This is a genomic window from Deinococcus marmoris (assembly GCF_001949125.1).
In the GTDB taxonomy this organism is placed as follows: domain Bacteria; phylum Deinococcota; class Deinococci; order Deinococcales; family Deinococcaceae; genus Deinococcus; species Deinococcus marmoris_A.
The window spans coordinates 55821-111753 of the sequence record NZ_MSTI01000020.1; the positions used below are offsets into that span (position 1 = coordinate 55821).

The window sequence follows — 55933 nt, forward strand, 5'->3', positions numbered from 1 at the left end:
GCAGGCGGTGGAGGCGAGCGGGGAGGCGCAGGCCGTGATCGCCCAGCGTGCCGGCATGCGTCAGCAGGCGCTGAGCCGCCTAATTGACCCCTATTACGAGGGTCATTCACTGGCAACGCTGACGCGCTTGGCCGACGCATTGGGAATGGAATTGCGGGTGGAACTGGTGCCTAAAGAGAAGCGGGCGTCATAAGACGTTACTCCAGCACATATCGCACCGCTTCCTCAAACCCAACCTTTCCAGCCTCGGCACGCTTCAACACCTTGTTCAGCTTCCACGGCATCCAGTCGGTCTGGCCTGTCGTACTCCGCAAAAAGCCGCGCACGCCGACTTCCACGTAGCGGGCGTCCTTGCCCAGCAGGGCGCTGAGGCCCGCGCGCACCGCCTCCGGGTCATGCAGCGGCCCGGTCAGGCGGGCGGAGGGAATATCGGGCGTGACTTCCGGCTCCGGCACGGGTTCATGGGCGGGCCGGGTGGGCGCGGGGTGCGGGCGGTACAGCTCCACGCGGAAGCCGTCCAGCACCAGCAGCGCGGCCAACGCCTGCGCTTCGGGCAGCGGGTGGGCAAAGGTGACGTGAATATCCAGCTCGTGCCCGCGCTTGCCCTTGTCGGTCTTGACGGGTGCAGTCTCCATCGGGCCTCCGGTCATGCCGCCGCGCTCTCCTCAAGCAGCTTGCGGTGGTTGCGCAGGTGCATGGCGATCATCCGCAGCCAGTCCAGCGCGTCGATCTCGCCAAAAAACTGGTGCCAGAAGGTGCGCCCCGGCGTCGCCGTGACATGAGCGGCCATTTCTTCTAATTTCTGGCGGTGTTCGGCCCAGGTGGTGTCCAGCGCTTCAAACGGCATGCCTTCCGCGCTGGGCAGCAGCGCTTCGGGAGACTGCCGCTTGCCGTCGATGATCTCGCCCGGCACCTGCGGCATGGGGCGCAGTTCCTTGTCCGACATCAGCAGGCGCATCATCGGGACGATGCTGTTGTCGATCTTCATGATGTGTTCGGCGTCCTGGGCCGGAGACCAGTCGCGGCCCGTCTGGGTGGTGGTCCAGTCGGCCTCGCGGCCCCGCAGGTGGGCTTCCATACGGTCCAGTTCCACGCTCAGGCGGGTGCGGACTTCCTCGGGGGTGTGGCCCACGAACAGCAGCACGGAGGGATCGAACATAGGTTGTGTCATGGAGGCAGTTTAGCGGTTGGACAGAGGGGCGGGGTGCAGATTGCGTTTACGTTTACGGTCCCTTCGCTGGCCGTCTGCCCCGCCAGGAGAGCGGCTTACCGCCCCAGCCCCTCGCCAAAGTCCACTTCTGCCGCCCACTCCGGGTGATCGATCAGCGGGTTGCGGTTGCCCTGGCGGGCGAAGATCAGGGCGTTGCGGTGCTTTTCCCAGTCGCCGGGGGGCTGTGCCGCGTGCCACGCCAGCAGCGTTTCCAGGTGCCGGGCGCTGTACTGGCGCACCACGCCGGGGTAGCGCAGCAGAAAGTAGAGGGTGGCCCGCGCCGCCGCGCCCTTGCCGTGGGCAGGTTCAAATTCGCCGGGATCGCGGCGGCCACAGTCGCTCCGCAATGCCTCGCCGTAATCGGGGAAATCGTAATACGGCGTGTTGCCCCGAAAGGAATTGCAATCGGGTTCGCAGGCAAACAGGTGATGCAGGTCCCCACGCATCGGCTCGCGCTTGGCAAACCAGCTCTGCGGCACCACATGTTCGCAGTTGTACGGGAAGGCGTCTTCCAGCGTGTCCAGCGAGATTCCCTCGCGGGCGGCCAGTTCGGTGCGGCGGCCCTGCGCGGCCAGATCGGCGGCGATGAAGTCTTCCGGCGCGTGTTCGCGGGCGCTGTACAGGCTGCGGAGTTTGCCGTCCGGCCACAGGTCTACCGCCGGATACAGCTCGGCAGATGGGGCGTAGCGCGGCGTCTGCGCGTGCGTGCGCGTGACCAGTTGCGACAGCGCCAGAAAGCGGTCCTGGGGCGCGGCATCGGTGGACAGGCCCGCGTAATACGCCGCCGCATCCGCCCCGTCCTGCGGGTTGAGGTAAGCGCCCGGCTGGGGGTCAGGTTGCGGTCTGGGCACGGGTTGGGCTGGCCCGGCCTCTCCCCCCTTCACCCGCACCTTCAGCGTGACGGGCCAGCTTGCCACGCCGTCCGGTCCCGCCGTGACCACGCCCAGATCGAGGGTGCTGACCGCTTCCAGCACGCCCTCGCCGGGCACCAGAGGTGCAGAAACGATGGTGGGCGGGCGGTTGGCGCTCAGTACCTCGGCCACCAACGCATTGCCCGCCGCGTCGGCACGGGTCCGCAAGTCGTTCAGAATCCGGCTGACGCGCACGCCCTCGTTGGCGATCCAGTCGATGGCGCTGTCGGGATCGCCGGGTTGCAGCGGCTGGCCGTCGCGGCGCAGGGTGCGGCCCTGGGCGTCGGTGCGCGGCACACCGCTGTGGTGCAGGGCCACCACCTCCCAGGCGTCGTTGAAGACCGGGCTGCCGCTGCTGCCGGGGGCAGTGTCGGTCTCGTAATGCAGGTAGTCGGGCAACAGGTCGATCAGGCGGTTCTCGCGCAGGGCGATCTGCTTGGTCTCGCCGCCGGGGTGCTGCACGATGCTCAGGGCCTCGCCCAGCACGGTCTTGTCGGCGCTGGCGATCAGCGGCAGCCAGCCGTAGGCAGAGGTCTCGCCGCGCACCGCCACCAGCGAGTAATCCAGCCCCTCGGAGGTCACGAAGAGCGTGTCCGGGTCCAGGGGAAGCGTGACAGGCGTGGCGAGTGCGCCGTCCGGCAGCAGCTCGTAATTGAACTCGATCACGGCCAGATTCGCGATGGCAGCGTCCTCCAGCACATGGTGGTTGGTCAGGATGGCGCGCGGGCTGCACAGCCAGCCGGTGCCAAAGCCCACCGTGCGGCCCCGCGCGTCCTTGAGGACCACGCGCCCCACCGCCCGCGACGCGCTGCGGGCCAGATCCAGATACGCCACGCCCACCAGATCGTTCGCGCCCAGCACCCGCTCGGCCTGAATGCGGGTCTTGCCGGGCCAGCGTTCGGCCACCACCGCCATCTTCTCGCGGCCCTCAGAAATAGCGCAGGCGTCGGCATACGGCACGCCCAGGCGGGTCAGCCGGGCTTCCATCCTTTCATCGGAATTGGCCGCCAGCGGGCCGCCCACGATCAGGCGTTCGTGCGTCCTTGCCCTGTCGGCGTCGCGGCTGATATAGCGGGCGTGCGTTTCCTCCAGCACCTGCGGCGGAATGTCCATAGCCACAGCGTACCGGACAGGGGTGAGGCGGGGGCGCGGCCTTTAGCTCACCTTGACCGACAGCCGACATTGAACCCTCGCCTGCCGCCCCGCGTATTCCCATTGAGAGCTGCGACACAGACCGTGCCGTCCCCACCTCAAGGAGACCACCATGAACATCAAAAATGTGCTGACCCTGACCCTGCTGACCACCCTGACCCTGGCCTCTGCCCAGACGATGGACAACATGAATAAAGACAGCATGTCCAAGGATTCGATGTCGAAAGGCAGCATGTCGATGTCCATGACCGGTGCGCCGATGCTGCGCTTTACCGAGGAAAAGGGCATGAACATGATGATGGGCCACAGCAATGACCTGATGATCATGGCCGCCCCCGGCATGGGCAAGTACACCTACAACATGATGAAGGGCAACAGCGCCACCCTGACCTTTGCCAGCAAGAATGCCAAAGCGCTGTTCAACTACTATTCCAAGGCCATCAAGTCCGAGGGCTGGAAGGAAGATATGAACATGGCGATGGGCATGATGAAGGACGGCACGTACAGCGAGGCTTACGTGATGGGCAAGTACAAACTGGACCTGATGACCATGACGAAGGGCAACATGACCGTGGTGACCTTCAAGACCCACTAGCTTCGAATTTCTGAGCTGAAGCCGGAAGCTGCGTGGTCAGTTTCCGGCTTTTTCAGCCCAGTGCGGCCTCAGCGAACGGGCTTGCCGAGGCTGACCTTCCCGCCCAGGTAAGGTCTCAGCGCCTCCGGCACGCGAATTGTCCCGTCGGCCTGCTGGTGGTTTTCCAGGAACGGCACCAGGATGCGTGGCGTGGCAATTCCGGTGTTGTTCAGCGTGTAGGCGAAGGTCAGCTTGCCGTCCTCGTCGCGGTAACGCAGATTCGTGCGCCGCGCCTGCCAGTCGCCCAGATAGCTGCAACTGTGCGTCTCGCGGTACAGGTTCTCGCTGGGCACCCAGCTTTCCAGGTCATACATCAGCACCTTGCCCGCGCCCATGTCGCCGGTGCAGTTCTGGACGACGCGGTAGGGCAGTTCAAGGGCGGTCAGCAGGTCTTCAGCGTTTTTCAGAATCTTGCCAAACCACTCCAGCGCCTCGGTCTCGTCGGCGCGGCACAGGACGTATTGCTCGACTTTGCGGAACTCGTGGACGCGAATCAGGCCGCGCACGTCACGGCCCGCGCTGCCCGCCTCGCGCCGGAACGCGCCGCTGATGGCCGCAAATGTCAGCGGCAACATCTCCAGGCTGAGCTGTTCGCCAGCGTACAGGCTGTTTACGGGCACCTCGGCGGTGCCAGCCAGCATCAGCTCGTCGCCCTCCAGCTTGTACACGCTTTCCTCATCGCCCGGAAAGTGCCCGGAGGCCATCAGGGTCTCGGGCCGGATCAGGGCGCTGGTACTCAGGGGCGTGAAACCGCGCGCGGACAGAAAATCCAGCGCGAACATCTGCACCGCCATTTCCAGCAGCACCGCCTCGCCCTTGAGCAGATAGCTGCGGCTACCCGACACCTGCGCCACACGCTCGGGATCGCTCCAGCCCTGGAGTTCCAGCAGTTCGACGTGATCCAGCGGCTTGAAGGCAAACTCCGGCAGTACGCCCTCGCGGCGCAGTTCCACGTTCTCGGAGTCGTCCTTACCCACTGGCACGCTGTCCAGGGGAATATTCGGCACGCGCAGCAGCAATTGCCTGAGCTGTTCCTCGTGGGCACGCAGAGCGGGTTCCAGCGCCTTGATCTCCTCGCCCAGCTCCTTGCCCTTGACGATCAGGGCAGGGCGCTCGTCGGGGCCAGCCTTCGGCACCAGCTTGGCATTGGCGTTGCGCTCGGCCTGCATGGCCTCCACACGCTGCTTGACGCCCAGCAGCTCATGGTCCAGCGCCAGCAGCTCGTCCAGATCAAGGTTGATCGCCTTGACCTGAATGGCGTGCTTGACGGCCCCGGCGTTCTCGCGGATAAATTTGAGGTCCAGCATTCAGTCGGCCTCGACGGTGCGGGGAACGCGGATAAAGCCGTCCTGCATTTCAGGGGCCAGCGCCTCGATCACGGACGCGGGGAACGCCTGGCCGGGCACGTCGTCTCGCAGCACGTTGACCAGATTCACGGGGCGCTGCATTTCCTCCACGCCATCGGTGTTGACCTCGCGCAGTTGCTCGAAGTAGCCCAGCACGCGCACGAGGTCCTGAGTCATGGCTTCCCGTTCATCGGGGGTCAGTTCCAGCCGCGCGAGGCTGGCGAGGTGGTCCATCTGGGCGGCGTCAATCATGGGGCGCAGTATAGATTCTGGGCACGGCCTGTGGCTGCCGCATTCTGGCGGCATGGTCTGTATGCCAACTGGCCTACCGTTTTCCGAACAGCCAGCGCCGCGCCGCCCAATCCCCAGACGGCTGTGGAAATGTCAGGGAACAACCTGAGTCCGTGAGAGCCACCATTGGCCACGAGACCTTTTCGGGCGGGGCGGGACTATTCCCCGTACCACACGCGCCGACGGGCACAGGAACGGCTCGCAGTCGGCATTCATCCGTTCTGTAAGATTTTCGGGGAATTGAGAAAACTCACATTGACACTCCAGGGCAGGCGGTGTAGCCTGCCGGAATCACAACTACGCAACCGTGGAACCGCTTCCGAAATGAAGAGGCGCAGTCGGGGTCCGCCCGGTCTATCCACACAAGGAGAACAAATGAAGAAAGCTATTGCACTTGTCAGCCTGACCGCCGCCATCGCCGCCTCCAGCCAGGCTGGGGCCGTTCAGATCACCCTGGCCTGCGGAACCGTGGGGCAGGAACTCCAGCTCTGCAAGGACGGCGCGGCGCGCTGGGCCAAGAAGACCGGCAACACCGTCAAGGTCTTTGAAAGCCCCAACCTGACCAACGACCGTCTGGGCCTGTACCAGCAGCAACTGGCCGCCAAGAGCGACGCCATCGACGTGTATCAGCTCGACATCATCTGGCCCGGCCTGCTGTCCCAGCACTTCGTGGACCTGAAGGGCAAGATCCCAGCCGCCGAGGTCAACGAACACTTCAAGGGCATCATCGCCGCCGACACCGTGGACGGCAAGCTGGTCGCCATGCCGTGGTTCACCGACGCGGGCCTGCTGTACTACCGCACGGACCTGATGAAGAAGTACGGCTACAACGCCGCGCCCAAGACCTGGGCCGAGCTGGCCACCATGGCCAAGAAGATCCAGGACGGCGAGAAGAAGACCAGCAGCACCTTTACCGGCTTCGTCTTCCAGGGCAAGAACTACGAGGGCCTGACCTGCGACGCGCTGGAATGGCTGGTGTCCTTCGGCGGCGGCACCATCGTGGACGACAGCGGCAAGATCACGGTCAACAACGCCAACGCCGCCAAGGCGATGGACACCGCCGCGAGTTGGGTCAAGACCATCAGCCCCGCCGGCGTGACCACCTACGGTGAAGAGGAAGCGCGCGGCATCTTCCAGTCGGGCAACGCGGCCTTCATGCGCAACTGGCCCTACGCCTGGGCACTGGGCCAGAGCGCCGACAGCAAGGTCAAGGGCAAGATCGGCGTGGCCCCGCTGCCCAGCGGCGGCAACGGCGCAGCGGCGACGCTGGGCGGCTGGAACCTGGGCGTCAGCATGTACTCCAAGAACCAGGCCGCCGCCATCGATCTGGTGCGCTACCTGACCGGCGCGGACGAGCAGAAGCTCCGCGCCATCGAGGGAGCCTACAACCCCACCCGTCCCGCGCTGTACAAGGACCAGGCCATCCTGAAGGCCAACCCCTTCTTCGGCAGCCTGCTGGATGTGTTCACCAGCGCCGTGGCCCGGCCTTCCGGCCCCACCAAGCTGAAGTACAACCAGGTTTCGCAGGCCTTCGCGGGCGCAGTCAGCGACGTGATGGCGGGCAAGACCAAGGGCGCAGCCGCCGTCAAGAAGCTGGAAACAGATCTGGCACGCATCAAGGGACGCGGCTGGTAAGCGCGGCCACTCCACCCCTCACCATTCGGTGAATTGGGGGGACGCCTGCACGATGGGGCGTCCCCCTCCTCGTTTCGGAAAATCAGAGTTTTAAAAAAATCAGACCAGACCTACCCCCAAACAGAGACCAGAGTTGGCCTTTAGACTGAAGGCTCCAAGACAGAGCAGGCCAGATGTCATCCGCCGAAAATTTTTCAAGCTTTGCCGGGATTCCTATCCCTTTTCGGGAACCCACTTTTCAGGGACCAGGAGGCCGTAAACCATGACCACAAACGCCCCAACCCAACCTCCAACTGCTCCACCGATGGGCCGCAAGAAGAAGGTGCGCGGCATCGAGGGTGCGCGCGCCTGGCAGGCGTTCTGGCTGCTGCTGCCCACATTGATCGCCATCGCGCTGGTGGCCGGATTCCCGCTGTACCGCACGATCTTTTTCTCGGCGCAGGAAGCCAATCTGACCACGCCGGATCAGGCCACCTTCATCGGCTTCCAGAACTTCTGGTTTACCACCGCCGAGGGCATCGGCCTGGGCTTCATGCAGGACCCGCAGTGGTGGACCGCCGTCCGCAACACGCTGATCTTTACCGTGTTCTCGGTGGCCCTGGAAACGGTGTTCGGCATGATCATCGCGCTGGTGGTCAACAGCGCCTTCGCGGGGCGTTCGTTCCTGCGCACCGCCATGCTGGTGCCCTGGGCGATTCCCACGGTGGTCTCGGCGCAGATGTGGGCCTACATGTACAACGATTCCTTTGGCCTGATCGGACAGGGGCTGCTGGGCGGACAGGCGCTGCTGGCCGATTCGGGCACGGCCATCTGGGCGATGATCGCGGTGGACGTGTGGAAGACCACCTCGTTCATGGCGCTGCTGATCCTGGCCGGACTGCAAAGCCTGCCCGGCGACATGTACGAGGCCGCCGACATGGACGGCGCGAGCAAGTGGACCCAGTTCTGGCGCATGACCCTGCCTCTGCTGCGGCCCGCGCTGCTGGTGGCCCTGGTCTTCCGCAGCCTGGACGCCCTGCGCGTGTTCGACATCATGTACGTGATGCTGGGCGCAAACGTGGCCGCCAGCACCAGCATGACCGGCTACGCCCGCCAGCAACTGATCGACAACCAGTTGCTAGGCACCGGCAGCGCCGTCTCGGTGGCAATTTTTATCATCATCATGGCGATTGTGGTCATTTACGTGACCGCCTTCCGCGTGAAGTTCGACTAAAGGAGGGCTGTCCATGTACCTGAAACGCACCAATCCCGGTATGTACTACCTTCAGCGGACGCTGTTCTACCTGCTGGTCATCGTGATCACCCTGTACCTGCTGCTGCCCTTCGGCTGGGCCGTGCTGACCAGTTTCCGGCGGGCCACCGATCTGTTCCTGCCGCCCCTGCAATTCGCCTTCGCGCCCACCACCCTGGACAATTACACCCAGGTGTTCGCCAACGCCAGCTTCCGGCGTGGACTATTTTTCAGCACCATCGTCGCGGTGGGCGCCGTGGCCGTCAGTCTGCTGTTCGGCAGTTTCGCCGCCTACGCGCTGGGGCGTTTCCGCTTCCGGGGCAAGCAGTTCATCATGTACATCATCCTGGCGGTCAGCGTGTTTCCGCAGATCGCCGTGCTGGGCGGCCTGTTCACACTGATCACGCGCTTCAACCTGTTCGACAACCCGATTGGCCTGATGGTCTCGTACCTGATCTTCACCATTCCGTTCACCGTCTGGGTGCTGACCTCGTTTGTGCGCGACATTCCCGGCGAGCTGGAAGAAGCCGCGCTGGTGGACGGCGCAAGCCCGCTGCAAACGCTGTTCAAGGTGCTGTTTCCAGTGATGATGCCCGCGCTGGTGACCACCGGTCTGCTGGCCTTCATCAACGCCTGGAACGAGTACCTGTTCGCGCTGACCTTCATGAGTACCAACCGCACCGTGCCCGTAGTGATCGCCAACTACTCCGGCGCGTCGCAGTTTGACCAGCCGTGGGGGCCGATCATGGCCGCCAGCATCGTGGTCACGATTCCGCTGATCACGCTGGTGCTGATCTTCCAGCGCAACATCGTGTCCGGCCTGACGGCAGGGGCGGTCAAGGGCTAGCCTCTCTCCTGACAAAATCGCCTCTCCGAATTCTGGAGGGGCGATTTTCTTTGCTCATCCTCAATTCAGCCGCCTGACACGCTCCTGCCCTGAACCCGCGTACGTATCCGCCACGCCACGCAGCATCTGCCGGGCCAGGGTGATCAGCTCATCCTCGCCCGCACCCTCCAGGCGGAAGCTGCCGCCGTCGCCGTACTCGCCCTGAAAGGCCCCGCCCACCCGGCGCACGCGCACCAGTACCTCGCACAGGCCCAGGCGCAGCCAGGCGGCATGAAAACCCCCAGTGGGCACGGGACGCAGGCGGTTGGCGGGGTCCACGGTGAAGTCCAGCGTCACGTTGTTCAGTGGCAACCCCGGCCCGCTGGCGGCGCGCAGGGCGTGGTACAGCGCATTCAGGAACGCCTCGCAGGCGCGCTCCTCGGCCTGCCGCTCGTGGGCGTGGCGGCGAATGGCGGCCTGAAGCTCGTCGAACTCGCTCATTGAAGGTCACTGGCGGGGGGCATCTCAGCCGTATTCCTATCACGCCAGCGCGGACGGGCGATATTAGGATTTGATCATCGGCGGTATGCTGCGACGCGTGACTGCCGCCCCCCACCCCGCGCCCACCCTGTTCATCTCCAACGGCACGGCGGAAGACCTGATCGGGGCGCGGCTGGCCGGACTGCTGCCGGGCAAAATTCGTTACTCCCCACTGGTGGGTGAGGGCCGGGCTTATGCCGCCGCCGAGGCCAACCGGGTGGGCCGGGTCCTGCATCTGCCCAGCGGCGGCTTTCCCTTCGGCAGCCTGAATAATCTGAAGGCAGATTTGAGGGCCGGACTGATCGGTGACTCGCTGGGGCAGTGGAGCGACGCCGTGCGCGGGGCCAGAGGCACGGGCGCAGTCGTCGTGGTGGGCGACGCCTACGCGCTGATGGTGGGCAGTGTGGCGGCGAGGCTGAATCACCTTCCCCTGATTCACGTTCAGCCGCTGCTGAGCGCACAGTATCTGGATGGTCTGAATCTGCGCGGGGCTTTGCAGGAACTGAACGCGCTGGGGGCCAACCTGCCGATGCCCTACGAACTGCGGCTGGCACGTGGGGCAGACGCCGTATTCGTGCGCGACGCCGCCACCCAGCGCTACTACCAGCGGCGCGGCGTCCCGGCCCGCTTTGCCGGAAGTTTTGCGATGGACGTGCTGGACAGGCCAGAGCGTGAACTGAATCTGCCACCGGGCCGTCCAGTGCTGGCGCTGCTGCCCGGTTCGCGCGAGGACCACCGTGAGAGTCTGCCCGTGATGCTGCGCGCCGCCGCGTTATTGCCCGGAGTCACAGCGCTGGTGGCCTGGCCGCACGACTGGGAAGCGGTCAGGTTGCCGGACGGCTGGACGCTGGAGATTCGCAGTGACGCGGAGGCACTGGCCACGGGCGAGGGTGCGAGCATCCACCTGCTTCGCGGTGCTTTCGGCGCGGTGGCGCGGGCGGCGGACATCGCCATCGGCACGTCGGGCACAGCGAACGAGCAACTGGCCGGGCTGGGCATTCCCGTGGTCGCCTTTGCCACGAGCGGCCCACAGTACACCGAGGGCTTTGCGAGGCGGCAGGGGCGTCTGCTGGGCGCGGCGCTCCGGGTGGTGGGGGCGGACCCGGTGGTTCTGGCGGCAGAGGTCAGGTCAACACTTGGCAACGGCTCAAAACGGGCGTGGGCGGCGCTGGACGGATTGACCCGCATCGGCCCGGCGGGAGCCTTGCCGGTTATTGCAGCAGAGATCGAGCGGCTGGCACGGGATAAAAAAGACGCCCGGCGCTAAGGCCAGACGTCCGGTTAAAAAAGCTCAGCTCGTGATGTCCTCGTCGGCGTCGCCCATGTTGGTGCTGGGCGGATCGCTGCCGTCCATGGTCTGTGCCACGGCCACGTCCTGCTTGTCCATGCCGCGTTCCTTGTAGTCCCCGGCCTCGTGGCTCTCGGCCTTGACCTCGGCGTCCAGTTCCTCGCGCACGTCGGTTTTGCCCATGAACTGCAACTCCACGTTGGTGGGTTCAGGCTTGCCGTCCGTATCGGTGTTGCCGGGCAGCTTCCCGCCTGGGCGATCATCATTCTGGGTCATGCCCCCACGCTACCAAGCCGGGCTGAGAACGCACCTGAGACATTCCTTTATATAGGCGAAAGGTGGAGAGTGGCGACCACTCAACCGCCCAGCCGCAACACGCTCTGGTTGCCGCGCAGCACGAAGACCAGGATGCCTGCCCCGGCCAGCACCCCGGCCTGCCGCTCCAGATTCTTCACCGAGTCGGGGGCCGCCACCCACTGACGGCGCGGCTTCTCGCCGGGTTCCAGGTAAAAGCCCTCGGGCATGGCGACAATAGCCACCCGGCTGGCGGTGGCCCGCGCCCGCATGGCCCCGGCGATCAGCGCGGGCGCGGGGCTGGCGCTCAGGATGATCAGGTTGCCGCCGGAACGCGTGGGCGGAATCACGGGCGGGGCCGGGTCCGGCTGAAGCTGCGCCAGCCGCAGCAGGGCAGAATGCAGCGCCTCGGCGTGGCGGCCTGTGGGGGTCACGCCCGCGTTGGTGGCGACAGAGACGGGCAATTCCAGGGCCAGCGCCTCCTGCACCAGACTGGCGGCCAGACGCACGGCACTTTCGGTAAACACCTCTCCCCCGCTGCTCACGTCCAGATAGACGGTCACGCTGCTGGCCGCCGTGCGCTCCGGCTCACGCACACTCAGGGTGCCCGTGCGGGCGCTGGAACGCCAGTGGATGCGGCCCGGCGGATCGCCCGGCACATACTCGCGCACGCTCCGCAGGCTGATGGGATCGTCCAGACCCAGGCGGCGGCTCAGGCCACCCTCGGAAAGCAGGGGGCGCAGCAGGTCCGGCAGGCGCAGGCCGTGGGGACTGGGAAAAACATCCAGACGCTGGGAGGCCGGGACGGACACGCTGCGCCAGAACAGCCCCAGCGGATCGGCCCAGTGCAGCGTGGCACCCGGCCATTCGTACACGCCCCGGCTGTTGAGGGTCAGGTGGGTACGGACCTCCTGCTCGGATTGGCCCAGCAGTTCGCCGGACAGCCGCACGGGTGCGTCCACCACCACAGCGCGCGGCGTGGGGTCTTCCAGCAGATACCGGATAGGGAGGCGGCTGTGCAGATCGAGCCGGACCATCAGCGGCAGGCGGGTGTCCTGAAAGCCGTTTGGCGGCACCTCACGGGTCAGGGAGACGTGGGGCGGCTTGCGGTAGAGCCACCACAGCAGCGCGCCCAGCACGCCGAGAACCGCCAGCCACACCAGGGCCGAGATCAGCAGGTTCACTGCGCGGCGACAGGCTCAGGCTGCACGGATTCCACTGGAACTGGCTCAGAGCGCAGCACCTCGCGCACCACTTCCTCAGCGGGCAATCCCTGGAGCCGCGCCTCGATCCTTAGGCTCAGGCGGTGGGCCAGCACCCCAGGAGCCGCGCGCTGCACGTCGTCGGGCGTGACGTAACCACGCTGCTCCATCCACGCCAGCGCCTGCGCCACCCCTTGCAGGGCCAGACTGGCACGCGGGCCGCCGCCCAGCGCCACAGCGGAATGCGTGCGCGTGCCGGCCGCCAGCGAGGCCATATAACGCCGCAGATCCTCTGAAACGTGGATGGCCTGAACCTCGCGGCGGGCCGTCAGCAGATCGGCAGGGGCGGCCACCGATTCCAGCGCGTAGATCGGGTGCTGCCCCTGAAGGCGCGAGAGCATCCGCACCTCTTCTTCCAGCGTGGGATAGCCCACCGACAGGCGCAGCAGAAAGCGGTCCAGTTGCGCCTCGGGCAGGCGGTAGGTGCCCTCGTTCTCAATCGGGTTCTGGGTGGCGATCACCACGAACGGCTGCTCTAGCATGTGCGTCACGCCGGATTCGGTGACCTGCCCCTCGCCCATCGCCTCCAGCAGCGCGGACTGGGTCTTGGGAGTAGCGCGGTTGATCTCGTCGGCCAGCAACACGCCCGTGAAGATCGGCCCCGGCACAAACTCGAAGGTGCCGCTGGCGGGGCGGTACACGCTGACGCCGGTCACGTCGCCGGGCAGCAGATCGGGGGTGAACTGCACGCGGGTGAAGGTCAGGCCCAGGCTGATCGCCAGCGCGCGGGCCAGCATGGTCTTGCCGGTGCCGGGAGCGTCTTCCAGCAGCACATGGCCCCCGGCCAGCACCCCGGCCAGAGCCAACCCGGACACGCCCTCCTTGCCCACCAGCACGCGGGCGATGTTGTCCAGAATGCTGCGGGCAAAGGGCTGCGTGGTGGGTGAAGGGGACAGGGCTGAATCGGTCATGGATTTTCCTTTTTTGAAAGGGAGTCGGGAGCGTCTTCGGATGGATCATGGGGGGGCGGCAGATCGGGCAGCATCCCGGCCAGCTCATGCGCTGCCGCCTCGGCCTGCGCGGCGTCCTCGTCGGTCACGCGCCCGCCGTAGCGCACCGGGCCATACGCGCGGGTCAGGGTATCCAGCGGCCCGGCCAGCACGGCGTCCAGGGCAGACAGGCGCGCCGCGTAGCCTGCCGGGGTTTCGGCGGCCAGCCTACCGCGCCCGTGCTGCCGCAGCAGTTCCTCGGCCTGTCTGTAGGCGAGGCGGACACGGTGCAGGGCGGGCTGGGCGGGGGCGGGGGCCTCAGCCTTCAGCCCTGGCGAGACCTTCCCGTCCCCCTCTTTCTCCCTGGCCTGCGTGAAGTTCAGCCAGAGCAGGGCTGCGGCCAGCGCAAACAGCATCACCAGACTGAGCCACAGCAGCGCCCGCATAAAGCCGCTGATGTCGATCTGCCGCCGCCCGATGATGTTGCTGAGCAGTTGCCCCAGTGCGTTGCCCGCGCCAGGACCCACGGTCTGCGCTGCCCCTGCCGCCCCGCCCCCACCGCCGCCGGACAGCAACACGCCTGCCGCCAGCCACAGCGCCCCGGTCAGCAGCAAGCCCGCCACCATCAGCATCTCGATCAGGCGGGGTTTACGGCCATCCTGCGGGCGAAACCTGAATAGCAGGCCGCCGCCCGCCACCAGCAACAGCAGCCCGCCCAGCAGGATGGCATCAACGGGCAGAAAGACATTTTCGATGGTGAATTGAAACGGCAGTTCCAGGCCGGGCGAGGTGGGGGCGGACGGCGTCTGGCCCAGGTCCGGGGGGGGCAGTTGGTTGGGGGGCGGCGCAGTCTGCACGTTAGACGCAGGAGGCGACGGCTCTCCCAGCGCCGCCCAATTCACGGCCTGACGCGGCAGCAATACGCTGAAGACCAGCAGGGCCGCCAGCGCCGCGCCCACCACCCACCACACGCGGGGTGTCGGTTGCTCGGGACGCCGTCCCATCCGTTCGTCACGGCCCGGAATCGCCAGCAGTCCCCCGACCAGCGCCAGCAGCAGCCCCGGCTGCGGGGCCAGCAGCCCGATGAGCAGCGGCACAAACAGCGCCCCACGACTGCGCCGCAAACCGTCGGTGATGCGGTTGGCGGACCAGTTCAGGGCAATCACCACAAAAAACAGGGCCAGATAATGCAGGGCCAGACCCACCAGCGCCGTCCGGCCCTGCGCCAGCGCCGCCGGGGCCAGGGCCACCGCCGCGCCGCCCACGATCAGCAGACTCAGCAGCAGGCGGCCTTCCTCCCAGCGGGGCCAGCGCACGGCCAGGCCGAACAGCACGCACAGCAGCGCGGTGGCCCACCACGGCAGCCAGCCCGCCGCCGCCAGCGGAAGCAGCGCCAGCCCGTAGGCCCGCCATGACACCCGCGCCGGGGCGTCCAGCCAGGGTTCCTCACGCGGCGCGGCGGTCAGGAGAATTCCTCAAACGTCATCTCGACTGGAGAATACGCGCTCGGGTGGGGGAAAGTTGCCGTTTTTAGCTCTTTTCGGGTGGAGGCTTGTCAGTGGATCGGCTTCGCGGCGGACAGGGGGGATGCCACGGTTGAACCCCTCTGCTTCGCAGCTCTGCGAGTCCGCCCCTACGGGGCACCTCCCCTTAGAAGGGAGGCAAGGAGATTGCTTGTGGCACAGGACTTTTGCGCTTCTTGGCTCCCTTTAAGGGGAGCTGGCTGCGTGAGGGGTTAAACCGTGGCGGCAACCCTACGAGATCGCCGTCTAAAGCCACAAAAAACCGCCCCAAACTTTCGTCCGGGGCGGCGCAGAACAGGAATCTGGTCAGTCCAGAAAGTCGCGCAGTTTGCGGGTGCGGCTCTCATGGTACTTGAGCTTGCGCAGCGCCTTGTTCTCGATCTGGCGGATGCGTTCGCGGGTGACGCTGAAGCGCTGGCCGACTTCCTCCAGCGTGTGTTCGCGGCCATCGACGAGGCCCTTGCGGAACTTCAACACCATCGCCTCGCGCTCGGTCAGCTTGGACAGCGCCTTTTCCAGTTCCTCGGAGAGCAGGGTCTTGGCGGCGTTATCCACCGGAGAATCCAGATTGTCATCGGGAATGAAGTCGCCGTAGAAGCTGTCCTTCTCGTCGCCGATGGGCGTTTCCAGCGACACCGGCTCCTGGCTGACCTTCTGAACTTCCTCCACCTTGTTGGCGTCCCAGCCCGGCCCCATCGCCTCGGCGATTTCCTCGTGCGTCGCCTCGCGCGAGAGTTCCTGCTGCAATTGCCGCGCCGTGCGGGTCAGCTTGTTGATGGTTTCCACCATATGCACCGGGATGCGGATGGTGCGCGCCTGATCGGCAATGGCGCGGTTGATCGCCTGACGAATCCACCACGTCGCGTAGGTGGAGAACTTGTAGCGGCGGCGGTACTCGAATTTCTCCACCGCGCGGATCAGGCCCTGGTTGCCTTCCTGGATCAGATCGAGGAAGCCCAGGCCACGCCCGGTGTACTTCTTGGCGATACTGACCACCAGACGCAGGTTGGCCTCGATCAGGCCCTGGCGTGCTGCCGCGCCGTCTTCCACCTGACGCATCTGGCGGCGGCGGGCGCGGTCTTCCATCTCCAGCTCTTCTTCCAGAATCTTGCGGGCTTCCTCGCCTTCCTCGATGCGGCGGGCCAGCGCGATTTCTTCCTCCAGCGTCAGCAGCGGCACCCGCCCGATCTCGTGCAGGTACTGGCGCACCGGGTCATTGCTGACCGCGCGCGGCATGTCGTCGAAGTACTTTTCCTCGTCGTCAGGCTGGTTGGTGGCGCGGGCAGCGGCGGGGCCGTCCTCGGTTTCCTCGTCCTCGGACTCTTCCTCGTCGTCCTCATCGGCGTCCTGAACCTCAATGTTCTGGGCGGCGATGTAGAGCTGCAAATCCTCGAAGGCGTCGGCGTTCTCCGGGTTCTCCGGGTCCAGACCATTGGCTTCCAGCGCCGTGGCCAGCGCCGTGGCAATGTCCTCGGAGGCCAGCACGCCCGCCACCTTGCCGTTCTTGAGCAGTTCCTGAATGCCGGGATGCGCGTAGTAGGGCTTGTCGGCCACGGCGGCTTTGGGCGCGGCAGGTGCCTTGCCTGCGGCCTTGCCGGAGGGGGCCTTGGCCGCAGCCGTCTTCTTGTCGGCCTTGACGGGCGTGTCAGAATTCGCGCCGGCAGCCGTGGCCGCCTTCTTGGGAGCGGCTTTTTTGGCCGGGGCCTTGGCTTGCGGCTCAGCCGCGTCTGTTTCAGCAACGGCTTTCTTCGCGGCTGGCTTTTTGGCAGCGGCCTTCACGGGCGCGTCACCATCGGCCTTGGCGGCTGCTTTCTTGGCCGCAGGCTTCTTCGCTGGGGCGGCCTTGGCCGTTGCTTCCTCGGCGGGAGCAGCTTTGGCGGCGGCTGGTTTGGCCCCACCCACACGGGTACGCGGCTTTTTCTCGGCGGCCTGGGGAACCGTCTCGGGGATGTCAGTTGCTTGTTCGGGTGATGCTTTGGTGGACTCTGCCATGCGGCCTCCTGCGGCAAAAAATGGATCAATCGGGGGAAGGCGGAACTCAGGTCTCAAACCCGGAGACTGGATGCCGAAACGCGCCAGTCTAGCAAACGCATTCGCGGGCCAACGCCCACCTGAAGGCAGTCGTAGATTTTACCACGCCTCTGGTGAATCTGCCAACACTTCTACTACGTGTCAAACAGGGAAAAGGTTCCCGCTCAGGTCAGCCGCGCGTGGCCGCCAGCACCTTGAATCCGCCCGCCCGCGCCAGTTCCCGCGCCGGGCCGATTTCACGCAGCGGCGTTTCGTAGGGCAGAGGTTCGTTCGCCACCAGATACAGCGTGCCGCCCGGCTTCAGGCGGCGTGAGGCAGCAGCCAGAAATTCCAGCGCCACATCCAGCACCACGCCGCGCCCCACATGAAAGGGCGGATTGGTCAGGATGACGTCGAAGGTCCGCCCGCCCAGAGCCGCGTCCACGTCCGAGTGGATCACCTCGCCCGCCAATCCGTTCGCTTCCAGCGTCATCCGCGAACTGCGGACGCTCTGCAAATCGCCGTCCACCAGGGTCACCGCCCCGCCGCGCTGGGCCGCCCACGCGCCGATCAGGCCCGCACCGCAGCCCAGATCGAGAACGTGCTGGCCGGACAGGTCCAGTTCTCCCAGCGTCTCCAGCAGCAAAGAGGTCGCCTTATCCGCCTTGCCCGCGCTGAAGACTCCGGGCAGACCGACGATCTGAACGCCAAACGCCTCGTAGTTCTCGGCTTCTGGAAGGGGCGGCGTGGGGCCGGGGCGGCGTACCAGCCGGGCCACGCGCATCCCGCCGTCACGGGCCACCGTCTCCCCTGTCCCGAAGGCTGCGCCCGCCGCACGCACGTAGCGGTCAAAACCCTTGTCGCGGTCCCCTGCCAGATACAGCGTGCCGCCCGGCGGCGTCTGCGCGTGCGCCCAGGCGATCTGCGCCGAGATATAGGCATTGCCCCGGTCCCCGGCCAGCGTCAGCGCGACGGTGCGCGCCCGCACAGGCCAGCGCTCCTCCAGCGCATCACCGGGAGCAGCGGCCAGGGGTTCGTAACCAGCGGATTCCAGCACAGCCAACGCCGCCGCCGAACCCTCCACGGCGCGCAATTCCACGCCCGGCAGACTTCCCAGCAATCCGCCTGCCGCCGACAGGTCCAGCACCTCGCCCGACACCCGGTCCTTTCGCATGGTCTGCGCCAGCAACTCCTGCGCCGCGTCCACACCGGGAAAGCCACGCACGCCGGGTTTGGTGAAGGCGCTGACCCCTTCCAGCCGCTGACCGAGTCTGGCGGGGCGGACCCCGAAATAATCCCCGCCGCCACCGGTTTCTTCACGCGCAGGCGGGCGAACGATTCTGATTTTCTGCTTCTTGCGGCCAGTCACACCCCTCCATGTATCACATGACGGTCCAGTCGGCGGTCACCCAAGGCCAGCTCAATCTCCCTCACACGCGCTGCACAGATGCAGGCCCCATGCTGAAGGGGCCAAACAATTTAACCTGGCCGGGTGAAGTCAGGAAGGCTGCCCCACAGTCGATGGGGCTTTTTTCTGCCGCCATGCCCCTATTCATATTCCCGGCATATTCGCGGGGGCAATCTTGCGCCGGGTGCCGCATATTCGGCCTCTGGCCGTTGGTGTTTTCTGGGAGGGGTTGCACAGGACCAGACCGCCCCCAGCCAGCAACCCAGGTGGTGTCACGCCGACGACGTTCCGCAGATGCTGTCCGCCGCCGCGTCTTCTTTCAAACCCCCTGTGCCTTCAAATCTGCTCTCCCACCGGCTGCGCCAGTTCTCGCAACCGCTCGCCCAGCTCCGCCGTCACGCCCTTGATCCCGCCCTGCGCCTCGATAGGCGGCCCGAAACGCACGATCCAGCGTTTGCCTTCGCGGCAGATTCCGGCGGGCAGGATTGGGGCGCGGGCCTTGGCCGCAATCAGGGCCACGCCGCCCTGGAGGGCCGGGCCGCCGCGCGTTCCCTGCGGGAAGATACCCACCGTGCCATTGTTCTTGAGAATCCGCACCGCCATCCGCACCGCCCCCAGATCGTTGCCCGAGCGGTCAATGGGAAAGCTTCCGCCCGTGCTGATGATCCAGCCGATGACCGGAACGAACAGCTCCTTTTTTGCCATGAACTGCACGAGTCGGCCCGGCGGCAGGGAGCGGGCCACCATGAACGGATCGAGGTTGGAACGGTGGTTGGCCGCGATCACCAGGGGTGTGCCGGGCGGCGGCACATGCTCGCGCCCGTGAACTTCCAGGTGTGCGCCGCTGAGAACGACAGGCAGGTAGGTCACGGCCAGCACGGCGCGGTAGACCCGTGGATCGGCGGCAGGCGGCGCGGGTTCGGGGGCAGCGGCTCTCGGCCCGCCGCCACGTCTGGAACTGGAACCGGAAAGATCGGGACGGGCGGCGTCGCTCATGAGGGCAGGATACGCCCAGACTAAGGGGGCTGGCCCTTTACTTTTGCCGTCCTGGCTTTAGCCTTGGGCCATGAAGATCGCAGTGATCGGTGCGGCGGGTGGCGTGGGCCGCCGGGTGGTGGCGCAGGCCGCCAAAGCAGGACATGACGTGGCAGCACTGGTGCGCCGCGAGGAACAGGCCGACATGATGTCCCTTTACGGCGCAAAACCCGTGATGGGCGATCTGGAGGGCGACTGGCAGGCGGTGCTGGACGGGGCAGACGCGGTGGTCTGGGCAGCGGGCGGCGGCGCGGGCGGCAATTATCAGGCCATCGACGGCGAGGCCCTGGGGCGCGTGGCCGACACCCTGACGGAGCGCGGCCCCAAACGGCTGATCGTGGTCAGTAGCATGGGCGTGGACCGCCCCGAGCAGATGCCGCCCTTTTTGCAACAGGTGCTGAAGGTCAAAGCACAGTCGGACGGCCATGTGCAGCAAAGCGGTCTGGACTTCACCATCGTGCGCCCCGGCGGCCTGAACGACGAACCCGGCGGCGGCAAGATCACGGTGGGCACCCACGCTCCCAGGGGCAGCATCTCGCGCGATGACGTGGCGAGCGTGGTCCTGGCCTGTCTGGGCGACCCGTCCACAGCGGGCAAGACCTTCGAGATGGTGGCAGGAGAGCAGGGTATTTCGGACGCCATCAGCAGTCTGTAAATCCTGCTAGTGGGAGGCAGACAGATCGGTCAACCACCAGCGAAGGAAAGCGGGAAACCGTGCGGCCCACGCCGCTTCATCGTGCCAGTGGTCCGCGCCGATGGTGACGTGGACTTCACTCACTTTCGGGCGGAGTTGTCCCGCCAGAGCGTGGGTCAGCGACACCATCTCTGCCGCACCATCCAGAGAAGCGGCCTCGTGGTCCCCCATATCCAGCCAGATGCGGGCTTGCGGGGCCGTTCGAGGTTCCATCCAGCGCAGCAGCTCGAAATCGGCGGGAAAGATGGCCGGGCTGAAGACGCCCAGCGTGGCGAACTCGGTGGGAGCGCGCAAGCCGCCATAAAGCGTGACGAGTCCGCCAAATGATGATCCGGCCAAGGCTGTCTGCGCAGCCGTGCCGAAACGCTCGGCCAGCGCAGGCTTGAGCGTGGCTGCAATCCAGTCCAGATACTCGTCTGCGCCAGGGTTGAAGGCGTTCATTTCGAAGGGGAACGGCACATAACGGCGGCTGCGCTCGTCGTTCACGCTCAGGGCGGCGATCAGGCAGGGATGGCCCTCATCGGCCAGGGTCTGGGCAGCTTCGGCCACGCTCCAACTCTGCCCGGCAAAAGTGGCAGCCTCGTCATACACGTTCTGGCCGTCATGCATGATCAGCAGCGGTAAGGGCAACGTGGACGATTCGGGCCACCAAAGCCGCACAATCTGCTCGCCCCAGGGTGCTGCCAGCGTCAATTCCTCGCGCGGCGGGGCCGAGGCGGAGGGCCGTCCTCTGCCCTTGCGGTTGTCCTGCCAGCCCTCCAGTTGGAGCTGAATTTCCATGTCGCCGTGAACGACTGCTTGATGGGCGGGGGTGCGGCCTCCCCAGGCGTCGCCTTCTTCGATTGGCTTTCCGTCATGCAGCATGCGGACCTTGACACCCAGCAATGCACCTGCGGGCAGATCGGCTTCAAGTACGGCTCCAGGGCCTGAACGCTTGAAGGTCCAACCTTCCGGGTCATTGCCCCACTTCCGGTGATCGCCTGTCAAGAACAGGACGCCATCTGGCGTGTTCGGCGGCAGATTGGGAATGATGAAACGGACGTGGACCATGCCCCAGCTTACGTGCGAGACGGCGGGGGATGCGACTGATACGCTTCCGGCGCATCAGGTAAAATACGCAGTATCCCTGGCCTCCCCCCGAGAAGCAGACCCCCGCCCGTGTTAAGCCGCCGTCAGCTTGCGTGAGATTGGTGTCAGCGCACCGGGAGTACGCTCTGGGAGTGACATAGACACGGTAGGCCGCTGGCCCGGACCACCCGGTACAGGTTCGGAAAGCACTTGCCTTGACTTCTTAAACTTGATATACTTGCACTCAAGTTTCCTGGCAGCGCCATCAGTACATGCCACCGGAGACCTCCTCTTTCCACTGACCTGCAAGGGCCAAAGGAGTTCCGCATGCCCACCGACAAGACCCCCAGCACCAATGCAGCACTGAATCTCCCCAAAATTGTCCCCGTCTGCCCCGTGCGCGGCAGCGTGATCTACCCGACGATGGTGCAGCATATCGACGCCAGCCGCTCCATTTCCATCAATGCCATCGAGGCCGCCATGAACGCCGAGAAGGTCATCCTGATCGTGTCCCAGAAGGACAAGGACGTGGATGATCCCAAGGGCGCGGACCTGTACGACACCGGCACCGCCTGCAATGTGCTGCGCGTCCGCAAGAACCCCGACGGCACCGTGCAGATGCTGGTCAGCGCCGTGGCGCGCGTCAAGGTGGGCAAGTACACCGAGGGCGATTACCTGCGCGCCAGCATCACCGAACTGCCCATTCCTGCCGACGATCCAGTGCAGTTGCAGGCGCTGAGCCGCGAACTGCGCGAGCGCTTCGAGGTCATCGCCAACAACGGCAAGATCAGCAGCGAGAGCGTGCAGACCATCAACGGCAAGGACGACGTGGGCGAGATGGCCGACCACATCGCCTTCAACCTGGATTTCAAGCTGGAAGACAAGCAGGCGCTGCTGGAAGCCGTGCGCCTCACGGACCGCATCCGCATGCTGCTGACGCTGCTGGACACCGAGCAGGAAGTGCAGGCGGTGCAGGCCAAGATCCGCGCGCAGGTCAAGGACGAGATCGACAAGAATCAGCGCGAGTACTACCTGCGCGAGCAGATGAAGGTCATTCAGAAGGAGTTGCAGGGCGGTGAAGACGGTGAGGAAGGCGACGAGGCCGAGCAGTTCCGCACCAAGATCGACGCGCTGGAGCTGAAGCCCGACGTCAAGAAGGAAATCGACCGCGAGGTCAACCGTCTGGCCCGCATGCACCCCGACGCCGCCGAAGCTTCCGTGATCCGCACCTACCTGACCTGGGTGACCGAACTGCCGTGGAACACCCGCAGCGAGGACCGTCTGGACGTGGAGGAAGCCTCGCAGGTGCTGGACGAGGACCACTACGGTCTGGAAAAGGTCAAGGACCGCGTGCTGGAATTCCTGGCCGTGCGCCGTCTGCGCAAAGAGCGTGCCGAACGCGGCGAGCTGAGCGCCGAGGACGTCAATAAGGGGCCGATCCTGGTCTTCACTGGCCCTCCCGGTGTCGGGAAAACCAGCATCGCGCAGAGCATCGCCAAGGCGCTGGGTCGCCAGTACGTGCGCATTGCGCTGGGCGGCGCACGCGACGAGTCTGATATTCGCGGCCACCGCCGCACCTACATCGGCGCGATGCCGGGCCGCCTGATCCAGGGCCTGCGCACCGCCGGAACCAAGAACCCGGTCATCCTGCTGGACGAGGTGGACAAGCTGGGCAGCTCCTATCAGGGCGATCCGAGTGCGGCGCTGCTGGAAGTGCTGGACCCCGCGCAGAACCAGAACTTCACCGATCACTATCTGGGCGTGGCCTTCGACCTGTCTGAGGTCATGTTCATCGCCACTGCCAACTACCCCGAGCAGATTCCCGCCGCGCTGATGGACCGCATGGAAGTGATCGACTTCTCCAGCTACATCGAGCAGGAGAAGCTGGAAATCGCCAAGCGCTACCTGATGCCCCGCCAACTGACGCAGAACGGCCTGAAGCCCAACCAGATCAGCTTCACCGACGCGGCGCTGGAACGGCTGATCAGCCACTACACCCGCGAGGCCGGGGTCCGCAATCTGGAACGCGAGATCGGCACGGTGGCCCGCAAGGTGGCCCGCCGGATTGCCACCGGGGACGTCAAGCGCGTCAAGGTGACCGACAAGGAGCTGGAGCGCTACCTGGGTCAGGCCCGCCATACCCCCGAAACCGAGAACCGCGAGGACATGGTGGGCGTGTCCACCGGGATGTTCTACACCCCCGTCGGCGGCGACATCCTGTTCGTGGAAACCTCGATCATGCCCGGCAAGGGACTGGTCCTGACCGGACAGCTCGGAGACGTGATGAAGGAGTCGGCCCGCGCCGCCCTGACCTACATCAAGAGCAACGCCGAACGCTTCCACATCGACCGCGCCCGGATCGAGGACTCCGAGATTCACGTTCACGTTCCAGCCGGGGCGATTCCCAAGGAAGGCCCCAGCGCAGGCGGCGCGATGGTCACCAGCCTGATCAGCGCCCTGACCGGCATTCCCGCCCGCCACGACGTCGCCATGACCGGCGAGATGACCCTAACCGGACGCTACCTGCCCATCGGTGGCCTGAAGGAAAAGGTGCTGGGCGCGCGGCGTGCAGGCATCAAGCACATCATCATGCCCAAGGCCAACGAGCCGGACCTGCGCGACATTCCCACCCACCTGCGCTCCTCGGTGCGCTTCCACCCCGCCGAAACCGTGGATCAGGTGCTGGACGTGGCCCTGGTGGGCGGCCTGAAGGCGCTGGAAACCCCGCGTGGGAACGAGGCGGCCACCCCGCCAGCCAAACGCCGCGCGGCGCGGCGTGGGCCGGGAGCCAGCGCTTAACCCACAGACAACTTTGGGAGTCTCAGGCCCCTGCTTCGGCGGGGGTTTTTTTGTGCAGTCCCTTCGGCGGTCACACCCTTCCACAGCGTCGCGCCGCGTGCAACAGCCGCCTGCCCGCTATCCTGTACGGCAATGAGCGGCCCACTGACATTTCTGGTCGCCAGTCCTCACCTGCACGGCGAGGTCTTTGGCGGCACCGTCATCCTGTTGCTGGAACACGACGAGAAAGGCGCGATGGGATTGATCGTCAATGCACCCACGCCCCAGCCCGTCTCCGAGCTGATGGCCGGGGCCGAGGGACAGGACACGCCTGCGTGGCTGGGTGGCCCGGTCGATCCCACGCTGGGCTGGTGCCTGTATCCAGACGCGCTGGAGCTGGACGGCGAAATCAGCCTCGTGCCCGGCCTCAACGTGTCCAGCAGCCTGGACGTGCTGCGGGCCGTGATGGAAAGCGGGCAAACATACATGCTGGTGCTGGGCTATGCGGGTTGGAACGCCGGGCAACTCGCGGGGGAAGCGCGGGCCGGGGCCTGGGTCTGGGTGGAGCAGGACACCCCGGAATTGCTGTGGGACATTCCAGCAGCAGGCCGCTGGAGCGAGGCGCTGCGGCGGCTGGGCGTGATCCCCAGCACCATCATGCCGGGCGGGGCGCAGGCGTGAAGCTGGATTGGAGTCGATCTCTGCTGTGTCGATAGATGCCACGGCCATCATGCATCAATTCAAAACGCGCCCGCCTCCGATTGAGAGACGGGCGCGTTGCTGGTTGGAATCCTCAGTCCATCGCTAAAGCCATGTCGTGCTGCTGCACGTTGGCCCCGATGCCGCGCAGGCGTTCGGCCAGACGCTCGTAACCCCGGTTCAGGTACTGCACGCCGTCGATGACGGTTTCGCCCTCGGTGGTGAGGGCGGCGATGAACAGGGCGGCTCCGGCGCGCAAGTCGGCGGCCTTGACTGGAGCGGCGTGCAATTTTGCGCCCTGGATGACCTGTGTGTAGCCGCTGACGGTGATGTTCGCACCCATGCGGTGCAGTTCAGCGACGTGGGTCAGGCGGTCCGGGTACACCGGGTCCTGAACGACGCTGGTGCCGGGAACAGTGGCGAGCAGGGCACTCATCTGCGGTTGCAGATCGGTGGGGAAACCGGGGAAGCTCTGGGTGGTCACATTCACCGGCTTCAGCTCCGTTCCGGTGGCGTCCACGATCAGGGTGTTGCCGTCCTCGGTGATCTGCACGCCCATTTCCTGCAACTTGGCGGTCACGGCGCGCAGATGATCGGGGCGCACGTTCCTGACCCGCAGCTTGCAGCGGTTGGCGGCGGCCAGCATCATGAATGTTCCGGCCTCGATGCGGTCCGGGATCACCGTGTACGAGCCGCCGCGCAGGGCAGCGACGCCGCGCACCGTGATGGTGTTGCTCCCCGCCCCCGTGATATCCGCGCCCAGCGAGTTCAGAAATTCCACCATGTCCACCACATCGGTGTCGATGCTGGCGTTGTCCAGCACCACCACGCCGTCACCCAGCACGGCGGCCAGAATGGCGTTGTGGGTGCCGCCCACGGTCAGCAGTTCAAAGACAAAGTGCCCGTTCAGGCTGGCCTCGCGCCGCGCGTCGAAATTGCCGCCGTCCTCGGTCATGGTCACGCCCAGCGCGCGGAACGCCTTGACGTGCTGGTCCACCGGGCGCGGTCCCCAGGCGCAGCCGCCCGGCATGCTGACGGTGGCCTGCCCGGCGCGGGCCAGGATCGCGCCCATCACGATAAAGCTGGCGCGCATCTTGCTGACCAGCGCGTAGGGCGCGTCGGTGTTGATGATCTCGGGCGTGTACAGTTCTAGACTGTTGTCGCCCACCCACTTGTGTTGCGTCCCCAGGTGCGCCATCAGGTCTAGGATGGTGTACACGTCGCTGAGACGTGGGATACCGTGCAGGGTCACCGGCTCGCAGCTCAGCAGGGTGGCGACGATCACCGGCAGGGCAGCGTTCTTGCTGTGTTGGACGGTAATTTCGCCGCTGAGCGCGCGGCCACCCTTGATGTGCAGTGGGGTTAATTGCATGGGATTTAATCCTCTTGGAAGCGGTTGGGGAAGGTCAGATGAAAACAAACCTGGACAGTCTAATGGGTTGACGGAAAGTTCACCAAATAGGCGTCCACAGGTGTATCTTACACATCTTACTCACTGTACGTCTACTCTCTGCCTGCTTCCACCCTCAGAACCCACGGATCACCCCATACACAGACCTCTTGACACACAGGACTCCTTTCGTCCCATGAGCATGATGTTGAGGTGAGTGTGCCTCCATGCTACGCTCGGCCCACGGTCCGCCGCATTCCCACCTGACCCGTATTCATGGTCAGCCCCGCGCGGCCCACACCAGGAGAGGCATGCCCAAAAAGGAACGCAAACGCTTGCAGGTGGTCATCAGCGACGAGCAGGACGCGCTGCTGACGCGCACCGCCTACGAGCTGTCTAGTCCCGAACGCCTGATCAGCAAGAGCGAGGTCGTGCGGCTGGCCATCGAGAAGATTGCCCGCGAACTCGGCGAGGGACCGCAGGCCGGACAGATCGACGAGTACCGCGCCATTCTGGGCAGCGCGGGGGCTGAGGACGAGGGCTGAGCCATCCGGGCAGGGCAGGCAAGGCGTGGAGGAAACCGCTCCCCACGCCTTTTTTGATGCCGTCATATTCGACAGGGGGAATCCATGACTGACCCGCCCCATTCCCGCGCGTGGTACGCCCGTCTGGCCCGTGAGCTGGGCGGCTACCGCCATCCGTGGACCCGCGTGCTGGACGGCCCGGACCCGGAATTGACCTTTGACGCCCTGCTCACGGAACACCTGCGCCCGGACACCCGTGTGCTGGAGGCAGGCTCCGGCCACGGCCCCGATGCGGCGCGTTTCGGCAGTGAATGTGCGCGCTGGGTGGGGTATGACCGCCAGCCAGAATTGCTGGAACTGGCCCGCGCCAATGCGCCAGCAGCCGAATTCCACCTGTGGGACGGAAAGGGCGAGATGCCCACGGATTTGCGCGGCCCCTTCGATCTGATCGTATCGCGCCGGGGACCGACTTCGGTGATTGATCATCTGAACGCCGTGGCCGCGCCAGATGCCCGGTTTCTGTACGTCGGACCACGGCTGGATGTCCCGCGTGTGCCGCAGCGGCTGAGGTCGGTGGGCTGGGCCAGCCTGGGCGAGTGGCGCGTGTCCGTGCGGGCGTGGGCACCGACATGGGCCGACTGGCAGACCCGCTGCGAGTTCATGGACGAGGCCACCAGCCGCGAGGACTGGGACGCACACGCTGGCGCACGCGGCAGGTGCTATCAGGAAGAACGCTACGTGCTGCTGGCGGGGCGGGATTGAGCGTGGAGGGGGTCAGTCTCTCCCCTGTTCCCCAAAGTCCCGCCTGCCATAGCTCGCGCCGCTGAAATACAGACCGTGGGCAGGGACATTCGCGCCCGCCTGCGCCCGCTGACGGGAGGCCAGGATTCCAGTCACCGCACTCGCCTCCAGTTTGCCCGCGCCGACGAGCAGCAGCGTGCCGACCAGCCCGCGCACCATATGGCGCAGAAAGCTCTGGCCCGCGACGTGGATTTCCCAGATGGGCTGGCCGGACACGATGCTCAGGCCACGCAATTCCCGCACCGTCTGGCGGTCCTCCTGGGTGGCAAAGGCGGCGAAGTCGTGGGTGCCGGTCAGGCTGGCGGCGGCGGCGTTCATGGCCTCCGCGTCCAGTTCGCCTCGCACATGCAGGGCGCGGCCCTCCCACAGGGGGTGTCGGTGCGGTGTTCGCAGCACCCGGTACACATAGCGCCGCTCGGCACAGGAAAAGCGGGCGTGGAAGCCGGACGGGGCCTGTGCGGCTTCCAGCACGGCCAGCGTCGGCGGCAGATGGGCGTTCAGCGCCCGCGCCAGCCGGGGCAGCGGCACCCCAAAGCCCTCGGGCACGTCCATATGCACCGGCATGGCCTCGGCGTGGACTCCGGCGTCGGTGCGTCCGGCGGCGACGGGACGAAACACGGCTGGGGTCAGGTGCTGGAATGCCCCCTGCAAAGTGTCCTGCACGCTGGGAGCGCTGGCCTGGGATTGCCATCCGGCGTAGGCCGCGCCGTCCCAGCCCACGGTCAGCCGGAGCCGGACGTGGCCCGCTGGCGGAATATAGCGGCGGCGGGTGTCGGTCATGCCGCACAGGGTAGCGTCAGCACGTCTCACGGAAACTGAATCCCAGCAGGTATGATTTCTGGCGTGAAGAACGTCCTGTGCGCCGCGCTGGGAAGATCGATACTGTGTAGCCTGATCCTGAGCGGCCTGCTGCTGCTGACCGGCTGGGCGGGAGCGGCCACCTCGTACCGGGTCAGATCCGGCGACACCCTGGGCCAGATCGCGGCCCGCGCGGGCCTGAGCGTGAAACAGGTGCAGGCGGCCAATCCAAAATTGCGCGGGAAAACTGTCGTGCAGGCGGGCTGGGGGCTGACCCTCCCGGCCCGGCCCGGCGCGGCCACCCAGTACCGCGTGCGTTCTGGCGACAGCCTGAGCGTGATCGCCAAGCGGTACGACATCTCGCTGTCGCAGTTGCTGCGGGCCAATCCAAAGTATGCGGGCGGCAAACCGGTCCAGGTGGGCGTGCTGGTCAAGATTCCGGCGCGCACGGTGACGGCCAGTTCCACACGGACCCCCGCCGCCACCGTCCGCACCGCCAGCACGTCCAGCCGTGGGGATGGGTGGCTGTGGCCGCTGAGCAGGTATCACACCATCAGCAGCGGCTACGGGGAGCGAACGCTGGAAGGCGACTCCGAGATGCATTACGGCGTGGACATCGTGGCCCCGCTGGGCACCCCCGTCCGGGCGGCCCGCAGCGGACGGGTGCTGGAATCACGGCCCGACTTCGAGCGCGGCTGGGGCTGGACCGTGGTGATCGAACACCCGGACGGCTGGATCACCCGGTATGCCCACCTGAGCGTCAACCTGATCAGGAAGGGCGAACTGGTCAGCCAGGGACAGACGATAGGCCGGGTGGGCAACACGGGCCGCAGCACCGGGCCGCATCTGCATTTCGGCACCTATCTGCGCTGGAATCCGCGCGATCCGCTGGGGCTGTACTGAGGACTGGAATGATAAAAAGAGTGCATTACGCCGAGGCGCGCGGGGACAACGCCGAGACCCTACTGCGTGAGTTTTTAGGAAGTCTGCCTGCCCGCTCCGGTTTCCTGGGCGCGGAATTGCTGGGCAGCCCTGAGCAGCCGGGCCTGTATCTGGTGGCGAGTCGCTGGGCCGCAGAGGTGCCGGAACTGAGCGTGCCAGACGGCGTGAAAGCATGGAGCTTCGAGGTTCTGGCCGAAGCCTAAGCCTTTCGGGCGCCCGCGTGCCAGTGCGCCGCCGATAGGCGCGAGGGCCACTACAGCCGCCTGAGCGTCCGCGCCGTGCAGGGCGGTCTGCTGGCCGCGCCGCTGACCTACGGACAGGATGAAACGCCTGCTGAACTGGTCAGCTCCCTGTCCCAACTGCTTCGGCCCGACTGCTCCAGGCGACAGCAAAAGGGCAGCGCGCCCTGCTGGTTTACCGGCTGCAAGCGGCAGATTTGCATAACCTGAGCTACACCCCGGTTCCCGCCTCCCAGATCAAAGTCCAGTCTCCTTATACGGATTCCGTTTGTTTCGTGTAGAAATCGGGACAGCGCCGATTCCTACACTCCACGTCCGGCATCCGTTTTTCTCCTTCTCGCTCCGCTCGGATTACGGGTGTTTTCAACACCCTCTAATCGGAGTCCGTATTAAACCTCGGGCAGGTAGCCCCCCACCTGCTCCAGCAGGTCGCGCGCCGTCAGATCGAGGCGCACCGGGGTCACGCTGATCATGCCACTTTGCACCGCGCCGTAATCGGTGGTTTCGTCTTGGGCGTCCTCGGCGCGGCTGACCCCGGCGACCCAGTGGTAATCACGGCCCTCGGGGTCCTGGCGGGTGACCACGCTGTCCTCCCAGCGGTGGTGGCCCACGGCAGTCACGCGCACGCCCGAAGCTGGGCGGCTGGGAAAATTGACGTTCAGCAGCGTGCGCGGCGGCAGGCCGTGGGCCAGCACCTGCCGGGCCAGTTTCGCGGCGTAGGCGGCTCCGGCGGCAAAGTCGTATTCGCCGTCCGGCCCGCTCTGCTGACTGAAGGCAATGCTCGGCAGCCCCAGCGACAGCCCCTCGATGGCCGCCGCCACCGTGCCCGAATGCGTCAGGTCATCGCCCAGATTGGGGCCGAGGTTAATCCCACTGACCACCAGATCGGGGCGGCCCAGCAACTGCACGCCCAGCACCACGCAGTCGGCGGGCGTGCCGTCTACCCGGTAGGCGGGAATGTCACCGAAGCCCGCCGCCGCCGTGTGCTTGAACCGCAGCGGGCGGCGGATGGTGATGCCGTGGCCCACGGCAGACTGCTCGACATCCGGCGCAACCACCGTCACGTCGGCAAATTCGCTCATGGCGAGACCCAGCGCCTTGATGCCCGGCGAGAAGATGCCGTCGTCGTTGGATACCAGAATGCGTGGGCGGGCCGTTGTTGCTGTTGAAGTTTGGCTCATCCCCCGAAGGCTAGCGCGGGGGCAGCGGTGTGAAGTTCGAGGGATGACACGAAAACGCCCTGCCCCACGGTCAACGGACGCGGTTCAGTTATTGTTCCTCGAATCCCTCCCAAACCAAAGGAATCCAAAAAGCCCCCGTCAACCCTACCGAAAGAGCAACCGAAGGCCGTCGGGCGCACAGCGCACGGGCCGCATTGGGCGTGACGGAGCCGGGCATCAGACCCGGACGCCGCCGCCCTCTCCCGCCGCCGACATTCATAAACTCGTGCCTAGCGCAGCGCTGCTCCCCCTGCCCCTCTGGGGAAGGGGGCTGGGGGGTGGGGCTGCCCGAGTGACACCTCAACTCCGGGTCACCTCACGCAGCACCCAGCCGGAAGCGCGAACTACTTCCCCTGCTGCGCCAGTTTCAGGTAATACGCGCTGGACTTGTCGTTCGGGTTCAGGGCCACAGCGCGGCCATAGGCTTCGGCAGCCCCGGCATAGTTCTTCGCCTCGTAGCGGGTACGACCCAGCCACGCCCAGGCTTTGGCGTAGTCGGGATTCTGGGTGGTGGCCTGCTGAAAACCACTTTCCGCCGCCCCCTTATCGCCGCCCGAATATTTGCTGTAGGCGGCGCGGAAGGTCCGCACGGCGTCCAGGCCGAACTGACTGCCCTCCTGCGCCAGCGCGAGGTTGAATTTGTCGGTGGCGTCGGCTCCGGGCAGGGCCACTGCGCCCTGGTAGGCAGCCAGCGCGGCCTGGGCATTGCCCATAGCAAGCGCCAGCTTGCCCGCCTGCCGCCACGCCTCGGCAAAGTTGGGGGCGCTCTGGGCGGCGGCCTGGAAGCCTTCCAGCGCCTTGTCCTTGCGCCCAGCGTCCAGATCAGCGTAAGCGCGGCTGAACGCCCCGGTGGCGGCGGGGCCGTAATCGGCAGCCTTCTGGGCCAGACCCTGGAAATACTTCAGGGACTTGTCGGCTGGCGTCAGAGCCACGGCCTGGGCGTACAGCGTCTGGGCGCGGGCGTAATCGCCGCCTTCCAGCGCGGTGCGGGCGGCCCAGCCCGCGCACTGGGCACTTTGAGGATCGAGGTTCAGGCACTCCGCGAAGTAGCGGGCGGCAAGATCCGGCTGGCTGCGGACATAGGCCGAGTACCCCAGGTTATACTGCGCCGCGCCCGCCTGCTGGGCCTCCGGGCTGCCGGGGACGGCAGGAACGATCTTGAAATACGCCGCCCAGGTCACTTCCGCCTGACGCCAGAAGCCCACCTCGGTGTAGATCTGGGCGCGCAGTTTCAGGTAGTCGGCATTGCCAGATTCGGCCAGCACGGCGGCCTCAGCGGCGGCGGCAGCCTGGGTCCACAGCGCCTGATCGATATTGGCGCTGCCCTTCGGGTACGCCGCTCGGGCCTCGTCGGCAAATTTCTGCGCGGCGGCAGCGGCGTCGGCGGCGCTGGCATAGGTCACGGGCTGTGGGGCGAAGGCGGACTGTCCAGCGGGTGTAGGAGCAGGCTGGGCAGTGTCCTGGGCCAGAGCGGGAGCGGCGCTCAGTCCCAGCACCAGCAGGACACGAACGGCCAGAGCGGCGGGCATACGTTTGGGGTTAGACATCTGGGAACCTCCGGGAATTGAGGGCTGGCTGAAATCGAGAGCTAGGCTGGGGGCGACGGATACTCCTTCTGACCCTAGACGTGGGCCGTGGGCAGTTCGTGAGAACGGCTTGCACCCGGCCAATCTCCAGTTGAGGCTCCGGGGGGGGGCTTTCAAGAACCGCCCGAAAACCGCCTACAACCAGCCGCGTTCCCGCGCCGTCCGGGCCGCCTCGGTGCGGTTCTCCGCGCCCAGCTTGCCAATCGCCTCGGACAGGTAGTTGCGGACGGTGCCCTCGGACAGGTGAAGGCGGGCGGCGATGGCGGCGGTACTCGCCCCGGCCTCGGCCTCGGCCAGGACCTGACGCTCGCGCTCGGTCAGTGGGGAGGCGTCGGCCCAGGCTTCTCCAGCCAGTTCGGGGTCAATCGCCCGGCCCCCAGCGTGAACGCGGCGGATGGCGTCGGCCAGCTCGGAAGCGGGAGCGTCTTTAAGGAGATAGCCGCGCGCCCCGACTTCCAGCGCCCGCCGCAGATAGCCGCCCCGCGCGAAGGTGGTCACGATGATCACGCGCACCCCCGGCAGCTCGGCCCGCACGCGTTCGGCCAGATTGAGGCCGCTCAGGCGGGGCATCTCGATATCGGTGACCAGCACATCCGGTTTCAGCTCGCGCACGGCGTCTAACGCCGCCTCGCCGTCTGCCGCCTGCCCCACCACCTCCAGATCGTCCTCCAGCGACAGCAGCGCAGAAAGTGCGCCCCGCACCAGCGCCTGATCTTCAGCGAGAAGGACGCGGATCATGGTTGCCTCTGGCAACGTGGAGGGTGGATAGTTGACGGTTGATGGAAATACTGACCATCAACCGTCAACCATTGACCATCAACCTCCCTCACGCCCGCACCATCCCGCCTACCGCCGCTGTCGCTTCTGCCGCTGGAATCTGCGCCGTCAGGGTCGTGCCGCCCTCGCCCCCGCGTTCCAGCGTGCCGCCAATCGCCCGCAGGCGTTCGCGCATCCCGGTCAGGCCGCTGCCCTCGGCACTCAATCCACCCACGCCGTCGTCGCGCACCGTCAAGCGGTGGCCGCCCGCGCTGGGAACCAGAGAAATCCAGACTTCCTTTGCACGGGCGTGGCGCACGATGTTGGTCACGGCCTCACGCAGCAGCATGGCGGCGCTGGCCTCGGTCTGGGGGGTCAGGCCGGGCAGTGCGGCGCTGACATTCATTTTCACGCCCGCCGCGTCCAGTGCCACCTTCGCACGGGCCAGTTCCGCATTCAGGCCGCTGCCCTGATAGCCGCGCACCGCCGAACGCACTTCCTGAAGCGCCTCGCGGGAAATCCGCTCCACCTCGCGGATTTCTGCGGCGGCGCGGGCCGGATCACGTTCGGCCAGCCGGCTGGCCAGTTCGCTTTTCAGCACGATCACACTCAGGGTGTGCCCCAGGATGTCGTGCAGGTCGCGTGCAATGCGTTCGCGCTCAGCGTCGGCGGCCAGCTTTTCCTTCTCGGCCTGCACCTGCACCAGTTGCACATCGGCCACCGTGCGGCGGTATGAGGCATGGTTGGCATAGGCGGCCACCAGGCTAAAGACCATGTTCGGCCCCAGCCACGCCAGATCTTCAAGGGTGTACTGCCCGTTGTAGAACGGCGCGGCCATGACCATCACATTGAACACCGCCAGCCACAGCGCCAGCGACACGCGCCCCTGAAAGCCGATGATGCTCGCGCCGTAGATCAGGAAGGCCGTGGCACCGCCGCCCGTCACTGGAAACAGCACAAAGTAGGCCACCAGCGAATAGGCCCAGCCTGCCAGCGCCCAGCCGGGGCCATCCCTGCGGTAGAAAAAGACCTGTATATACACAGCCAGAAAGCCTGCGGTCATCCCCCAGAACAGCAACCACTGGGCAGGTGGGCGTGGATGATCGAAGAATCCAATGATCGGGTAGGCCAGAAAGACCAACCAGAACATGGGAAACAGGTTCCAGAAGTTGATTTTCTTGCGGCTGGGCGGGCAAGCGGTCATGGCGCGCTCAGTGCGTGCAGGGGGCGGCGGTCCACGCCGGCCAATTGAAACTCTTCAAACATGACCCGGAAGCCTTCCCGCTGAGGACTACAGGCCACCACGCCCACGCGGGCGCGCAGGCCAGGAGGGAAGGGAGCGACGCGGAGGAGTGTCCACGGTGCATTCACATCGGCGCGGGCGTGCAGGATCAGGGCGTCATCGCGGCGAATCATGCGGAAAATCACCTCTGAATGCTCGTCGGCGGGCTGCACGCTCCAGTCCGACTTCTCGTGCGTGACCACGGCGCTCCACTGCTGCCTGCCCACGTATTCCACCCCCACCTTGCACCAGTGCTGGGCGTCTGCCCGCAGCATCAACCCGGCCTGATCGTAGAGTTCGGCGTACTCGCCGCGCACCCGCACGGTGGCCGTGAACTCGTCCGGGGCGTCCCGCAGGAAGGCGTGTCCATCGTCGCGGACAAAACCGTACTGCGTTTCGCGCCAGAAATCGCCCCCTTTCGCGGTGACGACTTCCAGCGTTCCGTCCTCGTGTGCGGCCCAGCTTTGCGGTTCGGCGTGCCACCCGAAGGCTGACCAGGACTGGGACATACCTTTATTCTCCCCCAAAATCACAGGCCGCGCGCTTCGTCCCTCTTCAGGCCCCACAGGGCCAGCCCGCCGAAGACCACCGCGTAACCGGCCAGATACAGCCAGTGGGTCAGCTCGCCGGAGGTGTTGCCGGTCACGCTTCCCCAGCCGATCTGCGCCAGGTGGTAGGTGGGCAGGTAAGGGGCCAGTTTCTGCATGACATCGGGGAGCTGACTGAGCGGTACGAACAGCCCGCTGGCAAAGGACATCAGCACGCTGACCACGTTGGCGATCACGTTGGCGGCGGTGGGGTTGATCAGAAAGCCGATCATGAAGCCCAGCGCGATCAGCGGCACGCTGCCCAGCAGCAGTTTGCCCAGGATGCTCAGCGCCAGCCCCAGCGGTAAGGTCACGCCACCCGCGAAGTGCGCGAAAGTGTACAGCAGGCTCAGGCTCAGGGCGCTGAAGCAGAGCGCGGCCACCACCTTGCCCAGAAAGTACAGCGGCGCAGGCATGGGCGAGGCCCGCAGCAGCCGCAGCCAGCCCCCGGTGCGCTCGGCGGCCACCGCCAGCCCGAAGGAGTACATGGCGAGCGTGAGCAGCGAGTACGTCCCAAAGCTGACCAGGATGTAACGCCCCACATTGGTGCCGTCCGGCATCTGCTCATGCACATTGGGCAGCCCGAACAGCGCGAACCACAGGATCGGAAAGCCTACCGTGCCCACAAAGAACATCGGATTGCGAACCATCTTGCGCAACTCTGAAAGAACCAGTTGCCCCAATGCGGGGAGGGGTGCAGCCTGGCGGGTGGCGGCGATGGGGGCGGGCAGGGTGAGGGTGGTGGTCTGGGTCATGGGGTGGCTCCTTTTGGGGGTGAGAGGGTGAAATTGAGGTGGAGTTCCTGGGGTGGCTGTTTGCGGTTTAACCCCTCAGTCAGCTTCGCTGCCAGCTCCCCTCAAAAGGGGGCCAGGAAGGGCAGAAGACCGTGCAGCACGCAAATCTCCTTGCCTCCCTTCTAAGGGGAGGTGGCGCGTGGCGCCGGAGGGGTCAAACCGTGGCGGCAACCCCACAACCCCCACCGTCAACCCGCCTTCCTCGGCTCAGCCGTCAGCGTCAGGAAGGCGTCTTCCAGGCTGGCGCGGCTGACCTCCAGCTCATTGAAGGGAATGTTCCGGGCGTACAGGGCGCGCAACACTTCTTCCGGCTGGCGTGTCCGCAGATCGGCGTGGCCGCGTGAATCCACCGTGGCCCCCTCCACCCCTGGCAACGCCTCCAACTCGGCCAGCACCAGATCGGAGGTGAAGCGTACCCGGCTGGTCAGCACGCTGCCGCGCAGGCTTTCGGGGGTGCCGTCGGCCAGAACGCTCCCGGCGTTCATGACCACAACACGGTCTGCGGTGCGCTCGGCTTCCTCCAGGTAATGGGTGGTGAGGAGGATGGTACGCCCGGCAGCCTTCAGGCCGTCCACAGCAGCCCAGAACGCCTGACGCGAACTGGCATCCATGCCCGTCGTCGGCTCGTCCAGAAACAGCACCTGCGGGTTGCCCACCACGGCCAGCGCGAAGGCCAGCCGCCGCGCCTGCCCGCCGGAGAGTGCGCCCGCACGGCGTCCGGCCACGTCAGCAAGTTGGGCCAGTTCCAGCGCCTTGTTCACTTCCAGCGGCGCGGGGTACAGGCGCGAAAATAGGGTGACCGCCTCACGCACGGTCAGCGCCTGCGGAATCGCACTTTCCTGCGGCATGGAGCCGATGCCCGCGCGCACGGTGTCGTGTTTGGGGTCCTCCCCCAGCACGCGCACCGTGCCGCGCGTGGGCTTCGCCAGCCCCAGCATCAGCGAGATGGCGGTGGTCTTGCCCGCCCCGTTCGGCCCCAGCAGCGCCGTCAATTCCCCGGCCCGCACGTCCAGCGTCAGTCCCCTGAGCGCCTCTACTTTTCCGAAGGTCTTGTCCACGCCGCTCAGCTCGATTGCGTTCATAAGCTCAGCTTTGGCTTTTCGGGGGCTGGGGCGTAGTGCCGGGTGTCAGGCGGTGGGGGTGACACTTGTCACCTCTGGGGGGCAAGCGAACGCCCGGGCTTAGCCGCCGCCGCTTCCTCTGCTACCCTGAATCCCACATGACTTCACAAGAATCCGTGCGCTACAGCGCCGTGGTGCTGGGCGGCGGCGATCCGGGCGACGAGTTCGCGGCGGCGCATGGCGTGCCGGTCAAGCCGCTGATCCCGGTGAACGGCGAGCCGATGGCGCTGTACGTGCTGCGCGCCCTGCACGGCAGCGGGCGGGTGGCACGCATCGCCTATGTCGGCCCCACCACGCCCGAGATTGAGGCGCTGATCGACCTGCGCGTGACCGACAACGGCTCCTTGCTGGGCAATCTGGAGGCCGGGGTAGAAGCGCTGGAGGCAGGCGGCGTCCGCAAGGGCGAGCGCGTGCTGGTGGTCACGGCAGACATTCCCATGCTGACCGCCGGAGAGGTTCAGGATGTGCTGGACAGCGCCTCCACCGACGCTGCGCTGGTCTACCCGGTGGTCCGGCGCGAGGTCTGCGAGGCGGCCTATCCCGGCGTGCGGCGCACCTACGCCCGGCTGCGCGGCGGCTCGTTTACCGGGGGCAACCTGTTTATCCTCGATCCGGCGCTGATCAGCCAGTTCCTGCCCCGGCTGCGCGAGGTGCTGGCGGCGCGCAAGGCCCCGCTGAAGCTGGCGGGCCTGATCGGGCCGGGCATCTTCATCAAGCTGCTGACGGGTCGCCTGACGGTAGAAGCTCTGGAGGCCAAAGTGTCGAGCCTGCTGGGCGTGCAGGCCCGCGCGCTGATCACCCCCCACGCGGCGGTGGGCACGGACGTGGACCAGGACGAGGATCTGGCACTGGCCGAGGCGTATCTGAGAGGCAAAAAAAACCCGCTCTGAAGGCTGAACGGGTCAGGCTGCCGGGGACGGGACTTCCCGATCTTCAACCCCCATCACCCCCCGAAAAGCTGTGCCCGTTCACCCTTGCGTCGCCCTTCCCGGCTGTGCATACTGTCCTTCATGACCCATATCATCACCAGTCCCTGCATTGGCACCAAGGATCAGGCTTGCACCGAGGTCTGCCCGGTGGAGTGCATCTACGACGCCGGAGAGATGTACCTGATCCATCCCGACGAGTGCATCGACTGCGGCGCATGCGTCCCCGCCTGCCCGGTCAGCGCCATCTTCCCCGAGGAAGACGTGCCCGCCGGAGAGGAGAGCTTCATCGCCCGCAACCACGAGTTTTTCGGGGCCTGATTTTCGCCCGATAGTTCCAACCGATTCTGATAGCTCCCGGTCACCCGCCGGGAGTTTTACTTTGCCGTCTGCCCGAGAGGTTCCAGAATTGCCCCTGTCGCCCCCTTGCACTCTATCCAGACTTCCTGTATTCTCTTTCTTCGTGCGCTGACCAGGAAGGGCCTGGCAGCCGGAGAGTACCCCCATTTTCAATATCCACGGACATGCTGCTCGTGACGCGCTGATTAGAAGACACGCGCTCGTTGGGACAAAGGCATTTGGTGGTCACTGGGGCAGTTGTGCTTTCCCGAAAGGACTACAAATGAACTTTGACCAACTGATTGCGCCCGAACTTGCGGCGCGTCTCGCTGAGCGCGGTATTATCGAAGCCACTCCTATCCAGGAAGACAGCCTGCCCCAGACTCTGGAAGGCCGTGACCTGATTGGCCGCGCCCGCACCGGCACCGGCAAGACCCTGGCCTTTGCCCTGCCGATCATCAGCAAGCTGGAGGGCAGCCGTGAACGTGGCCGCCTGCCGCGCGCCATCGTGATCACCCCCACCCGCGAGCTGGCCAAGCAGGTGGCGGAAGAATTCAGCAAGACCGGCGTGGATCTGGTGACGGTCACCGTCTACGGCGGCGCGGCCTACGCCCCCCAGGAAAACGCCCTGCGCCGTGGCGTGGACGTGATCGTCGGCACCCCCGGACGCCTGATCGATCACCTGGAACGCGGCAACATCGACCTGAGCGGCGTGCAGTTTGCCGTGCTGGACGAGGCCGACGAGATGCTGAGCGTGGGCTTTGCGGAAGCGATTGAAACCATCCTCCAGAACGCGCCCGCAGACCGCCAGACCATGCTGTTCAGCGCGACCATCAGCCAGGAAGTCAAGCGCCTGAGCCAGAAGTACATGCAGAATCCCATCATCGTGGACACTGTGGGTTCCGGCAAGAACCAGACCGCGCAGACCGTGGAACACCTCAAGGTGCGCGTGGGCCGCAGCCGCACCCGTGTGCTGGCCGATCTGCTGACCGTCTACAACCCCGAAAAGGCGATTGTCTTCACCCGTACCAAGCGCGAGGCCGACGAACTGGCCAACGAGCTGATCCACCGGGGTCTGGAAGCCGAGGCGCTGCACGGCGATCTGGCCCAGAGCCAGCGTGAGCGTGCGCTGGGAGCCTTCCGCAGCGGGCGTGCAGGCGTGCTGGTGGCCACCGACGTGGCGGCCCGTGGCCTGGACATCCCCGAAGTCGATCTGGTGGTTCAGTTCCACCTGCCCCAGGACCCCGACAGCTACATCCACCGTTCGGGCCGCACCGGACGCGCGGGCCGCACCGGCACCGCCATCATCATGTACGGCGACCGCGAGAACCGCGAGATGTCCGGCCTGGAGCGCGTGACTGGCGTACGTTTTATCGAGCGCCAGATTCCCACCCCTGCCGAAGTGGCCGCTGCCAGCGCCCGCGCCGGAGCCGACATGATCCGCAAGGTGGACCCCAGTGTCGCCGCCAACTTCCAGGAGCAGGCCGAGATGCTGTTCAGCGAACTGGGTCTGGACGCCCTGGCCCGCGCGCTGGCCAAGATCAGCGGCGTGACCGAGCCTGCCAAGGCCGCCAGCCTGCTGAGCGGTGAGGAAGGGCTGACCACCATCATCCTGCACGGCGAGCGCCTGAGCGTGGCCCGTAGCGTGGCCCTGCTGGCCCGAGTCGGCGATGTGGACACCCGTCGCCTGGGTAAACTGCGCCAGTGGCGCGGCGGCACCGTGGCCGACATCCCCAGCGAATTTATCGCCAAGCTGATGGCCGCCAACCCACTGGAAGGCGAAATTCAGATCGAAATCGCCAAGGAACTGCCCGAACTGTTCGAGGCCCCCACCCGTGAGCGCCGTGATGGCGGTTACCAAGGCGGAGGCCGTGGGCGCGGCAGCCGCGACGAGGGTGGCTACCGTGGACAGGGCGGCGGCTACCAGGGCGGACGCAGCAACCAGGGTCAGGGTGGCGGAGGCTACCAGGGCCAGGGCGGCGGCAACCGTGGCGGCCAGAGCAACAGTGGCCAGGGCGGAGGTCAGGGCCGCTGGAGCCGTGACCGCAATGAGGGTGGCAACAGCCAGCCCCGCCGCGAGGAATTCGCTGACCGCGAGTTCGTGAACAACCGCTGATAGAAGTGGATTGAGAAGCGCCCCTGCCTGATGGTGGGGGCGCTTCTTGTTGTTTCTAGGGAAATAGATTACTTATCTACATTTAACAGATTCATCGTCCAGCGTTGGCCGGATTGTCGCAACTTAATCTTATCCCCAGTCGTTGCCCCCAGAGCAGTCAAGACTTCAACTGGCAAGCGTATCCAACCGTCATCACCAATCTCAACCTCAACAGGCTTACGCCACCGATTTCCAATTGACCGCACAGTGTTTTCTTGCACAGTCGTTACATTCAGATTTTCCAATCTATTGTCATTCCGTTTTTCATTCACATGATCGACCCAGTATCCTGGTGGAATCGGACCCTTCAGTGCTATGTAAACGAAGCGATGAATATAAATGTTTTTCTTAGCCCGTTCACCCTCCTGAAGATTCAGCCCCTTAATTTCCTGACTTACAAGCCCGAAAAGATGTTTGGGAATGCGAAGCGTCACCCGTGCATACCCATTATCTTGCTCACTTCCGATGTAACTCTGCGTCGTGTGATTGTAAACACGTCCATCCGGCAAGGCAGAGTAAAGGCCGTGCCTCACGACAAATTCCACAAGATCATTCTCAAATTCACTGCCCATGTGATTATCTTTTTTTGCCATACCAAAATAGTAGGGCACTAGGGCACACTTGTCAAGCGGTGGTGTTTCTCCCACCTCCAGGCCATCTTGTCTGCCCCAGTAGAGGTACGAAATTCTTCTTGAGGCAAAGTTCTGCTGCTCAATCACGAGACAGCAACTCCTAATTTCCCATCGGGTCAACCAACTTCAAACCTGTAAACACGCTGTCATACACGGTGCGGTCAAACCCCATCACATCCAGACCATGATGCTCGGCGTGGGCGGCGATCAGGAAATCAGGGAGAATCCGGCGGGGCAGGTTCCCTGAGCGGCGCAGTTGGGCGTACTCGCCCTGCCGGACTCCAGCCAGTTCCCAGACTGCCTGGGGCATACTCCACATCACCGAAATTCGAGTCAGATTCAGCCAGTTCTGGTATCGGCTCCAATCTGGCCTGGCCCGCAATTCGCTGTAAACGACTGGCGAGATGACGTATCCCTGGTGTTGCTCCCGGATTAAAGCCGCGAGCGCTTCCACATGCCTGGAATCCGCCGACTCCAGCGCAGAGATAATCACATTCGTATCCAAGGAAATCACTCCTGCTGTGCCTCGTCATCCTCTGTCCAGCCGCGCAATTCCCGGATTTCCTGATAGGCGTCTCGTGGCGGGCCACCGTGGCTGACGTGCTGTCGGGTCAGCGCCTCAAAGTCATTGGCGGCGGGGATCAGGTGCAGTTGACCGTTACGAACCTGAATGGCAACCTTGTCGCCGGGCTGGAGGCGGAGTTGCCGGAACGCCTCAGCGGGAATGGTGATTTGCCGCTTGCTGCTGATGGTTCCCTCAAAGGTATTCTCCAATTCTCCTGGCTTGGTAGCTGCTTGCTTGGTGGTCATGACCAAGCCTACCATGTCATTCCTTGACCGCCTATCTAGCCCACCTTGCCCAACGCCCCCCCAAACCCGTAAACTGCACGGCATGAGTGCGAACCTCGTGGTCGTAATTCTCAGCATCGGGGGTTTTCGAGGCTGAGCAACGCGCCATGCCGCACACCCCCGCCCCAGCAGAGGCGGGGGATTTTTTTTAGGAGGCTTTATGGGACAGGCAGACGGTAAGGATGTGGGCGGTCAAGACTTGAACAGTACCCACCTGGACAGGGGCGAGATGACCGGCGCGAAGGCGCTGTGGGCCACGCTGGCAAACCACGGCATCAGCACCGTGTTCGGCTATCCCGGTGGCGCGATCATGCCGGTGTACGACGCGCTGACCTATTACCCGGAGGTGCGGCATGTGCTGGGGCGGCACGAGCAGGGTTCCATCCACGCCGCCGAAGGCTGGGCCAAAGCGACGGGCGAGATCGGCGTGTGCATCGCCACCAGCGGCCCCGGCGCAACCAATCTGGTCACGGGTCTGGCCGATGCCATGATGGACAGCGTGCCGCTCTTGGCAATCACGGGCAACGTGGCCCGCCACCTGATGGGAACCGATGCCTTTCAGGAGGCCGACATCACCGGCATCACCCTGCCCGTCACCAAGCACAACTACGTGGTGCGCGACGTGGAGGAGCTGCCCCAGATCATCGCCGAGGCCATTCGGATTGCCCGCACGGGACGCCCCGGCCCGGTGCTGGTGGACATTCCCAAGGATGTTCAGATGGCCCCCTTCCACGGTGAGATTCCCACGCCACACGCCCGCCCGGAGATTCCCGCGCCGTCCGGCGAATCCATTGCGCGGGCGCTGGAACTGCTGAAAAGTGCGAAGAAGCCCGTGATCATGGCCGGGGGCGGTTCGCTGGACGCCTCCGCCGAAATTACCGCGCTGGCCCGCGCCTGGGACATTCCCGTCATCACCACGTTGATGGGCCTGGGAGCCTTCCCCGCCAGCGATCCGCTGTGGCTGGGCATGCCAGGGATGCACGGCAGCGTGGCCGCCAACCGCGCGATTTCCGAGGCCGACGTGCTGCTGGGCATCGGCCTGCGCTTTGATGACCGCGTGACCGGACGGGTCAACGGCTTTGCGCCCAACGCCGCCATCATTCACATTGAGCTGGACGCCGCCGAGATTGGCAAGATCATCCGCACGCATGTGCCAGTGCGCGGGGACGCAAAAGTCGCCGCTGCCAAGCTGACCGAGGGAGCCGTGAAAGGCGAGTGGCCCGAGTGGACCGCGCAGATCACCGAGTGGAAGGGCCGCAACGAGACGCCCGATCACTGGGGCGCAGGCTACGCGGTCAAGGCCGTGGTGGACCGCCTGACCCCGGACGACATCCTGAGCAGCGACGTGGGGCAGCACCAGATGCTGTGTGCCCAACTGGCCCGCTTTGAAAAGCCCCGGCGCTGGCTCAACTCCGGCGGACTGGGCACGATGGGCTTCGGTTTCCCGGCAGCCATCGGCGCAGGCATGGCTGAACCCGGTGTCCGCAGCGTGGTCATCGCGGGCGACGGCGGCTTCCAGATGACGGCGCAGGAACTGGCGACGCTGAAGATGTACGACATCCGCAACGTCAAGATCTGCATCATCAACAACTCTTATCTGGGCATGGTGCGGCAGTGGCAGGAAATGTTCCACGGCAAGCGCTACTCGGAAGTGTGGCTGGGCGACTCCAACCCCGATTTCCTGAAACTGGCCGACGCCTACGACGTGCCGGGCTACCGCGCCAGCAGTATCGAGGAATTGCCCGGCGCAATCGACGCGTGGCTGGCCGATCCCAAATCCGCCCTGCTGGAAGTGGTGGTGCCGCACGAACACGGCGTCTTCCCGATGGTTCCCGCCGGGGCCGCGCTGTACGAGATGATCGAATCCGATCCCCAGCGGGCCGCCGAACTGAAAGCCCAATTGGCCGACGCTCCGATGAACGACGCCCCCATGAACGAGGTGAACGACGCATGACCGATCCCGTCCCCTACGATCAACTGCTGTCCATCCTGGTGCGCGACGAACCGCGTGTCCTGACCCGCATCACCGCGCTGTTCGGGCGGCGCGGCTACAACATCAAGAGCCTGAGCGTAGGCAGCACCGAACATCCCGGCGTCTCGCGCATGACCATCGTGGTTCACGGCGACCGGGGCGTGGTGGAGCAGGCCATCCGCCAGTTAGAGAAATTGCACGACGTGGTGAAGATCATTGACCACAGCCTGGAAAAATACGTGGACCGCGAGATGGTGCTGGTCAAGGTGGCGATCACGCCCGACAACCGAGTGGAAGTGCGCCAGATTGCCGAGGACTTCCGCAGCCGGATCGTGGACGTGGGCCGCCACGCGCTGACCTTTGAAGTCACGGGCGACGAGGGCAAGCTGACCGCCTTTATCGAGCAGATGCGCCCGTTTGGCATCCTGGAAACCATGCGGACGGGCCGCATCGCCCTGACGCGCGGTTCTAATGCCGATATCGCCAGCCACATCTACCATGACGGCGAATCGGAGGCTTTGCGGCCCGCAGTTGAGGGGTTGGAGGCTCGGGAGGAGCGGGCGAGAGGCGTACCCAATTTGTTTTAAGCAGTGGTAAAAGCTCGTTGTTACGCTGATTTTATGGGTAAGCGCCACAGCCTGACCCCTCCGCCCCTCCGGGGCACCTCCCCTTAGAAGGGAGGCAAGAGGTGCGGAATTGCTGTGCCTGTGGCTTTTCTCGGCTCCCTTTTGAGGGGAGCTGGCTGCGCAGCAGACTGAGGGTTTTCTCTTCATCCCCGCCTCCCCTAGCCCACATTCCCCCTTTCACCCCCACCTGTAGGAGAATTCAGAAATGGCTGCCAAAATGTATTACGACAGAGACGTGGACACCGCCCCCATCGAGAACAAACTGATCGCCATCATCGGCTACGGTTCGCAGGCGCACGCGCACGCGCAGAACCTGCGGGACAGCGGCTTTAATGTCGTGGTGGGCCTGCGCGACGGCAGCAGCAGCAAGGCCAAGGCCGAGCAGGCCGGGCTGCGCGTGGCAAGCATCGAGGACGCCACCAAGGAAGCGGACGTGGTCATGCTCCTGATTCCCGACGAGAACCAGCCCAAGACTTACACCGAGAGCATCGAGCCGCACCTGACGGACGGCAAGGCGCTGGCCTTCGGCCACGGCTTCAATGTCCACTTCGGGCGCATCAAGCCGCCTGCGGGCGTGGACGTGTTCCTGGTTGCGCCCAAAGGCCCAGGTCACATGCTGCGCCGCGTGTATGCCGACGGCGCAGGGATGCCCGGCATCTTCGCCGTGGGGCAGGACGCCACTGGCAAGGCGCGCGATATTGCGCTGGCCTATGCGCGCGGCATCGGCTGCACCCGCGCGGGCGTGCTGGAAACCACCTTCAAGGAAGAGACCGAGACTGATCTGTTCGGCGAGCAGAGCGTGCTGTGCGGCGGCGTGACCCACCTGATTCAGGCGGGCTTCGAGACGCTGGTGGACGCCGGATATCAGCCCGAAATCGCTTACTTTGAAACGCTGCACGAGGTCAAACTGATCGTCGATCTGATCTACGAGAAGGGCTTCGAGGGCATGCGCCACAGCATCTCCAACACCGCCGAATTCGGCGACTATGTGACCGGGCCGCGCATCATCACGGATGACACCAAGGCCACCATGAAGTCGGTGCTGAGCGACATCCAGACCGGCAAGTTCGCCGAGCGTTTCATTGAGGACGCCGAGAACGGCTTCCCGTACATGAACGAGCAGCGCACCAAGATGCGCGACCACAAGCTCGAAACCGTGGGCAAGGAACTGCGCGACATGATGCCCTTTATCAGCAAGAAAGAGCTGGAAGTTTAAGCGTCCAGTCCAGCCGTTCAAGGAAAGCTCTCTCCCAGGTGGAGGGGGCTTTCTTCTTTGGGGCCTGCGCCGTGGCCTCCTCACCATGCCGCCTTTGGGGCGTCTCTTTCCCGCAAGGGCGAAGGGTTTTCTACATCCCCCCCCGTGGGTTCACATCCACCCGCACCCTGGCCTTCCAAGTCTTGCTGTCCAGTACCTTCAAGAGTTCGGACAGGCGGGCGTCGTTGCGGGCGCGCAGGAACAGGTGATAGGGGTACACGCCGCGCAGGCGGGCCACGGGGCTGGGCGCGGGACCGAGAACCTCGTGTGTGGTGGCCCCGGCGGCGTACAGCGCCTCGGCCAGTTCTGTCGCTGCCGTCTGGGCACGCCTGGCCTCGCGGGCGGTGATTTCCACCTGGGCCAGCCGGGCGTGCGGCGGGTAGCCCAGCTCCTTGCGGGCGCGTTCCTCGGCTGCCGGGTAGGCCAGGGTGTCTCGCCCCTCGGCCAGTACCTTCAGCGCCGGGTGATCGGCCTGGAAGGTCTGCACCACCAGCAGCGGTGCGCGGGCGGGGTGCCATTCGGCCAGTTGCCGCAGCAGGCGGTGATAGCGCTCGGAGGCCCGGAAGTCGGACACGTTCAGCCACGTATCGGCCAGCGTGATCGCCACCAGCGCCAGATTCGGCGGCGCGTCGTGCGACAGCAACAACTGCGTGCCTACTATCACCCCCGGCTCTCCGTCATACAGCGGGGCCAGGGGGTCCTGACGGTCCTTGTCCATGCGGTAGACGGGCATTCCTGGCAGTAGCTTGCCCACCTCCTGCGCGATCCATTCGGTGCCGGGGCCACGGGCCTTCCACATCTGCTCGCCGCAGTTGTCGCAGCGGTCTGGCATGGATTCGTGATAGCCGCACTGGTGGCAGGTCATCTGGCGGGTGGCCTGATGAAAGCGCAGCGGCATGTCGCAGTTGCGGCACTGCGGGGTGTGTTCGCAGTTGGGACAGCGCAGCAGTGCCGAATAGCCGCGCCGGGGGGCCAGCAGAACGGCCTGCCGTCCGCGTTCCTGCCCCTGCCGCAGCAGCCGGGCCAGATCGTGGCTGATCGGGTAGCCCATGTCGCCCATGCCCAGATGCGCGCCGCTGAGGGGGCCGAGGGTGGGCTGCTCGGGGGGCGTGGCGTAATCCACGATATGCACGCGGGCGCGCGGCGGCGGCAGCACCGCGCCGGGCCACGGCACGCTCTCGGCGGCAGGGGTGGCTCCCAGGGCGGCCAGTGGAATGTCGTGCGCGGCGGCCACCCGCGCGGCGATGTCCGGCACGAAGGCCCGCGAACCGGAGAGGAGCTTGTGGGCGTCGCTGCCCTCCTCCAGCACCACGATCAAGGCGAGGTCTTCCAGCGGCGCGGCCAGGGCGTGGGCGCTGCCGATGACCAGACGCGCCGCACCCTTGCGAACCAGCTCCCAGGTGTGGGCGCGCTGAATTTCATTAAGCTGCCCACTGAGCTGCACGGCGCGGGTTCCGGCGTGGGCGGCCAGCCCGGACAGCCCCTCCCAGGCGCGGCGCAGGGTGGCGTGATCGGGAGCGAGGACCAGCACACTCCGGCCCTGGCCCAGCAGCCGCAACACACGCGGCGCGAGGGTGCGGAAGCGCGAGGCCGCCCGCCCGCCATGCAAGCGCCACAGCGGGGCTTCGGGCAGGCGGTCTGGGGAATCGTCATTCACTTCCAGAGTCACCGCCTCGGGCAGCATTGGCGGCGGCGCAAGCACCTGCACGGTGTCGGCCCAGCCACGCGCCAGCAGCGTTCCTGCGGCGGTGGGCGACAGCGGCACGCCGTCCGCGCTCGCACCACTGGCCCAGCCGCTCAGGGTGTCCTGCGGCCCCGCCTCGTCCAGCCACTTCCAGGCGGGCGGAGGCGGGGCCACTTCGGCCACATAATGCGCGCCACCTGCATTCAGGACGCCATTCACGACGCTACCACTGACTCCAGCGGCTTTGGCCCAGCCACTTAAGGTGTCGTGCGGGCCATAGTCGCTCAGCCAGGCGTGGGCGTGCGTCTGCCGGGGCGTCAGCGGGGCGGGAGCGGGGATCACGGCATGCAGAGCCGTCACGGCACGGGCAGCGGCAGGAACATCAATCAGTCGGCGGGCACGGATGACGGTTTTGGTGCGGGGGCGCAGATCAACGCGTTCTTCCAGCAGTCCCTGTTCGCGCACGGCGTCCAGCAGAGCAGGGTGAAACGCGCCCGCATCCGTCCACAGCGTCGTCGGAGCTTTGCGGGCAAAGGCACTCAGATCCGCCCCCTCCACCGCGCGAACCGTATGGATATAGTCCGCCGTCCAGCCCACGCCCAGCAAGTCTCCCCAGATCAGCCCGGCAGGAATGCGGGCGTCCTGCGCCCAGGCACACACGCCCGCCACCGTTTCAGGCGAAACCCAGGGGCAGGCCGGGGCGTCCAGCACATGCACGGCCTCGCGCAGACGGTACGCGCCGCGCGCCTCGGTCTCTCCCACCACCAGTCCCACCACCAGTTCGCCGCGCCAGGGGATCAGCACCCGGCAACCCGTGGGGACCTCTCCCACCCAGCCGTGTGGAGCGCTGAAATCCTGCGCTGGGACGGGCAGATTGACCACCACCAGCCACGGTTGCGGGATGGGAGCGGCGGAGGCAGTCACATCCCGCAGGCTAGCGCGGCGTGGCATTGGGCAAGAGTGAGCGAGTGGACTGATACGGACTCCGATTAGAGGGTGTTGAAAACACCCGTAATCCGAGCGGGAGGAGCAGCGTCCTCATGGGCGTCTGTTCGCGACGATAGCGAGAAGAAGAGAAACGGGTGCCGGACGTGGAGTGTAGGAATCGGCGCTGTCCCGATTTCTACACGAAACAAACGGAGTTCGTATGACAGCCCAGGCTCCAGCATTGCGTTCTCAGCAACTCTGGGCACGGACATGGCGTAATGGAAGCGTGAAATCCCCGCGCACCCGCACCGTCAAGAGCACCCCAAAACAAGGCTCCGGCCTGGGCAAACTGCTGGTCTACGCGCCCATCGCCCTGGAACTCCTGAGCCTGATCCGCCGCAGCCAGAGCAAGAAGCGTGGCAAGTACGTCAAGGCACGCAAACGGGACCGCGCGCTGGATTTCCTGCTGGGTCAGGCACAGCGCACGGTAGGGGGTGGGAAACGGGGGCGACGCTGAGACCAGAAGTGAGATTCATTGCCCTGACCCAGCAGGAAGGGAGGAAAGCTTACGCCCCTCCCCCCCCTCTTGTAGATAGAACGTGCCTCCTACAGCACCCGGAATGCCAGAAACCCCGCCCCGATCCCCAGCAGAATGCCCATCAGCACCTCCAGATAGGTGTGGCCCAGCAGCACCCGCACGGGCAGCGGCGCGAAGCCCGCGCGGACCACGTCCCTCAGTTCGCTGATCAGCTCATTGAGAAGCGCGCCCTGCTGGCCGCTGGCGTGGCGAACCCCGGTGGCGTCATACATGACGATCAGGGCGAAAACGGAGCTGATGGCGAAGGTCGCGCTGCCCACGCCTTCAGACAGCCCGACGCCAGTGGTCAGGGCCGCCACCATCGCGCTGTGGCTGCTGGGCATCCCGCCCGTTTCCATGAAGGCGGTGGGCCGCCAGCGCCGCGTGATCAGCAGGATCAGGAAGACCTTGACCAGTTGGGCCGCCGTGGAAGCCAGAATGGCGGTCCACAGCCAGCGGTTGCTCAGCAGCTCAGCGAACGAGTTCACCGGCAACCCCCAGATCAGTTTGTACAGCGTCAGTTGGTGCGGCGTCAGTCTGTGCAGAATCAGAATAGGCAGCGTGTTGCAGTTCGGCGGCCCGCACGGTGTTGGCCAGCAACTGCGCCACCGTCATGGGACCGACACCGCCAGGCACCAGGGTCAGCGCCCCGGCCACCGCCGCCACGTCCGGGTGAACGTCGCCCACCAGATGTCCCTTTCCCTCCGCATTCAGCACGCGGTTGATGCCCACGTCGATCACAGTTGCGCCGGGCTTGACCATCTCCGGCGTGATCAGGTCCGGGCGTCCGGCGGCGGCGATCAGGATGTCGGCCTCGCGGGTCACGGCCCCCAGATCGCGGGTGCGGCTGTGGGCCACGGTGACGGTGGCATCGGCGTTCAGCAGCAGAGCGGCCAGGGGGCGGCCCACCAGATGGCTGCGGCCCACGATCACGGCCCGCGCGCCCGCCACCGGAATCCCGTAATGCTCCAGAAGGTACATGATCCCGGCGGGCGTGCAGGGCGTCAGCGCCGGGCGGCCCGCCCACAGCTCGCCCACATTGAGGGGATGAAAGCCGTCCACGTCCTTGCGCGGATCGATGGCGTGCAGCACGGCGGCCTCGGCAATCTGCGGGGGCAGCGGCAACTGGACCAGAATGCCGTTCACGTCGTCGTCGCGGTTGAGGGTGTCGATCAGGGCCAGCAATTGGGCCTGGGAGGTGGTTTCGGGCAGGGCGTGGACGGTACTCCGCAGCCCTACCTCGCCCGCCTTGCGCGATTTGCCGCGCACGTAGCTGGCGCTGGCGGGATCGTCCCCCACGCGCACGATGACCAGATTGGGCGGGGTGGGCAGCCGGGAGGCCCGCGCTGCCGCGTCCGCCAGCAGCGCCGCCGCGACGGGAGGCCCCGCCAGCACCCGTGCGCTCATTCGCGCTCCTCTGACCCGCGTTCCTCCACTTCCGCTGGGCGCTGTTCGTCCAGCTCCTGCTCATCCATTTGCGGCACGGCGGGGGCGGTTTTCATGCTGCGGCTGAGGCCCGCCAGGACGCCGTTGACAAACTTGCCGGAATCGTCTCCGCCGAACTTGCGCGCAATACGTACGGCACTCTCGATCACCGGGGGATGAGGCTCGCCGGTATAGCCCATCTCGAAGGTAGCCAGCCGCAGCACATTCAGATCCGTCTGGGCCATCTGCCCGAAGCTCCAGCCGCGAATCGTGCGGTGCAGCGTCTCGTCGATGGCCGCGCGGTGCGTCTGGAGGCCGTCCACCAGCTCACGGGCAAAGATCAGGGCCTCCTCGTTCAGGCGGGGAAAGGTGTCGTCGCCCTCGCGCATCTGGCCCTCGGCGCGGGTAAAGACGGTTTCCAGCGGTAGATCGCCCCGGTCCGCCTCGAACAGGGCGCGGAAGGCGAACTCGCGGGCGGCGCGGCGCGTGCCCACCGGCTGGGCGGCCCTGTCCTGGGCAGAACGGTCGCGGCGGCGGGTCAAGACTGGCCCTTGAGCGCTGGCGCGGGGGGCACGCACACGCCCTGCACGGTCACGTTCACGGCGCTGACCTTCAGGCCGGTCATGAGTTCGATGTTCTCGCCCACCGCGCGCTGCACCTGACGCGACACGTTCACCAGATTCTGGCCGAAATCCACGTTCAGGCCCACGTCCACGCTGACGCTGCCGCCGTCACGGGTCACGCGCAGGGCGCGGGGTTTGCGTGCGCCGGTCTGATTACGCAGCACCTCACCCACGTTCAGGGGAGTGGGCGCGACTTCGGTGCCGTCGATCCCGGTGATGGTGGTGGCGGCGATGTCCATCAGGACGCTCTTGCTGATCTCGACTTCGGGATGCGCCTCGCCGGGTTGCGGCGTTTTTATTTGCTTTGCAGGTTTGCTTGCCATTGTGAATCGTGCCTCCGCGCGCGGGCCGAGTGGTGCGCCGCGCCAGTGGGGAACAGTTTAGAGGCTGGGGCGGGGATGTGGAGTGGGGCAGGCTGAGGAGGAGGAGGAAACCCCGTTTACCCCACCCCCTTCTCTGCCAACAATTCCGCCAGCCCGGCCTCGTCCAGCACAGGCACTTCCAGCTCCTGCGCGCGGGTCAGCTTGCTTCCGGCATCCTCCCCGGCGATCAGGTACGAGGTCTTTCCGGTCACGCTGCCGGTCACGCGGCCACCAGCGGCTTCCAGCTCGGCCTTGATGGCGTCGCGTGGGCGGCCCAGGCTACCGGTGATGACGAAATTCAGGCCCTTCAGTTGCTCTCCGCGCCGGACTTCCTCTTCCTGCGGGTTGACGCCAGCGGCTTTCAGCTTGTTCAGCAGATTGACGTAACTTTCTTCTTTAAGCGCCACTGCAACGCTCGCACCGATCACCTTGCCCAGCCCCGGCACGGCCTCGATTTCTTCCGGCGTGGCGGCCATCAGCGCGTCCAGCGTGCCGAAGGCGTTTGCCAGCGCCTGGGCATTGCGTTCGCCCACATGGTCCAGGCCCAGCGCGTTGACCAGCCGCCACAGCGGGCGGGTCTTGCTGGCCTCCAGCTCGGCCAGCACGTTCTGGGCCTTCTTCTCGCCGCCGCGTTCCAGCCCGGCCAGGGTCTCGGCACTCAGAGCGTACAGGTCTGCCGCATCGTGGATCAGCCCCAGCGTCAGCAGTTGCGCGATCAGCTTGCCGCCCACGCCCGCAATATCCATCGCGCCGCGCGAGACGAAATACTCCACCAGGCGGAAAGTCTGCGCGGGGCAGACCGGGTTGACGCAGTAGGTGTTGGCATCTTCCTCGGCGCGCACCACAGGCTCGCCGCACTCGGGGCAGACCGTGGGAAAGACGAAGGGCTGGGCATCTGCCGGGCGCTTGTCCGTCAGCACGCGCATGATCTGCGGAATCACGCCGCCGGATTTGCGGACCACCACCGTGTCGCCGATATGCAGGTCCAGATCGCGCACGAAATCCTGGTTGTGCAGCGTGGCCTTGCTGACCGTGCTGCCCTCGATCAGTCGGGGCGACAGGTGCGCCAGCGGCGTCAGCTTGCCGGTGCGGCCCACGTTCACGCTGATGCTTTCCAGAATGGTCTCGACTTCCTCCACCGGGAATTTGTAGGCGATCGCCCAACGCGGGGCGCGGCTGGTGAATCCGGCCTCTTCCTGAAGGCGCAGGGAATCGAGTTTGAACACCGTGCCGTCGGCGTCGAACTCGAAGTCCTGGCGCTGGGCGGTCATGCGGGCGTGGTAGTCGGCGGCGGCGTCGATGCCGATCACCTGCTCGCTGTAGGTGCTGATGGAAAAGCCCTGGGCCGCCAGCCACGCCAGCACCTCGCCCTGGGTGGTTGCGGGCACGCCGTCACGCTTGCCCAGCGCGTAGAAGATCGCCTTGAGGTTGCGGGTGCGCGTGACCTCCGGGTCTTTCTGGCGCAGCGCTCCTGCCGCGCCGTTGCGGGGGTTCTTGAGCAGCGGCGTGCCCAGTTCCTCGGCCTGCGCGTTGTAAGCGGCGAAATCGGCACGGCCCATATAGACCTCGCCCCGCACCTCCAACTCGCCGCTCAATCCTTTCAATGAAGTGGGGATGCCCGGCACCGTCGCCACCTGCGCGGTCACGATCTCGCCCGTCCTGCCGTTGCCGCGTGTGGCCGCCCACTGCAACTGTCCGTCCCGGTAATAGAGATTGACGCTCAGGCCATCGATCTTCAGCTCGCCAGTCAGGACAAATTCGTCGTGTTCGGGAGGCAGATTCAGGGAGCGGGCCAGCTTCTCGCGCCACTCGCCCAGCTCGGCGTCGTCGAAGACGTTGTCCAGGCTGGTCATGGGTGTGGGATGGTTCACGGGCTGAAAAGCCGTGCTGGGTGCGCCGCCCACCGCCTGCGCGGGACTGACTGCCGCGTCCGCCTCTGCCGCCGCACGCTCGGCCCATTCGGGATTCCCGGCTTCCAGCACCCGCAGCCGCTTGACCAGCGCGTCGTACTCATTATCGGGAATGGTGGGTGCGTCCTGCTCGTGGTAGGCGCGGTTGTGAAGGGCGATCTGGGCGCTCAGCGTCAGATAGTCGGCGAACTCGGCCTGATCCATGCCTCCAGCGTAGCACCCACACCCGGTTCGGCTGGAGGCGGAAAAGCGCCCCTGTGCGTCGCCCTGCGCTCTGCGCCCACCCCCCCTGTTTTCTTACCCCCATCAGATGAACGTCACCCGGATGTGATCAGATCGTGTCGCAGTTTTCGTATACTGTGTTCAAGCAAACCACATGCCCGATGTCTAGGCACTTGCCTGAAGCGGGCACTTGACTGGGCACCTATATGGGCACAGCCCCAAACTGGAGGATTCACCATGAAGACCACTGTTAAAAACTGTCTGACCCTGGCCCTGGCCGTTTCCGTTTCTCTCGCTGGCGCGCAGACCGTGCGCGTGGGCCTGGCCTACGACGCGGGCGGCAAGTTCGACAAGAGCTTCAACCAGAGCGCCTATGAAGGCAGCCAGCGCGCCGTCAAGCAACTGGGCGTGCAGGTCAAGGACTTTGAACCCAGCGATCCCAGCCAGACCATCCAGGGCATCCGCTCGTTTGCCAACGAGGGCTTTGACCTGACCATCGGCGTGGGCTTTGCCAACAACGCCAGCATCAGCCAGGTCGCCAAGGAAAACCCGGACCTGTACTTCGGTCTGGTCGATGACGTCTCTCCCGAGAAGAACGTCACTAGCCTGACCTTTTCCGAGCAGGAAGGCAGCTACCTGGTGGGCTACCTGGCCGCCATGAACAGCTCGACGGGCGTGGTGGGCTTCGTGGGCGGCATGGACGTGCCCCTGATCCACAAGTTCGAGGCCGGATACACGGCGGGCGTGATGGCCGCCAACCCCAAGGCGCGCGTGATCGCGCAGTACGTGGGCACCACCCCCGACGCCTGGAACAACCCCGGCAAGGCCAAGGAAATCGCGGGCAGCATGCGGGCCAAGGGCGCGGACATCATCTTTGCCGCAGCGGGCGCGTCGGGCAACGGCGTGATCGACTACGTCAAGCAGACCCAGTGTGTCAAGGCCGCCAACCTGCCCAGCGGTGTGAAGTTCGCCACCGATAACTTCAAGGCCGTCAAGAAGAGCGCGGCCTACACCAAGGCCTGCGCGGGCAACACCCGTCCGATGTTCTTTATCGGCGTGGACAGCAACCAGAACTACCTGGGCGACTTCGACAAGAACCCCGCCACCATGAACCACGGCCTGACCAGCATGACCAAGCGCGTGGACAACGCCGTGTTCGCGCTGATCAAGGCGGTCAAGGACGACAAGTTCAAGGGTGGTCAGCAGATCTTCGGCCTCAAGGACGGCGGCGTGGGGTACGCCGTGGACCAGTACAACAAGGCCCTGATCAGCAGCACCCAGGTTGCCAAGGTGGAAGGCATCAAGGCCCAGATCATCAGCGGCAAGATCAAGGTGCCCAGCAAGTAAGCCTCAACTCTCTCACTGGAGGGCGGTCCCGCGCGGGCCGCCTTCTTTTTTTACCTGCTGCTTTTACCTTCCGTTTTGCCATGCGCTGGACCCCTGGCCTATGCTGAGGCCATGCCAGACCGCTCCCAGCTTCTGCGCGATCAACTGCTGATCGTCACGCCACACCCGTCCGGGCAGCTTCCGGCACACGTCCTGCGTCAGATGCTGGGCGACGATCTGTTCGATACGCCCAAGCGCAAGGCATTCCTGCGGCGCATCTTTCTGGACGGCGACGCCTACACGGACCTGCTGTACTCGCTGCCCGGCGCGCGGCACGTTCAGGCCCCCTGGAGCCGCTTCGCCGTGGACCTCAACCGGGACCGGGATGACCGTGTGGACAACGGCGTGATCAAGGCCACCGACTTTGACCGTCAGCCGCTGTACCCGCCCGACACGCAGATTTCGGAGAATGAGCGCGAGGAACGGCTGCGGCGCATCTGGGACACCTTCGACGATGCTGTGGGCGCGGAGTTGCCCGGCGCGCGGCTGATGATCGTGGGCCACAGCATGGCCTCACACGGCCCCAAACTGGGAGAGGACACGGGCACGCCCCGCCCCGCCATCTGCCTGATGCCCGGCACAGATGACGCGCCCACCTTTCCCCGCCAGCAGTGGGACGCCCTGAAAAGCGCCGCCGAGAACGCCTTCGCGGACGTGATCGCCGCCAGTCCGTTCACGCGGGTCACGCTGGGCGAGCCGTGGAGTGTGGACACCCTGAGCCACAACCACAGCCAGCGCAGCGGCATTCCCGCCTTCGGGATCGAGTTCAACGCGGGTCTGCACCTGAAAAACGGACAGCCCGTGGACGCCGCCATGCGCCAGATGAACGCGGCGTTCGCGGTGTTCGCGGATGCGGCGCTGGAACTGGTGAACGGAAGTCGTCCCACCTCCCCGATTCAGGAGTGATCCCATGCTGAAATCCATCCTCGCCACCGCCGTTCTGACCCTGCCCATCCTGAGTTTCTCCACCCTGGCCGCAGCGCAGCAGGGCACGCCCCAGCCCGTCGAGACCACCACCCGGAAGTGCGGCGCGTACACGGTGCAACTGCGGCAAAACGGCTTTGGAGACCCCCAGGACACGGCCAGCCTGATCCTGAACGGCGTCACCCTGGCCCGCGTGGGCGACGCGGGGGTCAATCTGGATTTCTGCCGCGACGTCACCGGCGACGGCGTTCCCGAGGCCATGCTGGCGCAGTACAGCGGCGGCGCACACTGCTGCTTTACCCACACCCTGTACTCGCTGAGCAACCCACCCCGGC

Annotated in this window: 55 protein-coding genes (2 of these 55 only partly in view); 23 read left to right on the plus strand and 32 right to left on the minus strand. The window is 65.6% G+C overall.

What is annotated here, in order from left to right; translation table 11 throughout:
* A protein-coding gene (locus BOO71_RS02915) for a DUF2442 domain-containing protein (RefSeq protein ID WP_075830478.1) crosses the window boundary here: on the plus strand, positions 1–193 show its 3' end. 311 nt of this gene lie to the left of the window's left edge; the window shows 193 of its 504 coding nt (coding positions 312–504); the start codon falls outside the window, past its left edge; its stop codon occupies positions 191–193.
* 4 nt (positions 194–197) lie between these two features.
* Here BOO71_RS02915 and BOO71_RS02920 read toward each other — a convergent pair whose 3' ends face one another.
* From BOO71_RS02920 to BOO71_RS02930, 3 genes are all read right to left on the minus strand, one after another.
* Entirely contained in the window at positions 198–635 is a 438-nt protein-coding gene (locus BOO71_RS02920) for a hypothetical protein (RefSeq protein WP_139322706.1), read from the minus strand.
* A gap of 11 nt (positions 636–646) precedes the next feature.
* The gene (locus BOO71_RS02925) at positions 647–1171 is read right to left on the minus strand and encodes a DinB family protein (protein WP_075830480.1); all 525 of its coding nucleotides are present in this window, start codon (positions 1169–1171) and stop codon (positions 647–649) included.
* Between the two features lie 95 nt (positions 1172–1266).
* On the minus strand, positions 1267–3234 hold the full coding sequence (locus BOO71_RS02930) for an endonuclease (RefSeq protein WP_075830481.1): 1968 nt from the start codon (positions 3232–3234) through the stop codon (positions 1267–1269).
* A 151-nt stretch (positions 3235–3385) separates the two neighbouring features.
* On the opposite strand from BOO71_RS02930, the gene BOO71_RS02935 reads away from it, so the two are divergent.
* Positions 3386–3868 (plus strand): hypothetical protein, encoded by a 483-nt coding sequence (locus tag BOO71_RS02935; RefSeq protein WP_075830482.1) that lies wholly within the window; start codon positions 3386–3388, stop codon positions 3866–3868.
* 68 nt (positions 3869–3936) lie between these two features.
* Here BOO71_RS02935 and serS read toward each other — a convergent pair whose 3' ends face one another.
* Positions 3937–5214, minus strand: coding sequence for a serine--tRNA ligase (gene serS / locus BOO71_RS02940; RefSeq protein WP_075830483.1), 1278 nt, complete (start codon positions 5212–5214; stop codon positions 3937–3939).
* Positions 5215–5505: an Asp-tRNA(Asn)/Glu-tRNA(Gln) amidotransferase subunit GatC gene (gene gatC, locus BOO71_RS02945; RefSeq protein WP_075830484.1), complete on the minus strand. Its 291-nt coding sequence runs from the start codon at positions 5503–5505 to the stop codon at positions 5215–5217.
* Positions 5506–5919: 414 nt separating this feature from the next.
* Here gatC and BOO71_RS02950 point away from each other — a divergent pair, with 414 nt between their 5' ends.
* From BOO71_RS02950 to BOO71_RS02960, 3 genes are all read left to right on the plus strand, one after another.
* A complete protein-coding gene (locus BOO71_RS02950) occupies positions 5920–7179 on the plus strand; it encodes an ABC transporter substrate-binding protein (RefSeq protein WP_075830485.1) in 1260 nt (419 codons plus the stop codon).
* Between the two features lie 262 nt (positions 7180–7441).
* Entirely contained in the window at positions 7442–8392 is a 951-nt protein-coding gene (locus BOO71_RS02955) for a carbohydrate ABC transporter permease (protein WP_075830486.1), read from the plus strand.
* Between the two features lie 13 nt (positions 8393–8405).
* Positions 8406–9257 (plus strand): carbohydrate ABC transporter permease, encoded by an 852-nt coding sequence (locus BOO71_RS02960; RefSeq protein WP_075830487.1) that lies wholly within the window; start codon positions 8406–8408, stop codon positions 9255–9257.
* Positions 9258–9317: 60 nt separating this feature from the next.
* Here BOO71_RS02960 and BOO71_RS02965 read toward each other — a convergent pair whose 3' ends face one another.
* Positions 9318–9737: a hypothetical protein gene (locus BOO71_RS02965; RefSeq protein ID WP_075830488.1), complete on the minus strand. Its 420-nt coding sequence runs from the start codon at positions 9735–9737 to the stop codon at positions 9318–9320.
* 97 nt (positions 9738–9834) lie between these two features.
* Here BOO71_RS02965 and BOO71_RS02970 point away from each other — a divergent pair, with 97 nt between their 5' ends.
* Positions 9835–11043, plus strand: coding sequence for a lipid-A-disaccharide synthase-related protein (locus BOO71_RS02970; RefSeq protein ID WP_254842997.1), 1209 nt, complete (start codon positions 9835–9837; stop codon positions 11041–11043).
* 24 nt (positions 11044–11067) lie between these two features.
* Here BOO71_RS02970 and BOO71_RS02975 read toward each other — a convergent pair whose 3' ends face one another.
* From BOO71_RS02975 to BOO71_RS03005, 7 genes are all read right to left on the minus strand, one after another.
* The gene (locus tag BOO71_RS02975; RefSeq protein WP_075830490.1) at positions 11068–11340 is read right to left on the minus strand and encodes a hypothetical protein; all 273 of its coding nucleotides are present in this window, start codon (positions 11338–11340) and stop codon (positions 11068–11070) included.
* A gap of 80 nt (positions 11341–11420) precedes the next feature.
* A complete protein-coding gene (locus BOO71_RS02980; RefSeq protein WP_075830491.1) occupies positions 11421–12542 on the minus strand; it encodes a DUF58 domain-containing protein in 1122 nt (373 codons plus the stop codon).
* Positions 12539–13531, minus strand: coding sequence for an AAA family ATPase (locus BOO71_RS02985; RefSeq protein ID WP_075830492.1), 993 nt, complete (start codon positions 13529–13531; stop codon positions 12539–12541). The genes BOO71_RS02980 and BOO71_RS02985 overlap by 4 nt, the downstream gene beginning before the upstream one ends.
* Entirely contained in the window at positions 13528–14967 is a 1440-nt protein-coding gene (locus BOO71_RS02990) for a DUF4129 domain-containing protein (protein ID WP_075830493.1), read from the minus strand. Before BOO71_RS02990 ends, BOO71_RS02985 begins: the two co-directional genes overlap by 4 nt.
* Before the next feature lie 411 nt (positions 14968–15378).
* Positions 15379–17064: an RNA polymerase sigma factor RpoD gene (gene rpoD / locus BOO71_RS02995; RefSeq protein ID WP_075830494.1), complete on the minus strand. Its 1686-nt coding sequence runs from the start codon at positions 17062–17064 to the stop codon at positions 15379–15381.
* A gap of 208 nt (positions 17065–17272) precedes the next feature.
* Positions 17273–18451, minus strand: a complete 1179-nt coding sequence (locus tag BOO71_RS03000; RefSeq protein WP_075830495.1) for a methyltransferase — start codon at positions 18449–18451, stop codon at positions 17273–17275.
* A gap of 375 nt (positions 18452–18826) precedes the next feature.
* A complete protein-coding gene (locus BOO71_RS03005) occupies positions 18827–19486 on the minus strand; it encodes a lysophospholipid acyltransferase family protein (RefSeq protein WP_075830496.1) in 660 nt (219 codons plus the stop codon).
* Between the two features lie 70 nt (positions 19487–19556).
* Between BOO71_RS03005 and BOO71_RS03010 the strand changes: the two genes are divergently transcribed.
* Entirely contained in the window at positions 19557–20180 is a 624-nt protein-coding gene (locus BOO71_RS03010) for an SDR family oxidoreductase (protein ID WP_075830497.1), read from the plus strand.
* Between the two features lie 6 nt (positions 20181–20186).
* Here the strand turns inward: BOO71_RS03010 and BOO71_RS03015 are convergent, their stop codons facing one another.
* Positions 20187–21269: an alpha/beta hydrolase gene (locus tag BOO71_RS03015; RefSeq protein ID WP_075830498.1), complete on the minus strand. Its 1083-nt coding sequence runs from the start codon at positions 21267–21269 to the stop codon at positions 20187–20189.
* 345 nt (positions 21270–21614) lie between these two features.
* On the opposite strand from BOO71_RS03015, the gene lon reads away from it, so the two are divergent.
* Both lon and BOO71_RS03025 read left to right on the plus strand, forming a co-directional pair.
* On the plus strand, positions 21615–24086 hold the full coding sequence (gene lon, locus BOO71_RS03020; RefSeq protein WP_075830499.1) for an endopeptidase La: 2472 nt from the start codon (positions 21615–21617) through the stop codon (positions 24084–24086).
* A 132-nt stretch (positions 24087–24218) separates the two neighbouring features.
* On the plus strand, positions 24219–24746 hold the full coding sequence (locus tag BOO71_RS03025; RefSeq protein ID WP_075830500.1) for a YqgE/AlgH family protein: 528 nt from the start codon (positions 24219–24221) through the stop codon (positions 24744–24746).
* A 112-nt stretch (positions 24747–24858) separates the two neighbouring features.
* Here the strand turns inward: BOO71_RS03025 and murA are convergent, their stop codons facing one another.
* A complete protein-coding gene (gene murA / locus BOO71_RS03030; RefSeq protein ID WP_075830501.1) occupies positions 24859–26136 on the minus strand; it encodes a UDP-N-acetylglucosamine 1-carboxyvinyltransferase in 1278 nt (425 codons plus the stop codon).
* Between the two features lie 329 nt (positions 26137–26465).
* On the opposite strand from murA, the gene BOO71_RS03035 reads away from it, so the two are divergent.
* The gene (locus BOO71_RS03035; protein WP_075830502.1) at positions 26466–26699 is read left to right on the plus strand and encodes a transcriptional regulator; all 234 of its coding nucleotides are present in this window, start codon (positions 26466–26468) and stop codon (positions 26697–26699) included.
* Positions 26700–26783: 84 nt separating this feature from the next.
* A complete protein-coding gene (locus tag BOO71_RS03040) occupies positions 26784–27440 on the plus strand; it encodes a class I SAM-dependent methyltransferase (protein WP_075830503.1) in 657 nt (218 codons plus the stop codon).
* A gap of 12 nt (positions 27441–27452) precedes the next feature.
* Here the strand turns inward: BOO71_RS03040 and truA are convergent, their stop codons facing one another.
* Positions 27453–28259 (minus strand): tRNA pseudouridine(38-40) synthase TruA, encoded by an 807-nt coding sequence (truA, locus tag BOO71_RS03045; RefSeq protein WP_075830504.1) that lies wholly within the window; start codon positions 28257–28259, stop codon positions 27453–27455.
* A 63-nt stretch (positions 28260–28322) separates the two neighbouring features.
* On the opposite strand from truA, the gene BOO71_RS03050 reads away from it, so the two are divergent.
* Positions 28323–29180: a M23 family metallopeptidase gene (locus BOO71_RS03050; RefSeq protein ID WP_254842998.1), complete on the plus strand. Its 858-nt coding sequence runs from the start codon at positions 28323–28325 to the stop codon at positions 29178–29180.
* Between the two features lie 8 nt (positions 29181–29188).
* On the plus strand, positions 29189–29422 hold the full coding sequence (locus BOO71_RS03055) for a hypothetical protein (RefSeq protein ID WP_075830506.1): 234 nt from the start codon (positions 29189–29191) through the stop codon (positions 29420–29422).
* Positions 29423–29847: 425 nt separating this feature from the next.
* Here the strand turns inward: BOO71_RS03055 and surE are convergent, their stop codons facing one another.
* The 7 genes from surE to BOO71_RS03090 all read right to left on the minus strand — a co-directional run bounded on the left by surE (position 29848) and on the right by BOO71_RS03090 (position 36765).
* Entirely contained in the window at positions 29848–30639 is a 792-nt protein-coding gene (surE, locus tag BOO71_RS03060; RefSeq protein ID WP_075830507.1) for a 5'/3'-nucleotidase SurE, read from the minus strand.
* A 383-nt stretch (positions 30640–31022) separates the two neighbouring features.
* Complete coding sequence (locus BOO71_RS03065) at positions 31023–32225, minus strand: tetratricopeptide repeat protein (protein ID WP_254842999.1); 1203 nt, start codon at positions 32223–32225, stop codon at positions 31023–31025.
* 174 nt (positions 32226–32399) lie between these two features.
* Positions 32400–33002, minus strand: coding sequence for a response regulator transcription factor (locus tag BOO71_RS03070; protein ID WP_075830509.1), 603 nt, complete (start codon positions 33000–33002; stop codon positions 32400–32402).
* Positions 33003–33090: 88 nt separating this feature from the next.
* Entirely contained in the window at positions 33091–34224 is a 1134-nt protein-coding gene (locus BOO71_RS03075) for a sensor histidine kinase (RefSeq protein WP_075830510.1), read from the minus strand.
* Positions 34221–34811, minus strand: a complete 591-nt coding sequence (locus BOO71_RS03080; protein WP_075830511.1) for a DUF1349 domain-containing protein — start codon at positions 34809–34811, stop codon at positions 34221–34223. Before BOO71_RS03080 ends, BOO71_RS03075 begins: the two co-directional genes overlap by 4 nt.
* A gap of 20 nt (positions 34812–34831) precedes the next feature.
* Positions 34832–35644 (minus strand): ABC transporter permease, encoded by an 813-nt coding sequence (locus BOO71_RS03085; protein ID WP_075830512.1) that lies wholly within the window; start codon positions 35642–35644, stop codon positions 34832–34834.
* Between the two features lie 227 nt (positions 35645–35871).
* Positions 35872–36765 (minus strand): ABC transporter ATP-binding protein, encoded by an 894-nt coding sequence (locus BOO71_RS03090; protein ID WP_075830513.1) that lies wholly within the window; start codon positions 36763–36765, stop codon positions 35872–35874.
* A 137-nt stretch (positions 36766–36902) separates the two neighbouring features.
* Here BOO71_RS03090 and BOO71_RS03095 point away from each other — a divergent pair, with 137 nt between their 5' ends.
* From BOO71_RS03095 to BOO71_RS03105, 3 genes are all read left to right on the plus strand, one after another.
* Positions 36903–37694 carry an NTP transferase domain-containing protein gene (locus BOO71_RS03095; RefSeq protein WP_075830514.1) on the plus strand — a complete coding sequence of 264 codons (792 nt, stop codon included), beginning with the start codon at positions 36903–36905 and terminating at the stop codon, positions 37692–37694.
* 120 nt (positions 37695–37814) lie between these two features.
* The gene (locus tag BOO71_RS03100; protein ID WP_075830515.1) at positions 37815–38051 is read left to right on the plus strand and encodes an indolepyruvate ferredoxin oxidoreductase subunit alpha; all 237 of its coding nucleotides are present in this window, start codon (positions 37815–37817) and stop codon (positions 38049–38051) included.
* 301 nt (positions 38052–38352) lie between these two features.
* Complete coding sequence (locus BOO71_RS03105) at positions 38353–40185, plus strand: DEAD/DEAH box helicase (RefSeq protein WP_075830516.1); 1833 nt, start codon at positions 38353–38355, stop codon at positions 40183–40185.
* Between the two features lie 68 nt (positions 40186–40253).
* Here the strand turns inward: BOO71_RS03105 and BOO71_RS03110 are convergent, their stop codons facing one another.
* From BOO71_RS03110 to BOO71_RS03120, 3 genes are read right to left on the minus strand one after another with little or no spacing between them, the layout of a single operon-like run.
* On the minus strand, positions 40254–40943 hold the full coding sequence (locus BOO71_RS03110; RefSeq protein WP_075830517.1) for an HNH endonuclease signature motif containing protein: 690 nt from the start codon (positions 40941–40943) through the stop codon (positions 40254–40256).
* Between the two features lie 13 nt (positions 40944–40956).
* Positions 40957–41361: a type II toxin-antitoxin system VapC family toxin gene (locus BOO71_RS03115; protein ID WP_217694835.1), complete on the minus strand. Its 405-nt coding sequence runs from the start codon at positions 41359–41361 to the stop codon at positions 40957–40959.
* Between the two features lie 5 nt (positions 41362–41366).
* Positions 41367–41666, minus strand: coding sequence for an AbrB/MazE/SpoVT family DNA-binding domain-containing protein (locus BOO71_RS03120; protein WP_175607338.1), 300 nt, complete (start codon positions 41664–41666; stop codon positions 41367–41369).
* A 268-nt stretch (positions 41667–41934) separates the two neighbouring features.
* Between BOO71_RS03120 and ilvB the strand changes: the two genes are divergently transcribed.
* From ilvB to ilvC, 3 genes are all read left to right on the plus strand, one after another.
* On the plus strand, positions 41935–43659 hold the full coding sequence (gene ilvB, locus BOO71_RS03125) for a biosynthetic-type acetolactate synthase large subunit (RefSeq protein WP_075830543.1): 1725 nt from the start codon (positions 41935–41937) through the stop codon (positions 43657–43659).
* On the plus strand, positions 43656–44264 hold the full coding sequence (gene ilvN / locus BOO71_RS03130; protein ID WP_075830520.1) for an acetolactate synthase small subunit: 609 nt from the start codon (positions 43656–43658) through the stop codon (positions 44262–44264). Before ilvB ends, ilvN begins: the two co-directional genes overlap by 4 nt.
* A gap of 244 nt (positions 44265–44508) precedes the next feature.
* Positions 44509–45519, plus strand: a complete 1011-nt coding sequence (ilvC, locus tag BOO71_RS03135) for a ketol-acid reductoisomerase (RefSeq protein ID WP_075830521.1) — start codon at positions 44509–44511, stop codon at positions 45517–45519.
* A 130-nt stretch (positions 45520–45649) separates the two neighbouring features.
* On the opposite strand, the gene priA is transcribed toward ilvC, so the two are convergent.
* Complete coding sequence (priA, locus tag BOO71_RS03140; RefSeq protein WP_075830522.1) at positions 45650–48193, minus strand: replication restart helicase PriA; 2544 nt, start codon at positions 48191–48193, stop codon at positions 45650–45652.
* A gap of 262 nt (positions 48194–48455) precedes the next feature.
* On the opposite strand from priA, the gene BOO71_RS03145 reads away from it, so the two are divergent.
* Positions 48456–48686 (plus strand): hypothetical protein, encoded by a 231-nt coding sequence (locus BOO71_RS03145; protein ID WP_075830523.1) that lies wholly within the window; start codon positions 48456–48458, stop codon positions 48684–48686.
* 89 nt (positions 48687–48775) lie between these two features.
* On the opposite strand, the gene BOO71_RS03150 is transcribed toward BOO71_RS03145, so the two are convergent.
* From BOO71_RS03150 to ligA, 5 genes are all read right to left on the minus strand, one after another.
* Positions 48776–49234 carry a divergent PAP2 family protein gene (locus BOO71_RS03150; RefSeq protein WP_075830524.1) on the minus strand — a complete coding sequence of 153 codons (459 nt, stop codon included), beginning with the start codon at positions 49232–49234 and terminating at the stop codon, positions 48776–48778.
* The gene (folD, locus tag BOO71_RS03155; protein WP_083652902.1) at positions 49218–50153 is read right to left on the minus strand and encodes a bifunctional methylenetetrahydrofolate dehydrogenase/methenyltetrahydrofolate cyclohydrolase FolD; all 936 of its coding nucleotides are present in this window, start codon (positions 50151–50153) and stop codon (positions 49218–49220) included. Before folD ends, BOO71_RS03150 begins: the two co-directional genes overlap by 17 nt.
* The gene (gene nusB / locus BOO71_RS03160; RefSeq protein ID WP_075830525.1) at positions 50150–50713 is read right to left on the minus strand and encodes a transcription antitermination factor NusB; all 564 of its coding nucleotides are present in this window, start codon (positions 50711–50713) and stop codon (positions 50150–50152) included. Before nusB ends, folD begins: the two co-directional genes overlap by 4 nt.
* Positions 50710–51117, minus strand: a complete 408-nt coding sequence (locus BOO71_RS03165) for an Asp23/Gls24 family envelope stress response protein (protein WP_075830526.1) — start codon at positions 51115–51117, stop codon at positions 50710–50712. The genes nusB and BOO71_RS03165 overlap by 4 nt, the downstream gene beginning before the upstream one ends.
* A 116-nt stretch (positions 51118–51233) precedes the next feature.
* Positions 51234–53270: an NAD-dependent DNA ligase LigA gene (ligA, locus tag BOO71_RS03170; protein WP_075830527.1), complete on the minus strand. Its 2037-nt coding sequence runs from the start codon at positions 53268–53270 to the stop codon at positions 51234–51236.
* A gap of 255 nt (positions 53271–53525) precedes the next feature.
* Between ligA and BOO71_RS03175 the strand changes: the two genes are divergently transcribed.
* The 3 genes from BOO71_RS03175 to BOO71_RS03185 form a co-directional block, all read left to right on the plus strand.
* A complete protein-coding gene (locus tag BOO71_RS03175) occupies positions 53526–54635 on the plus strand; it encodes a BMP family lipoprotein (RefSeq protein ID WP_075830528.1) in 1110 nt (369 codons plus the stop codon).
* A gap of 111 nt (positions 54636–54746) precedes the next feature.
* The gene (locus BOO71_RS03180; RefSeq protein WP_075830529.1) at positions 54747–55580 is read left to right on the plus strand and encodes an N-formylglutamate amidohydrolase; all 834 of its coding nucleotides are present in this window, start codon (positions 54747–54749) and stop codon (positions 55578–55580) included.
* 4 nt (positions 55581–55584) lie between these two features.
* Positions 55585–55933 carry the beginning of a hypothetical protein gene (locus BOO71_RS03185; RefSeq protein WP_075830530.1) on the plus strand. The gene runs 1169 nt beyond the window's last position, so the window shows 349 of its 1518 coding nt (coding positions 1–349); the start codon lies at positions 55585–55587; its stop codon lies off the right edge, out of view.

Excerpts from the sequence above, each read along its gene's own strand:
- BOO71_RS02920 (WP_139322706.1), bottom strand. The coding sequence starts at position 635 with ATGGAGACTGCACCCGTCAAGACCGACAAGGGCAAGCGCGGGCACGAG.
- BOO71_RS02925 (WP_075830480.1), bottom strand. The coding sequence starts at position 1,171 with ATGACACAACCTATGTTCGATCCCTCCGTGCTGCTGTTCGTGGGCCAC.
- BOO71_RS02930 (WP_075830481.1), bottom strand. The coding sequence starts at position 3,234 with ATGGACATTCCGCCGCAGGTGCTGGAGGAAACGCACGCCCGCTATATC.
- BOO71_RS02935 (WP_075830482.1), top strand. The coding sequence starts at position 3,386 with ATGAACATCAAAAATGTGCTGACCCTGACCCTGCTGACCACCCTGACC.
- serS (WP_075830483.1), bottom strand. The coding sequence starts at position 5,214 with ATGCTGGACCTCAAATTTATCCGCGAGAACGCCGGGGCCGTCAAGCAC.
- gatC (WP_075830484.1), bottom strand. The coding sequence starts at position 5,505 with ATGATTGACGCCGCCCAGATGGACCACCTCGCCAGCCTCGCGCGGCTG.
- BOO71_RS02950 (WP_075830485.1), top strand. The coding sequence starts at position 5,920 with ATGAAGAAAGCTATTGCACTTGTCAGCCTGACCGCCGCCATCGCCGCC.
- BOO71_RS02955 (WP_075830486.1), top strand. The coding sequence starts at position 7,442 with ATGACCACAAACGCCCCAACCCAACCTCCAACTGCTCCACCGATGGGC.
- BOO71_RS02960 (WP_075830487.1), top strand. The coding sequence starts at position 8,406 with ATGTACCTGAAACGCACCAATCCCGGTATGTACTACCTTCAGCGGACG.
- BOO71_RS02965 (WP_075830488.1), bottom strand. The coding sequence starts at position 9,737 with ATGAGCGAGTTCGACGAGCTTCAGGCCGCCATTCGCCGCCACGCCCAC.
- BOO71_RS02975 (WP_075830490.1), bottom strand. The coding sequence starts at position 11,340 with ATGACCCAGAATGATGATCGCCCAGGCGGGAAGCTGCCCGGCAACACC.
- BOO71_RS02985 (WP_075830492.1), bottom strand. The coding sequence starts at position 13,531 with ATGACCGATTCAGCCCTGTCCCCTTCACCCACCACGCAGCCCTTTGCC.
- rpoD (WP_075830494.1), bottom strand. The coding sequence starts at position 17,064 with ATGGCAGAGTCCACCAAAGCATCACCCGAACAAGCAACTGACATCCCC.
- BOO71_RS03005 (WP_075830496.1), bottom strand. The coding sequence starts at position 19,486 with ATGAGCGACGCCGCCCGTCCCGATCTTTCCGGTTCCAGTTCCAGACGT.
- BOO71_RS03010 (WP_075830497.1), top strand. The coding sequence starts at position 19,557 with ATGAAGATCGCAGTGATCGGTGCGGCGGGTGGCGTGGGCCGCCGGGTG.
- BOO71_RS03015 (WP_075830498.1), bottom strand. The coding sequence starts at position 21,269 with ATGGTCCACGTCCGTTTCATCATTCCCAATCTGCCGCCGAACACGCCA.
- lon (WP_075830499.1), top strand. The coding sequence starts at position 21,615 with ATGCCCACCGACAAGACCCCCAGCACCAATGCAGCACTGAATCTCCCC.
- BOO71_RS03025 (WP_075830500.1), top strand. The coding sequence starts at position 24,219 with ATGAGCGGCCCACTGACATTTCTGGTCGCCAGTCCTCACCTGCACGGC.
- murA (WP_075830501.1), bottom strand. The coding sequence starts at position 26,136 with ATGCAATTAACCCCACTGCACATCAAGGGTGGCCGCGCGCTCAGCGGC.
- BOO71_RS03035 (WP_075830502.1), top strand. The coding sequence starts at position 26,466 with ATGCCCAAAAAGGAACGCAAACGCTTGCAGGTGGTCATCAGCGACGAG.
- BOO71_RS03040 (WP_075830503.1), top strand. The coding sequence starts at position 26,784 with ATGACTGACCCGCCCCATTCCCGCGCGTGGTACGCCCGTCTGGCCCGT.
- truA (WP_075830504.1), bottom strand. The coding sequence starts at position 28,259 with ATGACCGACACCCGCCGCCGCTATATTCCGCCAGCGGGCCACGTCCGG.
- BOO71_RS03055 (WP_075830506.1), top strand. The coding sequence starts at position 29,189 with ATGATAAAAAGAGTGCATTACGCCGAGGCGCGCGGGGACAACGCCGAG.
- surE (WP_075830507.1), bottom strand. The coding sequence starts at position 30,639 with ATGAGCCAAACTTCAACAGCAACAACGGCCCGCCCACGCATTCTGGTA.
- BOO71_RS03065 (WP_254842999.1), bottom strand. The coding sequence starts at position 32,225 with ATGTCTAACCCCAAACGTATGCCCGCCGCTCTGGCCGTTCGTGTCCTG.
- BOO71_RS03070 (WP_075830509.1), bottom strand. The coding sequence starts at position 33,002 with ATGATCCGCGTCCTTCTCGCTGAAGATCAGGCGCTGGTGCGGGGCGCA.
- BOO71_RS03075 (WP_075830510.1), bottom strand. The coding sequence starts at position 34,224 with ATGACCGCTTGCCCGCCCAGCCGCAAGAAAATCAACTTCTGGAACCTG.
- BOO71_RS03080 (WP_075830511.1), bottom strand. The coding sequence starts at position 34,811 with ATGTCCCAGTCCTGGTCAGCCTTCGGGTGGCACGCCGAACCGCAAAGC.
- BOO71_RS03085 (WP_075830512.1), bottom strand. The coding sequence starts at position 35,644 with ATGACCCAGACCACCACCCTCACCCTGCCCGCCCCCATCGCCGCCACC.
- BOO71_RS03090 (WP_075830513.1), bottom strand. The coding sequence starts at position 36,765 with ATGAACGCAATCGAGCTGAGCGGCGTGGACAAGACCTTCGGAAAAGTA.
- BOO71_RS03095 (WP_075830514.1), top strand. The coding sequence starts at position 36,903 with ATGACTTCACAAGAATCCGTGCGCTACAGCGCCGTGGTGCTGGGCGGC.
- BOO71_RS03100 (WP_075830515.1), top strand. The coding sequence starts at position 37,815 with ATGACCCATATCATCACCAGTCCCTGCATTGGCACCAAGGATCAGGCT.
- BOO71_RS03105 (WP_075830516.1), top strand. The coding sequence starts at position 38,353 with ATGAACTTTGACCAACTGATTGCGCCCGAACTTGCGGCGCGTCTCGCT.
- BOO71_RS03120 (WP_175607338.1), bottom strand. The coding sequence starts at position 41,666 with ATGACCACCAAGCAAGCAGCTACCAAGCCAGGAGAATTGGAGAATACC.
- ilvB (WP_075830543.1), top strand. The coding sequence starts at position 41,935 with ATGACCGGCGCGAAGGCGCTGTGGGCCACGCTGGCAAACCACGGCATC.
- ilvN (WP_075830520.1), top strand. The coding sequence starts at position 43,656 with ATGACCGATCCCGTCCCCTACGATCAACTGCTGTCCATCCTGGTGCGC.
- ilvC (WP_075830521.1), top strand. The coding sequence starts at position 44,509 with ATGGCTGCCAAAATGTATTACGACAGAGACGTGGACACCGCCCCCATC.
- priA (WP_075830522.1), bottom strand. The coding sequence starts at position 48,193 with ATGCCACGCCGCGCTAGCCTGCGGGATGTGACTGCCTCCGCCGCTCCC.
- folD (WP_083652902.1), bottom strand. The coding sequence starts at position 50,153 with ATGAGCGCACGGGTGCTGGCGGGGCCTCCCGTCGCGGCGGCGCTGCTG.
- BOO71_RS03165 (WP_075830526.1), bottom strand. The coding sequence starts at position 51,117 with ATGGCAAGCAAACCTGCAAAGCAAATAAAAACGCCGCAACCCGGCGAG.
- ligA (WP_075830527.1), bottom strand. The coding sequence starts at position 53,270 with ATGGATCAGGCCGAGTTCGCCGACTATCTGACGCTGAGCGCCCAGATC.
- BOO71_RS03175 (WP_075830528.1), top strand. The coding sequence starts at position 53,526 with ATGAAGACCACTGTTAAAAACTGTCTGACCCTGGCCCTGGCCGTTTCC.
- BOO71_RS03180 (WP_075830529.1), top strand. The coding sequence starts at position 54,747 with ATGCCAGACCGCTCCCAGCTTCTGCGCGATCAACTGCTGATCGTCACG.